49 protein-coding genes, 1 tRNA gene and 1 pseudogene (2 of these 51 running past the window's edge) are annotated in these 57,671 nt (G+C 29.6%); 40 read left to right on the top strand and 11 right to left on the bottom strand.

Translation table 11 applies throughout. The features are described 5' to 3' along the window. From G594_RS0110985 to G594_RS0110975, 3 genes are all read left to right on the top strand, one after another. Window positions 1-118, top strand: the end of a protein-coding gene (locus G594_RS0110985) for a sensor histidine kinase (protein ID WP_242829721.1). The gene continues 722 nt to the left of window position 1, outside the view; only the last 118 of its 840 coding nucleotides appear in the window; the start codon falls outside the window, past its left edge; its stop codon occupies window positions 116-118. 71 nt (window positions 119-189) lie between these two features. Then, window positions 190-264: transfer RNA gene (locus tag G594_RS0110980), tRNA-Arg, on the top strand. 162 nt (window positions 265-426) lie between these two features. After that, on the top strand, window positions 427-1,569 hold the full coding sequence (locus G594_RS0110975) for a Card1-like endonuclease domain-containing protein (RefSeq protein ID WP_027098632.1): 1,143 nt from the start codon (window positions 427-429) through the stop codon (window positions 1,567-1,569). On the opposite strand, the gene G594_RS0110970 is transcribed toward G594_RS0110975, so the two are convergent. Then, window positions 1,566-2,462, bottom strand: a complete 897-nt coding sequence (locus tag G594_RS0110970) for a phosphatidylserine decarboxylase (protein ID WP_027098631.1) — start codon at window positions 2,460-2,462, stop codon at window positions 1,566-1,568. The two genes, G594_RS0110975 and G594_RS0110970, sit on opposite strands and share 4 nt — an antisense overlap. Before the next feature lie 331 nt (window positions 2,463-2,793). Between G594_RS0110970 and G594_RS0110965 the strand changes: the two genes are divergently transcribed. Together G594_RS0110965 and G594_RS0110960 are read left to right on the top strand one after the other, a co-directional pair. Further along, the gene (locus G594_RS0110965; RefSeq protein WP_027098630.1) at window positions 2,794-4,542 is read left to right on the top strand and encodes a ferredoxin hydrogenase; all 1,749 of its coding nucleotides are present in this window, start codon (window positions 2,794-2,796) and stop codon (window positions 4,540-4,542) included. Between the two features lie 59 nt (window positions 4,543-4,601). Then, complete coding sequence (locus G594_RS0110960) at window positions 4,602-4,805, top strand: heavy-metal-associated domain-containing protein (RefSeq protein WP_027098629.1); 204 nt, start codon at window positions 4,602-4,604, stop codon at window positions 4,803-4,805. Window positions 4,806-4,991: 186 nt separating this feature from the next. Here the strand turns inward: G594_RS0110960 and G594_RS0110955 are convergent, their stop codons facing one another. Next, window positions 4,992-6,587, bottom strand: a complete 1,596-nt coding sequence (locus G594_RS0110955) for an ABC-F family ATP-binding cassette domain-containing protein (RefSeq protein WP_027098628.1) — start codon at window positions 6,585-6,587, stop codon at window positions 4,992-4,994. A 192-nt stretch (window positions 6,588-6,779) separates the two neighbouring features. Between G594_RS0110955 and ybaK the strand changes: the two genes are divergently transcribed. Then, window positions 6,780-7,250, top strand: coding sequence for a Cys-tRNA(Pro) deacylase (ybaK, locus tag G594_RS0110950; protein ID WP_027098627.1), 471 nt, complete (start codon window positions 6,780-6,782; stop codon window positions 7,248-7,250). Window positions 7,251-7,346: 96 nt separating this feature from the next. On the opposite strand, the gene trhA is transcribed toward ybaK, so the two are convergent. Further along, window positions 7,347-7,994 carry a PAQR family membrane homeostasis protein TrhA gene (trhA, locus tag G594_RS0110945; RefSeq protein ID WP_027098626.1) on the bottom strand — a complete coding sequence of 216 codons (648 nt, stop codon included), beginning with the start codon at window positions 7,992-7,994 and terminating at the stop codon, window positions 7,347-7,349. 214 nt (window positions 7,995-8,208) lie between these two features. On the opposite strand from trhA, the gene G594_RS0110940 reads away from it, so the two are divergent. Genes G594_RS0110940 through G594_RS0110930 form a run of 3 tightly spaced genes read left to right on the top strand, consistent with a single transcriptional unit; the run spans window position 8,209 to window position 10,998 of the window. After that, complete coding sequence (locus G594_RS0110940; RefSeq protein WP_027098625.1) at window positions 8,209-8,793, top strand: DUF1836 domain-containing protein; 585 nt, start codon at window positions 8,209-8,211, stop codon at window positions 8,791-8,793. Next, a complete protein-coding gene (locus G594_RS0110935) occupies window positions 8,794-10,494 on the top strand; it encodes an ABC-ATPase domain-containing protein (protein ID WP_027098624.1) in 1,701 nt (566 codons plus the stop codon). 18 nt (window positions 10,495-10,512) lie between these two features. Continuing rightward, complete coding sequence (locus G594_RS0110930) at window positions 10,513-10,998, top strand: LURP-one-related/scramblase family protein (RefSeq protein WP_027098623.1); 486 nt, start codon at window positions 10,513-10,515, stop codon at window positions 10,996-10,998. 32 nt (window positions 10,999-11,030) lie between these two features. Here G594_RS0110930 and G594_RS0110925 read toward each other — a convergent pair whose 3' ends face one another. Further along, on the bottom strand, window positions 11,031-12,374 hold the full coding sequence (locus G594_RS0110925; protein ID WP_034866476.1) for a YjiH family protein: 1,344 nt from the start codon (window positions 12,372-12,374) through the stop codon (window positions 11,031-11,033). Between the two features lie 222 nt (window positions 12,375-12,596). On the opposite strand from G594_RS0110925, the gene G594_RS0110920 reads away from it, so the two are divergent. The 3 genes from G594_RS0110920 to G594_RS0110910 all read left to right on the top strand — a co-directional run bounded on the left by G594_RS0110920 (window position 12,597) and on the right by G594_RS0110910 (window position 15,958). After that, complete coding sequence (locus G594_RS0110920; protein WP_027098621.1) at window positions 12,597-13,457, top strand: Cof-type HAD-IIB family hydrolase; 861 nt, start codon at window positions 12,597-12,599, stop codon at window positions 13,455-13,457. A 109-nt stretch (window positions 13,458-13,566) separates the two neighbouring features. Further along, entirely contained in the window at window positions 13,567-14,409 is an 843-nt protein-coding gene (locus tag G594_RS0110915) for a YitT family protein (RefSeq protein WP_027098620.1), read from the top strand. Between the two features lie 136 nt (window positions 14,410-14,545). After that, window positions 14,546-15,958 carry a glycoside hydrolase family 1 protein gene (locus tag G594_RS0110910; protein ID WP_027098619.1) on the top strand — a complete coding sequence of 471 codons (1,413 nt, stop codon included), beginning with the start codon at window positions 14,546-14,548 and terminating at the stop codon, window positions 15,956-15,958. Between the two features lie 244 nt (window positions 15,959-16,202). Here the strand turns inward: G594_RS0110910 and G594_RS19920 are convergent. Further along, window positions 16,203-16,609, bottom strand: a pseudogene (locus G594_RS19920) (secondary thiamine-phosphate synthase enzyme YjbQ). 70 nt (window positions 16,610-16,679) lie between these two features. Here G594_RS19920 and G594_RS0110900 point away from each other — a divergent pair. From G594_RS0110900 to G594_RS0110850, 11 genes are all read left to right on the top strand, one after another. Then, window positions 16,680-17,756 carry an AI-2E family transporter gene (locus tag G594_RS0110900; RefSeq protein ID WP_027098618.1) on the top strand — a complete coding sequence of 359 codons (1,077 nt, stop codon included), beginning with the start codon at window positions 16,680-16,682 and terminating at the stop codon, window positions 17,754-17,756. A 41-nt stretch (window positions 17,757-17,797) separates the two neighbouring features. After that, window positions 17,798-18,607 carry a glutamate 5-kinase gene (proB, locus tag G594_RS0110895; RefSeq protein WP_027098617.1) on the top strand — a complete coding sequence of 270 codons (810 nt, stop codon included), beginning with the start codon at window positions 17,798-17,800 and terminating at the stop codon, window positions 18,605-18,607. A 16-nt stretch (window positions 18,608-18,623) separates the two neighbouring features. Continuing rightward, a complete protein-coding gene (locus G594_RS0110890) occupies window positions 18,624-19,868 on the top strand; it encodes a glutamate-5-semialdehyde dehydrogenase (RefSeq protein ID WP_027098616.1) in 1,245 nt (414 codons plus the stop codon). Between the two features lie 86 nt (window positions 19,869-19,954). After that, complete coding sequence (locus G594_RS0110885) at window positions 19,955-20,398, top strand: GNAT family N-acetyltransferase (protein WP_027098615.1); 444 nt, start codon at window positions 19,955-19,957, stop codon at window positions 20,396-20,398. A gap of 106 nt (window positions 20,399-20,504) precedes the next feature. Further along, window positions 20,505-21,338, top strand: coding sequence for a helix-turn-helix domain-containing protein (locus tag G594_RS0110880; RefSeq protein WP_027098614.1), 834 nt, complete (start codon window positions 20,505-20,507; stop codon window positions 21,336-21,338). Window positions 21,339-21,496: 158 nt separating this feature from the next. Further along, the gene (locus G594_RS0110875) at window positions 21,497-22,156 is read left to right on the top strand and encodes an MtnX-like HAD-IB family phosphatase (RefSeq protein ID WP_034866474.1); all 660 of its coding nucleotides are present in this window, start codon (window positions 21,497-21,499) and stop codon (window positions 22,154-22,156) included. Then, the gene (locus tag G594_RS0110870; RefSeq protein ID WP_034866472.1) at window positions 22,156-23,217 is read left to right on the top strand and encodes an iron-containing alcohol dehydrogenase family protein; all 1,062 of its coding nucleotides are present in this window, start codon (window positions 22,156-22,158) and stop codon (window positions 23,215-23,217) included. Before G594_RS0110875 ends, G594_RS0110870 begins: the two co-directional genes overlap by 1 nt. A gap of 167 nt (window positions 23,218-23,384) precedes the next feature. Further along, complete coding sequence (locus tag G594_RS0110865; protein WP_027098611.1) at window positions 23,385-23,612, top strand: FeoA family protein; 228 nt, start codon at window positions 23,385-23,387, stop codon at window positions 23,610-23,612. An 8-nt stretch (window positions 23,613-23,620) separates the two neighbouring features. Then, entirely contained in the window at window positions 23,621-25,744 is a 2,124-nt protein-coding gene (feoB, locus tag G594_RS0110860) for a ferrous iron transport protein B (RefSeq protein WP_027098610.1), read from the top strand. Between the two features lie 142 nt (window positions 25,745-25,886). After that, a complete protein-coding gene (locus G594_RS0110855) occupies window positions 25,887-26,714 on the top strand; it encodes a polysaccharide deacetylase family protein (RefSeq protein ID WP_027098609.1) in 828 nt (275 codons plus the stop codon). Between the two features lie 19 nt (window positions 26,715-26,733). Further along, entirely contained in the window at window positions 26,734-27,816 is a 1,083-nt protein-coding gene (locus tag G594_RS0110850; RefSeq protein ID WP_027098608.1) for an alpha/beta hydrolase, read from the top strand. A 29-nt stretch (window positions 27,817-27,845) separates the two neighbouring features. Here the strand turns inward: G594_RS0110850 and treR are convergent, their stop codons facing one another. Further along, window positions 27,846-28,577 carry a trehalose operon repressor gene (gene treR, locus G594_RS0110845; protein ID WP_027098607.1) on the bottom strand — a complete coding sequence of 244 codons (732 nt, stop codon included), beginning with the start codon at window positions 28,575-28,577 and terminating at the stop codon, window positions 27,846-27,848. Between the two features lie 276 nt (window positions 28,578-28,853). On the opposite strand from treR, the gene treB reads away from it, so the two are divergent. The 6 genes from treB (at window position 28,854) to G594_RS0110815 (ending at window position 35,882) form a co-directional block, all read left to right on the top strand. After that, window positions 28,854-30,254 (top strand): PTS trehalose transporter subunit IIBC, encoded by a 1,401-nt coding sequence (treB, locus tag G594_RS0110840; protein ID WP_027098606.1) that lies wholly within the window; start codon window positions 28,854-28,856, stop codon window positions 30,252-30,254. A 37-nt stretch (window positions 30,255-30,291) separates the two neighbouring features. Continuing rightward, window positions 30,292-31,959 carry an alpha,alpha-phosphotrehalase gene (locus tag G594_RS0110835; protein WP_027098605.1) on the top strand — a complete coding sequence of 556 codons (1,668 nt, stop codon included), beginning with the start codon at window positions 30,292-30,294 and terminating at the stop codon, window positions 31,957-31,959. A 227-nt stretch (window positions 31,960-32,186) separates the two neighbouring features. Next, window positions 32,187-32,963, top strand: a complete 777-nt coding sequence (locus G594_RS0110830) for an SDR family NAD(P)-dependent oxidoreductase (RefSeq protein ID WP_027098604.1) — start codon at window positions 32,187-32,189, stop codon at window positions 32,961-32,963. A gap of 13 nt (window positions 32,964-32,976) precedes the next feature. Beyond that, window positions 32,977-33,783: a Cof-type HAD-IIB family hydrolase gene (locus tag G594_RS0110825; RefSeq protein ID WP_027098603.1), complete on the top strand. Its 807-nt coding sequence runs from the start codon at window positions 32,977-32,979 to the stop codon at window positions 33,781-33,783. 57 nt (window positions 33,784-33,840) lie between these two features. Then, entirely contained in the window at window positions 33,841-34,362 is a 522-nt protein-coding gene (locus G594_RS0110820; RefSeq protein WP_034866468.1) for a putative ABC transporter permease, read from the top strand. 65 nt (window positions 34,363-34,427) lie between these two features. After that, window positions 34,428-35,882, top strand: coding sequence for a methyl-accepting chemotaxis protein (locus G594_RS0110815; RefSeq protein WP_027098601.1), 1,455 nt, complete (start codon window positions 34,428-34,430; stop codon window positions 35,880-35,882). A gap of 53 nt (window positions 35,883-35,935) precedes the next feature. Here the strand turns inward: G594_RS0110815 and G594_RS0110810 are convergent, their stop codons facing one another. After that, window positions 35,936-36,664, bottom strand: a complete 729-nt coding sequence (locus G594_RS0110810; protein ID WP_027098600.1) for a phosphatase — start codon at window positions 36,662-36,664, stop codon at window positions 35,936-35,938. Between the two features lie 400 nt (window positions 36,665-37,064). Between G594_RS0110810 and G594_RS0110805 the strand changes: the two genes are divergently transcribed. The 3 genes from G594_RS0110805 (at window position 37,065) to G594_RS0110795 (ending at window position 41,734) form a co-directional block, all read left to right on the top strand. Continuing rightward, window positions 37,065-38,114: a carbamoyl phosphate synthase small subunit gene (locus G594_RS0110805; protein WP_027098599.1), complete on the top strand. Its 1,050-nt coding sequence runs from the start codon at window positions 37,065-37,067 to the stop codon at window positions 38,112-38,114. Window positions 38,115-38,126: 12 nt separating this feature from the next. Then, window positions 38,127-41,330 (top strand): carbamoyl-phosphate synthase large subunit, encoded by a 3,204-nt coding sequence (carB, locus tag G594_RS0110800; protein WP_027098598.1) that lies wholly within the window; start codon window positions 38,127-38,129, stop codon window positions 41,328-41,330. A 137-nt stretch (window positions 41,331-41,467) separates the two neighbouring features. Next, the gene (locus tag G594_RS0110795; RefSeq protein ID WP_034866464.1) at window positions 41,468-41,734 is read left to right on the top strand and encodes a hypothetical protein; all 267 of its coding nucleotides are present in this window, start codon (window positions 41,468-41,470) and stop codon (window positions 41,732-41,734) included. Window positions 41,735-41,785: 51 nt separating this feature from the next. Here the strand turns inward: G594_RS0110795 and G594_RS0110790 are convergent, their stop codons facing one another. Both G594_RS0110790 and G594_RS0110785 read right to left on the bottom strand, forming a co-directional pair. After that, window positions 41,786-42,895 (bottom strand): HD-GYP domain-containing protein, encoded by a 1,110-nt coding sequence (locus tag G594_RS0110790; protein ID WP_027098596.1) that lies wholly within the window; start codon window positions 42,893-42,895, stop codon window positions 41,786-41,788. Between the two features lie 119 nt (window positions 42,896-43,014). Further along, on the bottom strand, window positions 43,015-44,916 hold the full coding sequence (locus tag G594_RS0110785; RefSeq protein WP_027098595.1) for a type I glutamate--ammonia ligase: 1,902 nt from the start codon (window positions 44,914-44,916) through the stop codon (window positions 43,015-43,017). 244 nt (window positions 44,917-45,160) lie between these two features. Here G594_RS0110785 and murI point away from each other — a divergent pair, with 244 nt between their 5' ends. From murI to G594_RS0110755, 6 genes are all read left to right on the top strand, one after another. Continuing rightward, window positions 45,161-45,934 (top strand): glutamate racemase, encoded by a 774-nt coding sequence (murI, locus tag G594_RS0110780; RefSeq protein ID WP_027098594.1) that lies wholly within the window; start codon window positions 45,161-45,163, stop codon window positions 45,932-45,934. A gap of 166 nt (window positions 45,935-46,100) precedes the next feature. Further along, window positions 46,101-46,373 carry an STAS-like domain-containing protein gene (locus G594_RS0110775; RefSeq protein ID WP_027098593.1) on the top strand — a complete coding sequence of 91 codons (273 nt, stop codon included), beginning with the start codon at window positions 46,101-46,103 and terminating at the stop codon, window positions 46,371-46,373. 199 nt (window positions 46,374-46,572) lie between these two features. After that, on the top strand, window positions 46,573-47,094 hold the full coding sequence (locus tag G594_RS0110770; protein ID WP_027098592.1) for a peptidylprolyl isomerase: 522 nt from the start codon (window positions 46,573-46,575) through the stop codon (window positions 47,092-47,094). 21 nt (window positions 47,095-47,115) lie between these two features. Then, window positions 47,116-47,805 (top strand): helix-turn-helix domain-containing protein, encoded by a 690-nt coding sequence (locus G594_RS0110765; RefSeq protein WP_027098591.1) that lies wholly within the window; start codon window positions 47,116-47,118, stop codon window positions 47,803-47,805. A gap of 102 nt (window positions 47,806-47,907) precedes the next feature. Then, a complete protein-coding gene (locus G594_RS0110760) occupies window positions 47,908-51,513 on the top strand; it encodes a S8 family peptidase (protein ID WP_049178093.1) in 3,606 nt (1,201 codons plus the stop codon). A gap of 63 nt (window positions 51,514-51,576) precedes the next feature. Beyond that, window positions 51,577-52,953: a peptidoglycan-binding domain-containing protein gene (locus G594_RS0110755; RefSeq protein WP_027098589.1), complete on the top strand. Its 1,377-nt coding sequence runs from the start codon at window positions 51,577-51,579 to the stop codon at window positions 52,951-52,953. Between the two features lie 167 nt (window positions 52,954-53,120). Here G594_RS0110755 and G594_RS0110750 read toward each other — a convergent pair whose 3' ends face one another. Both G594_RS0110750 and G594_RS0110745 read right to left on the bottom strand, forming a co-directional pair. After that, window positions 53,121-54,038 carry a radical SAM protein gene (locus G594_RS0110750; RefSeq protein WP_027098588.1) on the bottom strand — a complete coding sequence of 306 codons (918 nt, stop codon included), beginning with the start codon at window positions 54,036-54,038 and terminating at the stop codon, window positions 53,121-53,123. A gap of 64 nt (window positions 54,039-54,102) precedes the next feature. After that, complete coding sequence (locus G594_RS0110745; RefSeq protein ID WP_027098587.1) at window positions 54,103-55,164, bottom strand: YkvI family membrane protein; 1,062 nt, start codon at window positions 55,162-55,164, stop codon at window positions 54,103-54,105. Between the two features lie 130 nt (window positions 55,165-55,294). On the opposite strand from G594_RS0110745, the gene G594_RS0110740 reads away from it, so the two are divergent. Both G594_RS0110740 and G594_RS0110735 read left to right on the top strand, forming a co-directional pair. Next, a complete protein-coding gene (locus tag G594_RS0110740) occupies window positions 55,295-56,368 on the top strand; it encodes a hypothetical protein (protein WP_120362683.1) in 1,074 nt (357 codons plus the stop codon). Window positions 56,369-56,605: 237 nt separating this feature from the next. After that, a protein-coding gene (locus G594_RS0110735) for an ABC transporter ATP-binding protein (RefSeq protein ID WP_027098585.1) crosses the window boundary here: on the top strand, window positions 56,606-57,671 show its 5' portion. The gene runs 68 nt beyond the window's last position; the window shows 1,066 of its 1,134 coding nt (coding positions 1-1,066); it begins with the start codon at window positions 56,606-56,608; its stop codon lies beyond the right edge, outside the window.

The following is a 57,671-nucleotide window of genomic DNA, read 5'->3' as shown; positions in this document are numbered from 1 at the left end:
GAAATTTACTGTTTCTTTACCTATAACATTAGTAGATGGGAAAAAGACTTATAATGATTTATTTAAAAGAGATAAAGTAGAAATGTTAGAAGTAGAGTTTTCAGATATATACCTTTAAGTAATTACCATTAATTAGTCTTGATATATTTCAGCCTTTATGATAATATAATTCTGTTATTTATATTATATGGGGTGTTAGTTAAACGGATATAACATACCGCTACGGACGGTAGATTATGGGTTCGATTCCTGTACGCCCTGCCATTAAGAGAGTCTTTTTTAGGACTCTCTTTTTTGATTTTTAGAAATACTTTGTTGAATAATTTGTAGCTAACTTAAAGGTGGAATTAGAAGTATAGTATATGGATTAAAAAGTAGCTAATTGGTTAAATTAAAGTGGAGAATAATGAGAAGGAAGATAGTTTGATGAAATTTAATTTACTTATTAACCAATTAGATGAACATAATGAAGTTGGACTTTTATTAGCTCAAAAATATAAAGTAAAGTCTGTAGTAATGCTTTATAAAAATAAAGAAAAAAAGAAGTTAGATAAATTTAAAGAATTGTATATAGATTTTAATAATATAGAAGTAATTGATGAGTTAATAGATGAAGATAATTATGATAATCTTAAAAATATAATTTCAAAATACAAGGAAAAAGAGATAATAATTAATCTTACTGGTGGTAATAGAATAACATCTTTAATAATGTTAAAAATAGCAATAGAATTAAATATACAGTGTGTTTATGTAGATTTATTGAAAAAGAGAAGATATATTTTTGATAAGGAATATAGAATAATAGAGCAACCTTTAGAAGATATAAGTATATCTGACGTAATACATCTATCTGGATCTAATATAACATTAGATTCTACTAGTTTGGCAGAAAAAAGTGATATCCAAGAGTTTACGAAGGTAATATTAAGTAATTTGGATATTTGGCATAAGTATAAACAGAAGTTGTATGATAATAATATTTTTAAACATGATTACAAAGATACTTCAAGGATAAGCATAAATAAGTGTCTTGTAGAATCTGAAGAGTTAAAATTAATTTATAATATATTGAATTATTTGAGAGAAAAGAATGAGGTTGAGTTTATAGAAGATAAAGATAATATTGAGGTATTATTTAAGAATGATTATTTAAAAGGATTTATATTTAAGAGTGGTACTTGGTTAGAAGTATTAACTACACTAGTAGTTCAAAGTATTGAAGATATCGATGAGGTAAAAAGTGGCTTAACATTTTATTGGGGTGATGACTTAAAAAGAGTACGTAATGAATTAGATGTTGTAGCTATAAGAGATTCAGTTTTGATATGTATATCATGTAAAGATAGTGATAAATATGACGAGGATGCATTAAATGAATTACAGGTTTATAGTGAAAGGTTAGGGGGAAAAAATGCTATAAAAATATTGGTTGCTACAAAGCAACCTGTAAAAAAGACTGTATTAGATAGAGCAAAAGAAATGAATATTAACATAGTTACTTTAGATAAAAATATAGATATATTTAAGAAGGCATTAATAGATTTGATAAAAAAGAAGACAGTTTAACCTGTCTTCTTTTTATGCCCTATTTTTTCTCCTAATTGGACTTTACATTCAAAACCAAAGTCAGTTTGAGCAAGTATATCTTCATCAATCTCAATCATATCCTTTTTGAAGAATAATATTGTTGTTGAACCACCAAATTTAAAATATCCTTTTTCTTGACCTTTAAGGACCTTTTTACCAGGCTCATAAGTTTGAATTATTGTACCAACACAAGTAGCACCAACTTCTATATGAATAATATCACCAAAGTTTTCAGATTCAAAAATTGACCATTCCCTTTTATTTTGGCAATATAACTTTGGAATTCTCTCTAAAGCTGTAGGATTTACAGAATAGTATGAGCCATCAATAAAGTGACTTTCTTTAGGTATACCATTATCAATAAAATGAAATCTATGATAATCTGTAGGACAAAGTCTTAATACCAAGCAAGTACCACCTTCATATTGGTAGGCTATTTTAGTATCTCCTATTAATTCAGATAGACTATAAGTAATTCCTTTTACTTGTACAAGCTTATTCATAGAGATATTTTCATAAGCAAAGAGCCTTCCATCTCCTGGAGATACTAAAATATCTGAATTCATATCTATAGGTCTTGAATTACTATTAAGTTCTCTAATAAAGAAGTCATTGAATGATGAAAAATCATTGGTTTTTTTAATAGCCATATCGATATCTATATCAAAGTCTTTTATAAATTTAGGGATTTTCTTTTTACTAAGTTTTGTGTCACAATACTTTCCATATATTTTTGACACTAGTTTCTTTTTTATAATTAATTCTGTAAGGCTTTTACCAATAGGCGATTCATAACACCACTTTATATATTTTGATCCAGCTACTTTTTCTATCTCATAAGAATCTTTTTTTCTATCATAAATTTTTATCATATATTACCTCGCACAAATATTAAAATATTCTATTCTAAATTAAAGTTTACCACATAGTTTTATTGTAAACAAAATTTATAATCCTATTAAAGAAAGAAAAATGAAGTTATTTATAAAATTCAATTATATTATTATGAAAATTTTACTTAAACAACATTGGGTTTAATTCACATTGAACTAAATCTTTTTTAGCGTTAAAATAAAGGTGATAAGCAGTTTGATAAAAATTTAACGAATTATCTGAAAATTATAGGTTTTTCAAATTTATATGGTAAACTATAGGAAGAAAATAGAATTTTTATTTACAAGAAGAAATTTATGGAGGTACAGGATGAAGAATATCATAATTAATGATAAGGTGTGCAAAGCAGCGGAAGGTAAAACAGTGTTAGAAGTTGCCAGAGAAAATGGAATTGACATACCTACTTTATGCTACTTAAAGGAATGCGGTAATGTTGGTAAATGTGGTGTATGCGCAGTTGAAATAGAAGGGAAAAACAATTTAGCTTTGGCTTGTTTAACAAAAGTTGAAGATGGAATGGTTGTAAGAACTGATACAGAAAAAGTTCAAGAAAGAGTAAAATCAAGAGTTTCAACAATACTTAATAAGCATGAATTTAAGTGCGGTCCTTGCCCTAGAAGAGAAAATTGTGAATTGTTAAAGTTAGTTATAAAAACTAAAGCTAAAGCAACTACTCCTTTTGTTGTAGAAAATAAAGAAGAGTATGTTGATATTAGAAGTAAGTCTATAACAATAGATAGATCAAAATGTATTTTATGTGGAAGATGTGCAGCAGCATGTACTGAAAAAACAGGTACAAGTTCTATTAAATTAGTAAATGTTAATGGTAAAAGAATAGTTACTCCAGAAGAACAAAAATGTTTTGATGAAACAAATTGTTTATTATGTGGACAATGTGTAGCTGCTTGTCCAGTTGGTGCTTTATCAGAAAAAACTCATATTGATAGAGTAAAAGAAGCTTTAGAAGACCCAGAAAAGCATGTAATAGTAGCTATGGCTCCAGCTGTAAGAACAGCAATGGGAGAACTATTTAATATGGGTTATGGAGTAGATGTAACTGGTAAATTATATACTGCATTAAGAGAATTAGGATTTGATAGAATATTTGATATAAATTTTGGTGCCGATATGACTATTATGGAAGAAGCTACTGAACTTTTAGAAAGAATAGAGAAAAAAGGCCCATTCCCTATGTTTACATCATGTTGTCCAGGTTGGGTGAGACAAGTTGAAAATTATTATCCAGAGTTATTAGAAAATTTATCTTCTGCTAAGTCACCTCAACAAATTTTTGGTACAGCAAGTAAGACATACTATCCTCATATAGCTGGAATAGATCCAGAAAAGATATTTACAGTAACAATTATGCCATGTACAGCTAAGAAGTTTGAAGCAGATAGGGAAGACATGGAACTTGATGGATTAAGAAATATAGATGCAGTTTTAACTACAAGAGAGTTAGCTAAATTTATAAAGGAAAAGAAAATTGCTTTTGCTAAGCTAGAAGATAGCGAGGCTGATCCTGCAATGGGAGAATATACTGGGGCAGGAGTTATATTTGGAGCTACTGGTGGAGTAATGGAAGCAGCTATAAGAACTGCAAAAGAATTTGTTGAAAAGAAAGAACTAGAAAACTTAGATTATACAGAAGTAAGAGGGTTAAATGGAATTAAAGAAGCTTCTGTAAATATAGGTGGAGAAGACTATAATGTTGCAGTAATTAATGGATCTGCTAACTTATTTGAATTCATTGAAAGTGGAAGAATGAATAGTAAGGAATATCACTTTATCGAAGTTATGACATGTCCAGGTGGATGTGTAAATGGTGGTGGACAACCTCATGTTAATAATTTAGAAAGAGAAAAGATTGATATTAAATCAGTAAGGGCCTCTGTTCTTTATAATCAAGATAAGAGTGCTAAAAAGAGAAAGTCACATGAAAATGTTGCTTTAATGAAAATGTATGATGAATATATGGGACAACCAGGTCGTGGAAAAGCTCATGAACTATTACATTACAAATATAAGAAAAAAGAAACTTCAGAAGAAGTTATTTAATATAAAAATGTGAACTTGAACATACTATTAATGTTAATTTGTGAAAAGGAGAAATAGTTATGAATAGAGTTCATTATGAAGTAAATAATTTAGTTAATTCAACAAGTAAAACGCAGCTTAAGAATGCTCTAGATAAAGTAGAAGGGGTTCAAAACGTTTGTGTTGATATGGCAAGAGGCACTGTAGAAGTTGTTTATAGTGATGAAGCTAATGAATCAAAAATTAAAAATTGTATAGAAGACTCAGGATTCAATGTAGAATAATAATAATAAGAGCTGTACTAAACTTCGTACAGCTCTTATTATTTAAAACAGAATTTATAAATTAAAGATTAAAAATATATATTTATATATTTTTAAGAACTTAAGAACTTATAGGGAAAATGCGGTTTTGAAGTGGTAATAAGTAAATAAAAATAGGTTTCGTAAAAAATACGAAACCTATTTTAGTTAGTTTATTGCATTAGAAAATTCTAAGTATTCATCAAATGTCATAGTTCTATCAACTATAGAACCATCGTCCTTAATATCAATAATTCTATTTGCTATTGTTTGAACGAATTGGTGGTCGTGTGAAGCAAATAGTATATTACTGTTGAAGTCTTTAAGTCCATTATTCACAGCTGTAATTGATTCAAGGTCTAAGTGGTTTGTAGGCTGATCTAGCATTAATACATTTGCATTTGAAAGCATCATTCTAGATAGCATACATCTAACCTTTTCTCCCCCTGATAAAACAGAAGCTTCTTTTAATGCTTCTTCACCAGAGAATAACATTCTTCCTAAGAATCCTCTTATATAACTTTCTGCCTTTTCATCAGAGTATTGTCTTAACCAATCAACTAAAGATAGGTGGCAATCATTAAAGTATTCAGAATTATCTTTAGGGAAGTATGCGTTAGTTATAGTAATTCCCCATTTAAATTCTCCACTATCTGCTTCCATTTCTCCAGCTAATATTTTAAATAGTGTAGTAACAGCTATTTCATTACCTATTAAAGCAATTTTATCGCCTTTGTTAACCATAAAGTTTACGTTGTCTAAAACCTTAACTCCGTCAATAGTTTTTGATAGGTCTTTTACTGTTAATATATCATTACCAACTTCTCTTTCAGGTTTAAATCCAACGAATGGATATCTTCTGCTAGATGGTTGAATATCATCTAAAGTAATCTTATCTAATAACTTTTTACGAGATGTAGCTTGCTTTGACTTAGATGCATTAGCACTAAATCTTGCAATAAAGTCTTGAAGTTCCTTAATCTTTTCTTCTTTCTTCTTGTTTTGATCCTTAGCCATTTGTAAAGCTAATTGACTTGATTCATACCAGAAGTCGTAGTTACCAACGAATAACTTAATTTTACCAAAATCAACATCAGCCATATGTGTACAAACTGTGTTTAAGAAGTGTCTATCATGGGATACTACTATAACAGTACCCTCAAATTTTGATAAGAAATCTTCTAACCAATTTACAGCTTTAAGGTCTAAGTGGTTTGTAGGTTCGTCTAGAACTAGAACACCAGGGTTGCCAAATAAAGCTTGAGCTAAAAGCACCTTAACCTTTTCAGCACCTGTTAATTCTGAAACCATTTTGTAGTGAGATTCAGTTCCGATTCCTAAACCTTGAAGTAGGGATGAAGCTTCAGATTCTGCTTCCCATCCATTTAGGTCTGCAAATTCACCTTCTAATTCAGAAGCTCTTATACCATCTTCATCGCTGAAATCTGGCTTTGCATATAATTCATCTTTTTCTTCCATAATTTGGTAAAGTCTTTCATTACCCATAATTACAGTTTCTAAAACTTGATAATTATCATATAGGTTATGTTCTTGCTTTAATACAGACATTCTTGTATTTGGAGCCAAAATAACTTCTCCTGTATTTGGTTCAACGTCACCAGATAAAATCTTAAGGAATGTAGATTTACCTGCACCATTTGCACCTATAACACCATAGCAGTTACCTGGAGTAAATTTTAAGTTAACATCTTCAAATAATTTTCTACCGCCATATCTTAAGCTAACATTAGATACTGTTATCAATAATTTCTACCTCATTTCATTTATTATTTCATTCAGTTATTATAACATAGAATAACGCTTTAATCGACAAGCAGAGTTTTTAATATAAGTAAATTTTTACTATAAGATAGAAAAAGATAGAACTTAGAATATTTTAAATGAAAATTATTAGGAGTATAATAATAAACAAGAACAATTATGAGGAGTAGGGCTATGCAAAAAACAAACGCAATGAGAATTTTAGATAAAGCTAAAATAAAATATAATACATATGAATACGAAGCTGGAGATGGTCATATTGACGGTGTATCTGTTGCAAACAAACTTTCACAAGATGTAAGTATGGTATTTAAAACATTAGTTGTACAAGGAAACTCAAGAGAATTATACGTGTTTGTAATTCCTGTTAGTGAAGAATTAAATTTAAAAAAAGCTGCAAAGGTTGCAGGTGAAAAGAATGTTGAAATGATACACGTAAAAGATATAAACAAGTATACAGGATATATAAGAGGTGGATGTTCGCCGATAGGAATGAAAAAATTATATAAAACATTTATACATGAGTCTGCTAAAGGATTAGAAAAAATTATTTTTAGTGGTGGAAAGATAGGAATTCAAATTGAAGCAAATCCAGATGATATACTAAATTTAATTAATGGTAAGTATGAAGATTTAATAATGTAAAAAGAGAAAGCAAGTTGGCAATGGAGGTAGCCAAATGCTTTCTTTTATTAATTCATTAATTTAGAATTTATCCGAATTAATGAAGAGTAGGCTTTATTACAATATATATTTAAAGAAACATATGAAGTGACATAGGGAACCAAGCATTATGAAAATATGGAATATTTCATGTCCCCCAAAAGCGCCAATTCTTATTTTATCGGACTTAATAGCATAGATAACTCCACCTATAGTATATAGAACTCCACCTAAAATTAGTAAAAATATAGCTATAGGATTAAGGGCTTTCGATAAAGGATAAATTGCAAATATAGCAAACCAACCAATTGTTATATACATAACACTACTAATCCATTTAGGACAAGTGATCCAAATCATTTTAAAAATTATACCTAAGATACCTGTAGCAGCTACAATTCCAAAAAGAATATACCCAGTTTTATTGTGTAATGCTAGCAGACAAGGTGGTGCATATGAACCAGCTATAAGTATAAATATCATTGAGTGATCCAATCGTTTCAATGTTTTTATTACTTTGTCGCTAGATATAACAGAGTGATAAGTTGCGGAAGCAGAATATAGAAGGATCATACTTAATCCAAATATAATTGCAACAGCATATTCAAGTAATGTTCCATTATCTAATGATATTTTTATTATCATAAGTATTAGACCTATTAATGAAAGTATAGCTCCTATAAGATGAGTCAATCCGTTAATTGGTTCTCTAAGATATTTATCCATAAAATCCTCCAATCTAATACAAGTAGTTTTGATAACTACTTGAAATCATATTTAAATTATTATATATAGATATATTATAGTCAAATCTAATAAAAAAGTTTCATAGCTATTCTAAATAATAAAGCATACCATTTTCTTGAAATATCTCTTATTTACTATTAAAATTGAAATATAACAATAAGTAGTTTTTAAAACTAGTTTAAGGAGATTTACTATGAATGAAACAAGCATTGATGAAATAATAAAGAAGTTAGCTTTAACTGAAAGAGTAGAAGAGAAAGATATACCAGAAATAGATTTGTATATGGATCAGGTAATTCAAATATTTGAACAAAAGCTATCTAACTCGAAAAGAAAGGATAGCGATAAGGTATTAACTAAAACAATGATTAATAATTATGCTAAAGCAAAGTTATTAATGAGTATAAAAAATAAAAAGTATTCTAAAGAACACTTATTATTGATGAGTATGATATATGATTTAAAAGGGTCTCTATCAATAAGTGATATTAAAGACTTATTTGATAATATAGTAAAAAAGTATGATGAAGATAAAGAATATGATTTAAGAAGTCTGTATAAGTTATATTTAGATATAAATAACTCTAATTACGAAGAGTTTTTGGGAAATATATACAAACAGATAGATTGTGTAAAAGGAATTATAGATGATAGTGAAGAATTTAATGAGTATGAAGAAAAGTTCTTATTTATATGTTCTATGGTTTCAATGAGTAATATGTATAGAAGGGTAGCAGAAGCGATGATAGATGAATATTTTGCAGAAGGTGATAAATAAATGAAGAACTTAAATGAATTAAGAAAAATGCTTTATGATATAGATGGTAGAGGCTATAAGGCATATAAGTCGTTAGAAGGAATGTACGATTTCAATAATTATAAATTAGCTATAGATCATGTTCAAGGAGATCCATTTGCATCCCCATCTAGAGTTAGAGTAATAATGAGTCAAAAATATTCTCAAATACCTAATAACTTATTTGATAACTATAATAAAAGGGTTGCAGTTCAAGACTTTTTAGTTAGAGTTTTTTACAAAAATATAAATAAGTATAGTTCAAAGGTTTTTGGGTCAGGAAAAAGTGGATTAATTTCTATTAGTAAGTGTACTCAGGAAATATTAGATAGAACAGCTATATTGATAGATAATGATAAAATAGAAGTAAGAATAGAAGTTGGATTTCCTGCAAGGGGGAGAAGTGTATTAGCTAGAGAATTAGAAAAGATATTATATGATTATCTTCCGAAGATAATAGATGAGTCAATAACTTATAACAATCTTGATAAAGATGCTTTAAAGAAAAGAGTAGAATTAGTTGAAGATCAACAATATATAAGGCAAAGATTAGAAGGTCGTGAGTTGGTTGCTTTTATAGGAAATGGTTCAATATTACCAAGAGAAAGTGGAGTATCTTCAAAGCCCCTTAAGAATGGGATTAAGTTCATTTCGCCAAAGGAATTAGAGGTAAGTTTTAATACTCCTAATTCAGGGGAAATTAAGGGGATGGGAATACCTAAAGGAATAACGTTAATTGTTGGTGGAGGCTATCATGGTAAATCTACTTTATTAAAGGCATTAGAGTTGGGTGTATATAATCATATTGAAGATGATGGAAGAGAATTTGTAATAACTAATGATTCTGCAATGAAAGTAAGAGCAGAAGATGGAAGGGTTATTCATAAGGATGACATATCATTATTTATAAATAACTTACCTAATAAAAAGGATACAAAGAACTTTGTAAGTGATAATGCAAGTGGAAGTACATCACAAGCAGCCAATATTATTGAGAGTATAGAGTCTGGATCAAAGCTAATTTTAATTGATGAAGATACATCAGCAACTAATTTTATGATTAGAGATGATATAATGCAAAAATTAGTAGCAAAAGAAAGTGAACCAATAACTCCTTTTATTGAAGTAGCTAAAGCATTATATGAACAAATAGAGTTATCAACTATAATTGTAGTAGGTAGCTCTGGAGATTATTTTGATATAGCGGATAATGTTATACAAATGGAAGCTTATGAGCCTAAGGTTGTTACAAATGAAGCTAAGGAACTAAGTAGTGGTAAAATCCTAGAGAGAATAAAAAATAATAGCATTGAGATAAATATTGATTTTAATAGGGTGGTAAAAAAGGGGAGCATTGAAAGAGGAACTAAGGGAGTAAAAGTTAAAGGACTTGGAACTGATGGGCTAAGTATTAATAAGGAGAATATAGACCTTAAGTTGGTAGAACAATTAGTAGATAGTGAACAGGTATATGCAATAGGAGAGATACTTAAGTGGGCTGAAGATAATATTATAGATAATAAGCTAACACTTAGAGAAGTAGTAGATAATATTATGAATTATATAGATAAGAATGGACTAATAAAAGTAAATAAAATTGCTGGTGGAAACGGAAGATTATCAAAACCAAGACGTCAGGAGATTATGTGTGCATACAATAGATTCAGGTTATTAAAGTTATAAAGTGTGGAGAGAAAAGGTATGGGGTGTAATTATTATATTATGGATCCTACTTATAAAAATAAAAGTAGATATAATATAAAAGATGATAGTGGAAAGAGTTTATTTTATTACTGTGTTAGTGATGATGATAATAATAAATTTGAGTTATTCGATTTAGAAAATAATGAATTAATACTTACTACATGTTGTGTTAATGATTTTGAATCCCCTAAATATAGTGTATCTGATGATAAAGAAAGAAAAATTTTTAATATATTTAAAAGTTTTTACTTTACAAGTATGAATATAAGAGGGATATTTGGAGATTTTACAGTAAGTAAAACAGTAACAGATAAGAGAAGTTTTGAATTACTAAAGAATGGATTAGTCATAGCTAATATAGATGAAAAAAATAAGTTTACCGATAATCACCTTAGTATAAGAATTAATAAGGATGAATTTGCATTAGTAGCACTGGTAGTGTATTTACTTGTAGATATTAATGGATTATTTGATAAATATTAAAATAAGCCAAGTTTTACTTGGCTTATTTCTATTTAAAAGATTATGTTTGCTATTAATGTAATAATAGGTAGGGTAACTAAAGTTCTTTGAATAAAGATTATTATTAAGTCTTTTAAGTTAACAGGTATCTTGGAACCTAGTAATAAGCCTCCTACTTCTGACATGTATATCAGTTGAGTTACAGATGTTGCAGCTATTATAAATCTAGTCATTTCACTTTCTATTGAAGAAGCTAAAACTGATGGGATAAACATATCAGCAAATCCAACTACTAATGTTTGAGAAGCTTGTACGGCTTCAGGAATTCTTAGTAATTCTAAAAGAGGAATAAAAGGCATACCAAGAAGTTGGAAGAATGTTGTATACTCAGCAATCATAACTGCAATTCCACCCATAGCCATAACAACAGGTAAAACACCTATCCACATATCTAAAACATTTTTAAATCCATCTAATAAAATTTTAGTTATACTAGCATTTTCTTCAGCCTTGTTTAATGCACTATGTAATCCCCATGAGAATGTAGTGTATCCTTCTGGAATTAAATCGAAATCCTCTTTTTTTGCACTTCCATCAATGTATGTATCTGGTTTTCTTGAAAGAGGAGGTATTCTAGATATAATTATTGCCGCTATAATACCAGCTAAAGTAACTGTTATGTAAAAAGGAACAAACATGTGAGATAGCCCAACTTGAGATATAACCATTAAGCTAAAAGTTATAGATACTGCAGAAAAAGAAGTACCTATTATTGCTGCTTCCTTTTTAGTATAAAATCCTTCTTCATATTGCTTACTTGTTAAAAGAATTCCTATTGTTCCATCTCCTAACCATGAAGTAATACAGTCTATGGATGATCTTCCAGGTAATTTAAATATAGGCCTCATTATTTTTGTAAATAATGCACCAACAAATTCTAATAATCCATGATTAAGTAGAAGTGGAAGAAATAAACCTGCAAATAAGAATATTGATGTTAATACTGGTAGTAAATCAAATAAAATCATAGAACCAGTACTTTCAGACCATATAAATTCAGGTCCGATTTTAGAATAGGACATTATAGCAAGTATCATTCCAGTTATTCTAGCAAAAAGCCAGATTGGTGAAACAGAAAAAAGTTCATTTAAAACTTTATTTTTAGGTTTTATAAATTTTACTAAAATACTTCCTAAAGCTGAGATTGAAATAAGTAATACAGCAATTAAAGGAAGAATATCACCAATTAAATTAACTGTATAGTTAGAAAGAAATGCTACTGGTATAGTAACTTCACCGCCTATATTTATAGGGGTCATAAAAAGTAATATACCTATAATAGAAGGAATAAAAAATTTTAAAAAAGATGAAATTTTTATATTTGAATTTTTATTCATTTTTGTCTCCTTTAAGTTTATAATTATGCAATGATTATATTTTATTATACTTTTTATAAAAAAGATAGTATAAATAATCAAAAAAGTTTAATAATTATGTAGAAATATTAAAGAAATTAAGAATTAATTATCGAAAAGATGTAGTGAAAGTATTAAATAATAGTACTAGACAGCATCTGATATAATATTAAAGGAATGCTAATGAAAATGGAGGATATGAAGTTGATAAAGGTAATAGCGTCAGATATGGATGGAACATTATTAAATTCTCAGCACGATATAACAGAAGAAAATGTAAAGGCTATATTAAAATCTAAAGAATTAGGAATACACTTTATTATAGCAACAGGAAGAATGTATGATAGTGTAAAACCTTTCATGGATAAGTACGGAATAAAGTGTGAGTATATTCTTATGAATGGTGCAGAGTTTAGAGATGAAAATGGTGAAATTGTTGAAAGTATAAGTATGAATAAAGGAAAAATAAAAGATATACTAGATATTCTTCGCAAAGAAAATTTAATAGTTGAATTATATACTGGTGATGGTTCCTATACTATAAATACAAAAGAAGAAGCTTTAAAAGAAATGGTTTATAGAGTTCAGAATTTTGAAAAGGTTCAAGATTATGATAAGGCCTTAGAAATAGCAAAGAATCATGATCATTTTAAGAGCCTTAAATATATAGATGATATTGATAAATTTATAGAAAGTGATATAGAAGTAAGAAAAATAATAACCTTTAGTAATGATATAGAGATTATTAAAAGAACTAAGAGTGAATTAAGTGATATTGGAGGATTAGCCGTATTATCATCTTTTATAACGAACATTGAAATAACAGATGAAAGAGCTCAAAAAGGTTACATATTAAAAAAAGTTACCGAAAAGATGGGAGTAAAAAATGAAGAAGTTATAGCTTTTGGAGATAGTTTCAATGATTATTCATTGTTTACTGAGTTTAAGAAAGCATATGCTATGGAAAATGCTATTCCAGAGATAAAAGAGATTGCAAAAAATATAACAGATACTAATGATAATAGTGGAGTAGCAAAAGCCATATATAAAGAATTAGGAATTTAGAAATATTTAATTCTTATATTAAAAAATTAAATTGTTATATACTAATTTATAAGATGGAGACTATTGTGTTAATATATATTGTAGATAAATACATAATAGGGGGAACAAGATGAAGAAGGTAAAAGAGTACACAATTATAACATTTGGAGTATTATTAGTGGTAGCTTCATTTATATTTTTCTTTTTTCCTAATAATATAGCATGTGGTGGAGTATCAGGGTTAGCTTTAGTGTTACATGATATAACTGGAATAGAGTCAGGAATTATTATGTTTGTTGCAAATGTAATATTATTTGGTGTTGCATTTATATTTATTGGTGGAGAATTTGGTATAAAGAGTATTTATGCTGCCTTTGGTCTTTCAGCAATACTTTCAATAACTGAAAAATCAGGAATATCATTTGCATTAACAAATAACTTAGTGCTTGCAACTATTTTTGGTAGTGCATTATTAGCTATGGGAACAGCTATAATGTTTACTCAGGATGCATCCACAGGTGGAACTAGTATAATTGCTAAGTTACTAAGTAAGTATTTTCATATTGGATATGGTATGGGGCAGCTTATATCTGATTCCATAGTAATATTACTTGCTATGTATACATTTGGGATGGAGTTAGGGCTATTTGGGTTATTAAGTGTTTACCTAATTGGTACATTAATAGATAAATTTATAGATGGTTTTAATTCTTGTAAACAAGTACTTATTTTTACTCAAAAAGAACAAACAGTTGTAGAGTATATCAATAAAGATGTAGATAGAGGTTGTACTGTATTTAAAGGAAAGGGTGGATATACAGGAAGAGAAAATACTATTATATTGACCATTTTAAGTAGAAGACAATTTATACAATTAAAACAATTTATAAAGAAAGAAGATCCAGAAGCATTTATAACAGTTAATGCTACAACTGAAGTTTTAGGAAAGGGATTTATGAATTTAGTAGAATAAATAAAAGCTTGCTTTGTTAGCAAGCTTTTTTTTATAAAAAAACTGTTTGGGTACAGAGTTAGGAAATAGATATGTAAATCAGATTAAACATGAATTAGAATGAAAGCATAAAGGGAAAAACTAGGAGGTATAAAATATGTATCATAAAGTTGAGAATAAGTTTCCAAAGAATTTTTTATGGGGGGCATCTACATCAGCCTATCAAGTAGAAGGTGCTTATAATAAAGACGGAAAAGGAGCATCAGTGCAGGATACTAAGGTGTTACCAGAAGGAACAGCTGATTTTAAGGTATCAAGTGACCATTATCACCACTATAAAGAAGATATAGCACTATTTGCAGAAATGGGCTTTAAAACTTATAGATTTTCAATATCATGGACAAGAATTATTCCAAATGGAACCGGGGAAGTTAATGAAAAGGGTATAGAATTTTATAATAATTTAATTGATGAGCTTAAGAAGTATAATATAGAGCCATTAGTAACAATGTATCATTTTGATTTACCAGATGTACTGCAACAAAGAGGTGGATGGTCTAATAGAGAGACAGTAGATGCTTTTGTGGAATATGCAAGGGTAATATTTGAGAATTTTGGAGATAGGGTTAAGTATTGGCTAACAATAAATGAACAAAATATGATGATTTTACATGGAGCAGCAATAGGTACAGTAAATGAAGGGTGCGAAGATATACAAAAGGAATTATATCAACAAAATCATCATATGATGCTTGCGCAAGCTATGACTATGAAACTATGTCATAAAATGGTTGAAGATGGTAAGATAGGACCTGCACCAAATATAAGTGCTATATATCCGGCATCACCAAAACCAGAAGATGTACTAGCCGCTCAAAACTTTAATGCAATAAGAAACTGGCTATACTTAGATATGGCTGTATATGGAAGATACAATGCAATAGCATGGAGCTATATGAAGGAAAAGGGAATTGAACCTAAAATAGAAGATGGAGATATGGAAATATTGAAGGGGGGAGACCCTGACTTCATAGCATTTAATTACTATAGTACAGCTACAGTTAAAGAAAGCAAAATTGATGATTCAGAAGGTAAGTTTATCGGTGGAGATCAGCAAATTGCTACAGGAGATTTAGGGGTATTTAATGGAGCGCACAATGATTTCTTAGAGAAAACTGAATTTGGATGGGAGATAGATCCAGTAGGATTTAGAACAACATTAAGAGAGATATATGGAAGATACAACTTACCATTAATAGTAACTGAAAATGGTTTAGGAGCTTATGATAACTTAGAAGATGGTGATACTATAAACGATGATTATAGAATTGATTATTTAAGAAAGCATATAGAGCAAGCAAAACTTGCTATAACTGATGGTGTAGAGTTGTTAGGTTATTGTCCATGGTCTGCTATAGATTTAATTAGCACACACCAAGGCTTTAAAAAGAGATATGGTTTTATATATGTAAATAGAGATGAGTTTGATTTAAAGGATTTAAGAAGAATAAGGAAGAAAAGCTTTTTCTGGTATAAAAATGTAATTAAATCAAATGGAGAAGAAATATAGAACTGTATGGGTACAATGTTTAGATTTTGAGGTTTATATTGAAAAATATATATATTAAAATTTAAATAAAGATAGCTAAATTAAGCCATCAAGCTAAAGTTATTTAAAGAAAGAAACTTGCCGATATTAATTAACTTTTTATAACTTTAGACTCATGAAATAATACTATCCCCAGTATTATTCTGTATTAAAATTTCTATTAATATTAAGAGGAGTTTAGGTAATTATCTAAACTCCTTTTAGTTTAGTCTAAAATTATTTTCACATAAAGCTTACGCTTTCTTGAACCATCATATTCACAAAAGTAAACATCTTGACAAGATCCTAAGATTAATTCGCCATTACTTAAGATTAAATATTGAGAAGCACCAATAGCTAATAATTTTAAGTGGGTATGAGAATTTCCTTCAAAGTGTTTATAATTTTTATTAATAGTAGGATAAGCTTTTTCAAATCCATAAATTAAATCTCTAACTACATCAGAATCAGTATTTTCATTTATTGTTATCCCTGCCGTAGTATGAGGACAAAATACTATAACTATACCACGCTTATTTAACTTTCCTTAATATCTTTTCTTATTAACTTTATTATTTTAATCATATCTTGTCTATTAGAAATTGTAAGATCATGAACAAATAAGTTTTTCATATAAATACCTCATAAATAGAATTTTTAATTATTTTGTGGATAAACTAACCATAATAAAGGAGAGTTTATTATGGATAAAAAGAAAGTTATTAACAATTTAATTATAGCTAATTTAACAATATTTTTGTTATATATGTTGGGTAAATTTAGCATAATACATGAATTTTTAGAGGTTATATTATTGGTAATAGTAGCACCTATAATATTTGGGGTATTTCTTTTTTATATTCTAAAACCATTGAATGATATATTTGTAAAAAAGGGAATGAAAACTTCAAAGGCGGCCTTATTAACATTATCAATAACAGCATTTATATTAGCAGCTGTTATTAGATACTTTGGAGAATACCTTGTAGTTCAGTTAGTACAACTTAAATCATTAATACTAACCTATATAGATAGAAATCAAATAGCTGAATTTACTAATGAGGTTATAAATGATGATAGTATACAATCATCAATAAGTTCATTATGCACTGGAATAATAAATTATATTTCATTATTAGTTACAAATGCTAAAGATATATTTGATAAAGGAATGATGTTATTTTCTAATGTGTTATTAACTATATTAATTACATTCTTTTTATTAAGAGACGGTCATAATTTTAAAAATATTGTTTTAAAATATTGCCCAGAAAAATATAAAGATACTGTTGAAAAATTATTACCTAAATGTGATGATGTTCTATCTACATATATAATAGGTCAGGCTATAGTAGCATTATCTTTAGCCACTATGGTTTTCATTGGTTATGTAATAATAGGTATGCCTAGTGCATTATTATTAGCATTTACTACATTCATACTAGCTTTTATTCCATTTGTAGGATTTTTTATTTCTATGATAATCCCATATATAGTTGCAACAATAATAGGGTTTAACATGTTGATAAAATTAACATTGTTATTTATAATAGCTCAAACATTGAAGGGAAGAGTAGTTGTTCCATTTATAATGGGAAAAACAATGAATATACATCCAATTACTGATATATTTTTAGTAGTAGGAGGAGCAGCAATAGGAGGACCATTAGTTGCATTTTGTATAGTACCAATATATTCTTTATTAAAATTAATAATAAAGACTTTTATAGAAAGTAAGGATGTAAAGATCCCTTTTATTGATAAGATAAAAAAGGTATAGTAATATAAATATTATAAATAAGATATTAAGGGGATGTAGAAATGGGCTTTCGTAAACAATTAAAAGAAGTAAAAAGGGTAGTAGTTAAAGTAGGAACTTCAACGCTAACTTATGAAAATGGAAATATTAATCTGACAAGAATTGAAAAATTAACAAGAATACTATCTGATATGATAAATTCAGGTAATGAAGTTGTACTTGTTACATCTGGTGCAATTGGAGTTGGAGTAAGCAAATTAAAGTTAAAAGAAAAGCCCAAAACTATAAGAGAAAAACAAGCAGTAGCAGCTGTAGGACAATGTGAATTAATGCATATATATAGTAAGTTCTTTGGAGAATATAGCCATGTTGTAGGACAGGTTTTACTTACTAGAGATGTTGTTGAGGATGACCATATAAGAGAAAATGTATGCAACACATTTGAAACTTTGCTAGAAAATGGAATAATTCCGATAGTAAATGAAAATGATACTGTTTCTATAGATGAAATTGAAAATATAGTTAGATTTGGTGATAATGATAATTTATCTGCAATAGTTGCAAGTTTAGTAAAAGCAGATCTTTTAGTTATATTATCTGATATAGATGGATTTTATGATTCAGACCCAAGAAGCAATAAAGAGGCAAAAATGCTAGAAGTAGTAGAAGAAGTTACTCCTGAATTAGAAGAATGTGCTGGTGGGGCTGGGTCTAACTTAGGAACTGGAGGAATGATTACTAAGTTAATGGCAGCGAAAGTGTCTGCAGATGCTGGAGTTAATATGGTATTAGCGAATGGAAGTAATCCTAATATATTACTAGATATATTGGCAGGTAAAAATGTTGGTACTTTATTTTTAGGAAAAAAATAATATAAGGGGGCAAAGAATGGGTAAATTAATTTTAAAAGGACAAAGAGCAAAAGAAGCATCATATGAACTTATGAATGCAACTACAACACAAAAGAATGAAGCTTTACTTAAGATGGCTGAAAAGTTGCTAGAAAATAAGGATAATATCTTAAGAGAAAATAAGAAGGATTTAGAAAAAGCTATTGAAAAAGGTACTACTAAAGCTATGTTAGATAGACTAAAGCTAGATGAAAAAAGATTAGCTGATATGGCAGATGGATTAAGACAAGTAGTATCATTAGCAGATCCAGTTGGAGAAGTTACTTCAATGTGGAGGAGGCCAAATGGATTACAAATAGGTAAACAAAGAGTTCCTATGGGGGTAATAGGGATTATATATGAGGCTAGACCTAATGTTACTTGTGATGCAGCAGGTTTATGTTTAAAGACTGGTAATGCAGTTATATTAAGAGGTGGAAGTGAAGCTATAAATTCTAATATGGCAATAGTTAAAGCTTTAGTGGAAGGGATAAAGGAAGCTGGGCTTCCAGAGTATTCATTACAGTTAGTAGAAGATACAAGTAGAGAAGTTGCTACAGAAATGATGAGATTAAATGAATATATAGATGTGCTTATACCAAGAGGAGGTGCAGGTCTTATACAAGCTGTAGTAAAGAGTGCCACAGTACCAGTTATTGAAACTGGAACAGGAAACTGTCATGTTTATGTTGATTGTGATGCAGATTTAGAAATGGCTAAAAATATAGTTATAAATGCAAAGACTAGTAGACCTGCTGTTTGTAATGCAGAAGAAAAGCTTTTAGTAAGTGAAAAGGTTGCTGATAAATTTATACCTATGATTATTAATGTATTAAGAGAAAAGAACGTAAAAGTGATAGGTGATGAAAAGGTTAGAAATATAATAGAAGATGTTGAGGCAGCAACTGAAGAAGATTGGGGAAAAGAATATCTTGATTATATTATTGGAGTTAAGGTAGTTAAAGATGTGGATGAAGCTATTTCACACATAAATAAGTATGGTTCTGGACATTCAGAAGCAATAATTACTAAGAGCTATGATAATTCTCAAAGATTTTTACAAAGAGTAGACGCTGCTGCTGTATATGTTAATGCATCAACAAGATTTACTGATGGAAGTGAGTTTGGGTTTGGAGCTGAAATTGGAATAAGTACTCAAAAGCTACATGCTAGAGGGCCAATGGGATTAACTGAATTAACAACTACAAAGTATATTATTTATGGTAATGGACAAATAAGATAAATTTTAAGAAGCTACTAAGGTGGCTTCTTATATTTATATGTTTTTTTAAATATGAATATAAGGTAGATAGAGGAGAATATATAAGTATGAACTGGAAGATAAAAAGCTTTTATGATTTAACATTAGATGAATTATATGAAATTTGTAAAGTAAGGTATGAAGTGTTTGTGTGTGGACAGAAAATTTATCAAGAGAATGATTTTGATGATGTTGATAAAAAGGTATTTCATATATTTTTAGAAGATGAAGGGAAGATAGTTGCTTATGCTAGATTAATTCCTAGTGGAATAACATATGATACTGCAGCTATAGGAAGAGTTTTAGTATTAAATGAATATAGAAGAAAAGGCATTGCATCCGAATTAATGAAGAGAAGTATTGAATTTATACAGAAGGAATTAAAAGAGAATAAGATCACTTTATCTGCTCAGTTATACGCTAAAGAGCTTTATGAAAAAGTAGGTTTTAAAGTGATTTCTGATGTATATGAAGAAGTTGATATACCTCACGTAAAAATGATTTTAGAATAAATCTGTTGAAAATACACAGGTGCAACTGGTAGTTGACAAAAAGAAAATGCTAGTTGGTAGAGGTTTGTATGAAAAATTTTTATAATTTTTCATGGAGGTGAGGAAAATGCAAATAAGTGAAAAGTTGCAATTATTAAGAAGTAAAACCGGAATGTCTCAAGAAGAATTGGCAGAAAGATTAGGGATATCAAGACAATCAATTTCAAAGTGGGAGTCTGGACAATCAGTACCAGATTTAAAGAAATTAATAATATTATCAGAAATATATAATGTTACTATTGATAGTTTAGTTAAAGATGGTGATGAGTATGATATGTTACAAGAAACAGATGATAAGGATTCAAAGGTTAATATAATAGACAATGATACTAAATCAACTCAAGTTATTATAAATCTTCACGGAGGAAGATTAGAATATGAATATAAGAGCAAAAGGACATTACTTGGCTTACCGCTTATTCATATTAATATAGGCAAAGGATTTAAGAAAGCCAAAGGAATAGTTGCTATAGGAAATATATCATATGGAATTGTATCAGCAGGTATTATTTCTTTAGGAGTATTAAGCTTTGGTTGTATGTCTATAGGTATAATTAGTCTAGCAGCTATATCAATAGCATTACTTTTAGCTATTGGGGCTATATCTATAGGAGTTTTCTCTGTTGGAGCTATATCTATTGGAATATTTTCACTTGGTGCACTATCTATAGGGAAATACTCAATTGGGGCAGCAGCTATAGCAACAGATGTAGCTATAGGAGATTATGCAAAAGGAACCGTAGCTATAGGTAATACTACTGAAGGATTAACAAAAATTCCATTAGATACTTCTATAGAAGATATTAAGAAAGTAATAAAAGAGCAATATCCGAGCTTAAGTAATTGGATTATTAAATATATTGAGTTCTTTGTTAAATATACTAAATTTGGAGTTAAATAAATTACAGTTATAGGTTAGTTATTTTTTAAGTAGCTAACCTTTTTTATAATCTTCAAAACATCTTTTATTAGATATTTAAGTTATAATGAATATACAAACTAGTATAAAGAGAGATAACTAAGGAAAACTAAGATAAACAGCTTAGGAGGTCATAGATTATGGAGCATAAGAAGTTTGCTTTTATATCAGATTTTGATGGGACGTTAACTCATAAAGATTTTTATCAAATGATAATAGATGAATACTTAGGTGAAGAGGGAAAAGAGTTATACAAAGCATGGCGTAAGAGTAAATATAAAGATAAGGATTTTTTACATAAGATTTATAGTTCAATTAATAGAGATGAAGATGAAATATTAGAAGACATATTAAAAATTGAATGGGATAAAAATGCAGATAAAGTAATTCAAAAGATAAGAGAAGCTGGTGGAGATTTTATTATTTTAAGTGCAGGAACTAGTTATTATATAGATAGATTACTTAAGAAAAAAGGGCTGTCAAATATTAAAGTTTATTCTAATCCAGGGGAATATAAGGATAGAGGTATTCATTTAAAGATAGATAAAAACAATCCATATTATTCTGAGGTGTATGGAATAGATAAAGGAAAAGTTGTTGCGGATTTAAAACATAAATATTCATATGTTTATTATGCTGGAGATAGTGCACCAGATATTCCACCATGTAAGTTAGCAGATATATGCTTTGCAAAGGGAAATCTTCAAGGAATGTTGCAAGAAGAATGTGTGAATTTCATACCTATGAGTGATTATAGTGATATAGAAAAAAGTTTGATTGAAAAGAGGGTAATAGAATAATGAAGGTAAAGTCACATAGTATTTCTATACCAGCTTTCTTAAAGGTTGGGAGAGGTACTTTAGGATATTTGGGTAAATTTTTAAGTGAAAATAATTTTAATAGAGTGTGTATATTTTTTGGTAATGGTCTTATTGAATTGTTTGGAAATATGGTATTTGAGTCATTAGAAAAAGAAGATATAGAGCTTTTGCATCATGAAGAACTAGATACTACCGATATTGAGGATATTACAAGACTAGCCTTTTCAATATCTAATAATACAGATGCAGTTATAGGTATTGGAGGAGGAAAGGTAATTGATGTGGCAAAGTATGTTGGTTTCCTAAGAAAAATACCATTTATAAGTGTACCAACATCATCATCTAGTGATGGTTTTTCAAGTTCTAGTGCATCATTACTTGTAGATGGTAAGAGGACCTCAGTGCCAGCAAGGTTAGCTTATGGAATAGTAGTTGATTTAGATGTAATAAAAAGTGCACCCGAAAAATTTATTTATTCAGGAATAGGTGATTTGATTTCTAAGATAACAGCTTTATATGATTGGATTTATGAAGCTGATAAAGGTGTAGGTGAATTAGATGATTTTGCATTAATGATAGCTAAAAAGGCAGTAAATAGTTTTATTAGAACTCCATTTGAATCTATAAAAGATGACTTGTTTTTAAAAGAGTTAGTAGATTCCCTTGCTATGAGTGGAATAGCCAATGAGATAGCTGGAAATAGTTCTCCAACTAGTGGTAGTGAGCATTTAATTTCTCATGCTTTAGATAAGATATTAGATGAGCCACAACTTCATGGAGTACAGGTTGGAATTGCTACATATATTATGAGTAAAGTTCAAGAACATAGATATAAAAGGGTTAATGAAGTATTAACTACTACAGGATTTTGGGATTATGTAAAAACATTGAAAATTAAAAGAGAAGATTTTGAAAATGCCATTGATATTGCACCAAGCATAAAACCCAATAGACATACATTTATTCATGAAGAAGAATATAGAAAAGAGGCAAAAGAACTATTATATAAAGATGAAATTTTAAATTCTATTTTTGAATAAGAAAGAGGTTGGTAAATTTAAGTACCAACCTCTTTCTTATAATTAATCGTAATATAAAAATTTATGATGATAAAAGACACAATATATATTAATCTGTCATAGTTTAAGAATAGGGATAAATATATAAATAAGTCTATATCTAAAATTAAACGAAGGGAGAAAATATTATGAATCTAGTAAATGCAGATTTAGCTTCAACTGTTAAGGTTGTAGGTATAGATGCGGAGGGAGAACTTAGGAGAAGATTTTTTGATTTGGGGATAATTGAGGGAACCGAAATAGATGTCATGTATAGAGGACCATTTGGTGACCCAACAGCTTATCTAATAAGAGGAACCTTAATAGCATTAAGGGGAGAAGATAGTGAAAAGATTCAGGTAGTAAGTTATAAGTAGGAGGAGACATGGGCTTAAGTAAAAATTCAACAGGTATTGGAGTTCTATCAGGAGAAAATAGAAAAGCTAGTGGTGATTATAAGTACAGAATAGGGCTGGCTGGTAATCCTAATGTAGGTAAAAGTACAGTTTTTAATGCATTAACAGGTTTAAATCAACACACAGGAAACTGGCCTGGGAAGACTGTAGAGAATGCTGAAGGTATATTCCAAGTTAATGGAGAAAAAATTAAGGTGGTAGATTTACCAGGAACTTATTCGTTGTTATCTAATTCTGAAGAAGAAGAGATTGCAAGGGATTATATATGTTTTGAAAATCCTGATTTAGTTGTAGTGGTAGCAGATGCTACATCTTTAGAAAGAAACTTAAATTTATTTTATCAGATATCTGAAATAACAGAAAAGGTTATACTTTGTGTTAATTTAATAGATGAGGCTAAAAAACAAGGCATATCAATTGATGAAAGAAAATTAGCTACGGAGCTTAATACTTGTGTTGTTGTTACAGCAGCTAGGCAAAATGAAGGAATAGATGAACTAAAGAAGAAAGTATTAGAAGAAATAAATAAGAAAAGAGATACTTATTCTCTTGTGAAGTATAAAGAAACAATTGAAGAAGCAATAGAAAATATACAAGCTGTTCTATCTAATAATGAAAATTTGTCTAATGATAAGAAAAAGTTAAGGTGGGCATCTGTTAGGTTATTAGAGAATAATGAGGGGATAGTATGCTCATTAGTTAAAAAGTTTAATATTAGCAATAATTCTATAGATAAAGTGAACAAAATAAGAAAAGAGGTAAACATTGAAAAGTCTATAGAAGATGAGATAGTAGAAACATTAGTTAGGGATGCAGAAGAAGTTGCAAAGGATGTAGTAAAGAAAAAAGATAAATATAATGAATTCCATAAGAAGGTAGATAAATTACTTGTATCTAAGGTTACTGGAATTCCTATAATGATACTTTTACTATTAATAGTTCTTTGGATTACCATAACTCTTGCAAATTATCCATCACAATTATTATCAAACATGTTTGGGAATATTGAGGTTTGGTTAAGGGGAGTACTTGTAGATAGTTTTATACCTGCATGGATTAGTAGTGTTTTGATGGATGGAATATATGTTACTTTAGCCTGGGTAATATCTGTTATGTTACCTCCAATGGCTATATTTTTCCCTATGTTTACCTTACTTGAAGACTTAGGATATTTACCAAGAATAGCTTTTAACTTAGACAAATGTTTTAAAAAGTGCTGTTCTTGTGGTAAACAGGCCCTAACTATGTGTATGGGTTTAGGATGTAATGCGGCTGGGGTAATAGGATGTAGAATAATTAATTCTCCAAGAGAAAGATTAATAGCTATATTAACTAATGTTTTTATGCCTTGTAATGGAAGGTTTCCTACTTTGATAACAATAGCTTCTTTATTTATAGGTGGTTCTGTAATTGGTGGCTTTACAGGTAGTCTTGTATCTGCGTTAGCTGTAACAGCAGTTATAATAGTGGGTGTATTTATGACACTTATAACATCTAAGATTTTATCAAAGACTGTTTTAAAAGGAGTACCATCAAACTTTATATTAGAGTTACCTCCATATAGAAGACCTCAAATAGGTAAGGTTCTTGTTAGATCATTATTAGATAGAACATTATATGTACTTGGACGAGCTGTGGCAGTAGCAGCACCTGCTGGTATAGTTATATGGGTTTTTGCTAACGTCCCTGTAGGAGAAGTAAGCTTATTAGCTTATTGTGCAGATTTTCTACAACCATTTGCTAATGCAATAGGATTAGATGGTTACATTTTAATGGCATTTATATTAGGATTACCTGCAAATGAAATAGTTATGCCTATAATTATAATGAGCTATATGAGAGCGACTACAATGTTAGAGTTTGATAGTATGATTGCGTTAAAAGAGTTATTAGTTGCTAATGGATGGACACTGTTAACAGCTATTAATATGATGATTATTTGTCTTATGCACTATCCTTGTGGAACAACATTATGGACAATCAAGAAGGAAACAAAGAGTTGGAAATGGACTATACTATCATTCCTAATTCCAACTATAGCAGGAATAGTAGTTTGTTTTATAACAACTCAACTTTGGAGATTAATAGTTTAGCAAAATGAAGCTGTTTCTTTATTTAAGAAGCAGCTTTTTTGAAAAAATAAAATTTGTTTAAACAAATTTTTTGATTTTTATTGACTATGTTTTTCCTTTATATTAATATTTGATTAAAATAGAAGAAGAGGGGATTGAAACTATGAAGACTATTTATATTTGCTTCCCAGGAGGGAAATTTAAAGCATTAACAATGAGTTATGATGATGGAAGAGAAGCTGATAAAAGACTTATAAAATTATTTAATAAGCATGGAATTAAAGGAACATTCCATTTAAATGCAGGTCTAATAGATATTGATAATCAAGTGCCTAATGATAAGTATGGGTATAGGATTCCAAGAGGTGAAATAGTAGATGTTTATACAGGTCATGAAGTATCAGCTCATACTATGACACATCCAACTGTAGCAAGGTGCCCTATGCCACACGTAGTAAATGAAGTTGTAGAAGATAGAAGAGGGCTTGAGGAGATAGTAAGATATCCTGTAAGGGGAATGTCATACCCTAATGGGTCATATAGTGAAGAAATTAAGAATATGTTACCTCATGTTGGTATAGAATATTCTAGAGTAGTTGAGGAAACGAGAAGTTTTGAATTACCTACAGATTTATATGAATGGAAAGCAACATGTCATCACAATAATGGATTATTAGAATTAACAGATGAATTCATTGAGTTAAATAGAAGTCAATTACTATACCTATTTTATGTTTGGGGACATAGTTATGAATTCAATAGAGATGATAATTGGGAGCTTATAGAAGAGTTCTGTGAGAAGATAGGCAATAGAGATGATATTTGGTATGCTACAAATATTGAAATTGTAGACTATATGAATGCATTTAAAAATTTAAGATTTTCAATGGATAGTTCATTTGTTTATAATCCTTCAATACAAACAGTATGGATAAGTGTTAATGGAGAGATATATGAGATTAAAGGCGGCGAACAAGTGGATTTAACATAATATTTGAGAGGAAGCATAAATGAAAAATACTAATTATAAAAATTTAGTAAATATATTATCAAATAATGGGAATATAGTTAATACTGATGATATAGATATTTTAATTAAGAGTATCCCAGATTCAAGTAAAGAAGGGGTACTGGACCCAAGGGTATACAATGAAAAGTTAAAACCAAAAAGGAGATACATTATTCCTAATCAATATATTTTTGATGGAGTACCTGTAGGGGAAATGAGGTTAGGAATGGGATGGCCGAATATTGATATTTCAAAAGATGTTGTAGCGAGAACAAAAAGTATTGACTTAGGAGATAGAAATATTGATATTAGAATATATTCACCAGTAACACATTATAGAAATATGAAATGTATGATATTTATACATGGAGGGGGCTTTTTTGGTGGCGATGTAGATGTTGTAGAGAATCCATGTAAATTAATTGCTGATAAAGCTAACGCAGTAGTTATTTCTATAAATTATAGATTAGCACCTGAAAATCCATTCCCATGTGGTCTAGATGATTGTTTTGATGTATTGATGTACGTATATAATAATCCAGGTGAATTTAATATAGATAAAAACAAGATTGCAATCTCAGGAGATAGTGCTGGTGGTAATATTGCGACGGTTTGCTCAATTAGAGATAGAAATTTAAAAACCAATATGATTAAATATGTAGCGTTATTATATCCTGTAGTTACCTTATCAGATAAAGAAGATTCATATTATAGTTGGGATATAGATAAGTATGATATACGTAGTGATAATAAGCTTATGGAAAGAACAATAAGGAGTTTAGAAAATACTATGGATATAATTAAGAAGTTATATTTACAGGGTAAAGTTAGCGAGGATAATGTTGAGGTATCTCCATTATTAAGTAATCTGAGAGGTTTACCGGAGACTTTGGTTATTACTGCTGAATATGATTTTCTAAGAGTTCAAGGAGAAGCTTATTTAAAGAAGTTAATTGATTCTGGAGTAAAAGCTAAGGGAATAAGATATAAAGGTATGGATCATGCATTTATAGATAAATGTGGATATTATCCTCAAGCTGAAGACTGTATAAATGAAATAGTTAAAGATATGAATACTATGTAAACCCCAGGCTTAATAAGCCTGAGGTTTTGTTATATATTTGTTTTATACCTTTTAGAATCAGACTCAACGAATATGAATTTATCAGGTCTATGCCTAGACTCTGTATATTCAAAGAGTTTTCCTGCATCGGTATAGACATAATTCCTTATAACAGCCACACAATCATAGGAACCAAGGTCTAAAAATCTTTTATCTAGTTCAGTAGATTTTTCAACAACAATTACTTTTCTTGAGGTTAGTATTTTAGTACTAAGTTTAGATTCTATATATTCATAAATGGAATCCTGAGCTATTTCAACAGTAAGGTCTTTAACTACATCAATGTCAAAGTAGTTTATATCAAGAATCATAGCCTCGTTGTCAACATATCTAATTCTATGTAGATGATAAACTTCCGTACCTTCCTTTAAAGATGTTTTTTTAGATAATTCTTCATCAATTAAAATTTTGGAAAAGTGTGCAACACTAGTAGTAAAAGTTTTATTATCTCTTCTACTTTGTTCTTTTAAACCAGACAGACTACTTATGGAAAATTCTATAGAGTTATGGTTTTCTAAAATAATAACACCTTTTCCTTTAACGCTTTTAACTAATCCTTCTCTACTTAATTCATCAATTGCACGACGAACGGTATTACGGCTACAAGAGAATTCTTTTATTAATTCCATTTCTGTAGGTAACATCATTGAATCTTTATATACATCATTTTTAATATCTTTTCTTAGTTTTTCATAGATGCTTTTAAACTTTACTTGTGCCAAAGAAATGCCTCCTTAAAACTTTATATTAATATTATACTTTATCTCATTAAAAATTTGAATGAATATGTTTAAACAAAAACAAAACATATACAAATATCCTTAAAACAAAGAGTTGTTTAAACAACGTTTTAAAGAAATAAAAATGAAAAATGCGTTGGGAATACAAGGTTTAGCGCTTGGTATTAAAATTTGTTTAAACAAATTTTAAAAAAACTATTGACAGGTTGTTCAATAGATATTACTATGTAAAGGTAAACATTGAGAGGAGGAATTAAAATGGCTAAGGTTAATTCACAAAATGTAAGTAAAATTATTGAATATGTTGGTGGTAAAGAAAATATTAATATGTTAACACACTGTGTAACTAGATTAAGATTTGTTTTAAATGATGAATCAAAGGTTGACGTTAAACAATTAGAGGAAATTGATATAGTAAAAGGGTGTTTTAATTCAAATGGTCAATTTCAAGTAATTATTGGACAAGGAGCTGTAAATTTAGCTTACGATGAAGTGATTAAACAAACTGGAGTTAAGGAAGCTACTAAATCCGATTTGAAATCGATTCAAGAAGAAAAATTAAATCCACTTCAGAGGCTAGTAAAGGTATTATCTGATGTATTTATTCCGATATTACCTGCTATTATTACAGCGGGTTTATTATTAGGTGTTAATAATGTTTTAACTGGACCTGGAATATTCTTTGAAAAACCATTAGTACAAGTATATACAGGAATTGCAGATATAGCGGATCTTATAAATATGATAGCAAGTACAGCATTCTCATTCTTACCAGTATTAGTAGGATGGTCTGCAGTAAAAAGATTTGGTGGAAATCCATTATTAGGTATAGTTTTAGGTCTAGTTATGGTTAATCCAGCATTAATGAATGCATATCAAATTGGACAAACTGAACCAGAGGTTTGGAATATTTTTGGATTAACAATAGATAAAATAGGATATCAAGCTCAAGTATTACCTGTTTTAGCATCGTCATTTATTCTAGCTAAATTAGAAATTAAGTTAAAGAAGCTAGTACCGGACTCATTGCAATTAATTTTAGTTGCTCCAATTGCATTATTAGTAACTTCTTTCTTAACATTCTTAATAGTAGGACCAATAACATATGGTATTGCAAGTAAGTTAACAGGAAGCGTTGTTTGGTTATTTAAGACTTATCCAATATTAGCTGGATTAATAGTTGGTGGTACATTTGAACTTATGGTTATAACAGGAATGCATCATGCATTTATAGCAGTTAACTTAGAGTTAATAGCAAGTACAGGAACAACATTCTTATTCCCTGTTATAGCATTATCATGTTTAGCGCAAGGTTCTTCGTGTCTAGCTATGTCAATATTAGCAAAGAACAAGAAGGAGAAATCTATGGCATTAACTGCTATGGGATCAGCGTACTTAGGTGTAACAGAGCCAGCAATATTTGGTGTTAACTTAAGAGCTAAGTTCCCATTTGTATGTGCGCTTATAGGTACAGGATTATCGGGAATGATTATTATGATGAATGGAGTTGAAGCATTCTCACTTGGTGTATCTGGATTATTATCATTCTTATCAGTTCCAAGAGAATTTTGGGGACCTCAATTTATGGCAATGGCAGTAGCTGGTTTAGTACCATTAGTATTAACACTAGTAGTTGGAAGAGCTAAAGGGAAAAAGTAATAAATGTAGATTAATTATAGTAAAAGGAGTACTTAAAATGAATAATTGGTGGAAAAAGGCTACGGTTTATCAAATATATCCAAGAAGCTTTAATGATAGTAATGGAGATGGTATAGGAGATATTAGAGGTATAACTGAGAAATTAGATTACTTATCTAATTTAGGTGTAGACTTATTGTGGATTACTCCTATATATGTTTCCCCTCAAAGAGATAATGGATATGATATATCAGATTATTATAATATAGAACCTCAATATGGAACTATGGAAGATTTTGAAGAATTACTTAGTGAGGCTCATAACAGAAACATAAAAATAATGTTAGATATGGTATTAAACCATACATCTACGGAACATGAGTGGTTCAAAAAGGCTAGAGAAAATAAAGATAATAAGTATAGAGATTATTATTTCTGGAAAGATGTAAAGAAAGATGGAAGTGTTCCTAATAATTGGATATCGAGATTTAGTGGACCAGCTTGGAAGTTAGATGAGAAAACTAATCAATACTACCTTCATTTATTTGAAGAAACTCAGGCTGATTTAAATTGGGAAAATGAAGAAGTTAGAGAAGAATGTTATAAGATTTTAGAGTTCTGGGCGAATAAGGGAGTTGATGGATTCAGATTAGATGTAGTTAATTTGTTATCTAAAACACCTGGTTTACCAGATGATCCAATAGTTGGGCCTAAAGGTGATGGGAGAACCCACTATGCAGATGGTCCAAGAATTCATGAATATATACATAATATGAATAAAAAGGTTTTTGGACCTAAAAACTTAGTTACTGTAGGAGAAATGTCTTCAACTAATGCGGCTGAATGTATTAAGTATACTAGAGAAGATAGAGAAGAATTAAGCATGGTATTTAGTTTTCATCATATGAAGACAGACTATAAGGATGGAGTTAAGTGGACTAATGAGATGTTTGATTTAGCAAAACTAAAGAAAGCACAATCAGAGTTTCAAGTAGAGATGGACAAGGGTAAAGGATGGAATGCACTATTCTATACAAACCATGATCAACCAAGAGCGGTATCAAGATTTGGTGATGATAGGTTTTTTAGACAAGAGAGTGCTAAGATGCTTGCTATAACACTATTTGGTCTACAGGGAACTACTTATATATACCAAGGCGAGGAACTTGCTATGACAAATGCATATTTTACATCTATTGATCAGTATGATGATGCTGAATCTAAAGGTGCATATTATGATATGCTAAGCAATGGCATTGATGAAAAGGAAGCGTTACTAATATTACAACAAAAATCTAGAGATAATGCTAGAACACCAATGCAATGGAATAATGAATTAAATAAAGGATTTACTACTGGTACTCCATGGTTAAGAATTAATAATGATGATATAACTGCGGAAAATGAATTAAAAGATGATAGATCTATATTCTATACATATAAAAGATTAATTCAATATAGAAAGGATTATGATATCTTTGTAGATGGTAGCTATAATATAATTAATGAGGACAATGAACATTTATATGTATATGAAAGAAAATTAGATGATGAGAGAGTACTTGTTATTAGTAATTTTAGTAATAAGAATGTAGAGTGGAATTTACCAAAGGAATATATAGATAAAGATAACTATATAATTTTAGAGACTAATTATACAAGAAAAGAAATATTAGAAAAAATGGAGTTAAAACCATACGAAAGCATTTTAGTTTATTATAAATAAAAGTATAGAAATTAAAGAGTATATATTAATATTGAAGTAAATTAAGTTTCTTTATATTAAGGAAGGCTATCTAGATATAAGATAGTCTTCCTTTTTTAAAAGAATAAATCTAATAAAAGAATATATATTCTTTAAAAATATAAATTATATTTTTAAAATAAATTTTTTTATTAATGTAATTCTTCAATGATATAATTGGATTAACGTTTAAATATGAGGTGGTTGTGATGAAAAATAAATTCACACTAATAACTGGTGGAAGTGAAGGGATTGGTTTTGAGTTAGCAAAGTTATTTGCTAAGGATAATAATAATATTTTTTTAGTTGCTAGGAGCAATGATAAGCTAAATAAAGCAAAAGAATATTTAAAAAAGAATTATAATGTGGAGGTTATTACGATTAGTTTAGATTTATCAGTGGATAACTCGTGTGAAAAACTATTTAAATTTGTGGAAGAAAATAATTTAGTTGTGGATAACTTAATAAATAATGCTGGAATAGGTTCATTTGGTTTTTTTTATGAAGAAGATAATGGATTTGAAGAGAAGATTATAGATTTGAACATAACTTCCTTAACAAAGATAACAAAATATTTCTTAAGACAAATGATTAAAAGAAAAAGTGGTGGCATATTAAATGTAGCATCCACAGCAGCTTTTGTTGGAGGCCCTAAGATGGCTCTTTATTATGCAACAAAATCCTATGTATTAACTTTAACTGAAGCAATTCATGATGAAGTAAAAGAATATGGAATTAAAGTGAGCTGTTTATGTCCAGGTCCAGTTAAAACATCATTTCAAAATAAAGCTGGAATAAAGAAATCAGAAAGTGCCAAAAAGTATTTAATGACAGCAGAGGATGTTGCAAGGATTGGTTATGCTAATTATAAAAAAGGAAAAACAATAATTGTACCAGGGATTAACAATAAAGTTTTGGTTATAGTAAACAAACTTATTCCTAGAGCATTAAGTAGAAAAGTGGTCTTAAAAAGCAATAAGTATTAGGGGGAAGGAATTAGTGAGTAAAATTTTTGATGGATATGTATTAGTTTCAGATATGGATGGAACCTTAATTGGAAGTGATAAGATAATATCTAGTGATAATAGAGAAGCAATTGACTATTTTATTAATGAAGGTGGATTATTTACAATAGCCACAGGAAGAATGTTACCATCAGTATTAGAATATAGGGAAAGTTTAAATTTAAATTTACCAATTTTAATTCATAATGGTGGCAAGATATATGATGTTATAAAAGAAGAAATAATAAGTGAAGTATATATAGAGGAAAATAGAAAAGAAGCAATAAAAAGAGTTACTAATGACTATCCTAATTTAGGAATAGAAATATTTTCTGATGAAGTTGTATATGTATATCAAAGTTGTAGATTTACAGAAAGATATAATAGACACAATTATGAAATTGTTTATGATGTAGATGATAGTTTGTGGGAGAAAAATTGGATAAAGGTTCTGATAATAGGAGAAGAGAAAGAACTAAATATAATAGAAGAGATATACTGCAGTAAATATGATTCTGGATCAGCTTATAGAAGTGGGAAAAATTATTTTGATATAGTTGCAAATGGAGTATCTAAGGGACAAGCGTTAGAGTGTTTAATTGATAAATATAAGTTAGATAAAAATAAAGTTATTGCAGTTGGGGACAATATGAATGATTTAGAAATGCTTAAAGTAGCTAGATATGGATTTGTGGTAGAGAATGGAGAAGAAAGAGTAAAAGAAGAAGTTGATTTAATAGCAACTTCCTGTGATGATAATGCAATTAAGTTTGTAATAAATTATATAAAGAATAAAATATAAGTAATTTTTTAAGCCAATTCTGTTAATACTAATCAATAAAAGATGAGGAGTGTTATTATGAGTTGGCTTAGTTATATTTGTTTTATATTTGTTTTATATTCATTTTTAGGATGGGTATTAGAAGAGATATATTGTTTTATAGTTACAGGGCACTTTAAAGAGGATGGTTTCTTGAATGGGCCATTTAAACCAATGTATGGTTTTGCTATGGCAATAATAATATATATAAGTGAATTCACGATGCTTAGTAATACTTTGTTGTGGATTTTATTTTTTATAGTTCCTACAACAGTAGAGTATATTAGTGGATACCTGATGAAGAAAGTATTTAATAAGATGTATTGGGATTACAGTGATCACAAGTTTAATATAGATGGATTTGTATGTTTAAGATTTTCTTTGTATTGGATCTTTTTAACTGCTTTTGTAGTATATATATTACAGCCATTAGTTAGTATAATGTTTTATAATTACTTTGATTTAATATCAAATATAAGTCCTTTATTTATTGGATACATATTAATAGATTTTGTTATGACCACAAGTAGTCTAAATATTAATTATAAAGCTAAGGATTAGAGATTAAGAAATATTATTTCCACACGATAAGTAATGTAAAAGTTATTTGAGTTGAGGGGATAAATATGATAGTTAATAAAAATAAATTGGTTGAAGAGATTATAAACAATATATCTTTTTTAGAGGAGCCAAGAGAAGGTATAAAAATAAATAATGATAATTTAAAAAGAATAAAAAATATTTATTTAAGAATTAGTACTGGTAAAGAAGTATTTGAACAAATTGCAAAAATTGTTTTAGACTCTGTAATGCAAATGAGTAGCTTTGATTTATTACTTACTGATAAGGTAAATGAGATAGAAAATGTAAGCAACAGTATAGACGATTTAACAGGTAAGTTATCTGAGGCAAGTAGAGTTGTAATTGATTCATCAGAAGAAGTATCTGCATCACATGCATCTATGACAAATTCAATTAATAAAATGTCAGTTAATTCAGATAAGTTGCTAGAGGATATTAATAAAAGTGACAACGAATTATGCGAAATACAAGACTCATCAAAGAGAGCTATGGAAAGTTCAGTTAATATGAAGGAAGATATGAAAAAATTAATGGATGTATTATCAAACATAAAAAATGTAATAACATCTATTTATGATATATCTGAACAGACAAACTTATTAGCACTAAATGCATCAATAGAAGCTGCTAGAGCTGGTGAAGGTGGAAGAGGCTTCTCTGTAGTGGCAGAAGAAATAAGAAAGTTAGCAGATGAAACAAAACTATTAACATCTAATATGGGTGGGTTTGTTAAGGCTATTGGAGATGCGTCTACTAAGAGTGATAAAAGTATCGATAATACAGTGGAAGAACTTAAAAAGATAAATGATAGTATTGATAATATGGTTAATTCAGGAAAAAGGAATAGGAAAACTATACATAGTATGAGTGAAGAAATTAGTGTAATTGCAGCTAATAGCGAAGAAATTAGTTCTGCTTTTGAAGAAGTTAATGAAACAATAAGATTATGTGGAAATCACGTAGAGAAAATAAAAGGGAGTTCAGAAGTTTTAACTACTAGTAGAAGTGATTTAAGAAATATTATAAATCCACTTTCTAATATGGAGGAGAAGCTACATAATGCGGCAACCTTAATAGGAAAAGTTGTACAAGACCCTTATTATAGAGTAAATAATACATTATTTATAGAAACAGTTGAAAATGCTATTGTAGCTCATAAAAGTTGGTTACTTACTTTAAAAAGCATTATAGATAACAAGAAAGTAGTTCCATTACAAGTTAATGATCATAAGTGTGCATTTGGACACTTCTATTATTCTATATCTCCTATAAACAAAGAAGTATTAAATATTTGGGATGGCGTTGAGGATAAACATAAAAAGTTTCATAGTTGTGGTAAAAGTGTTATAAAAGCAATTAATGATGATGATTTTAAATTAGCGAATAGTATATATAGTGATGCACAGAAGTTGTCATTAGAATTAATAAAAGATTTTACTTTAATAATAGATAAAGTTAATAAGCTAGATAAAGAGAATATAAGTGTTTTTTCTAGTTAAATAAGAAAGAAGTAATATTTCACTCAGATTTGTGTGAAATATTACTTTTCTATTTATAAATCAGTTAATTTACCTTTATTTTTAAGATGAGCTATTAATTTGCTAGGATCATTCATTATTAATTCTTCTGGGAAGTTAATAGATTCTAACATTTCTATAGCTTTATCAAATTGACCAATACTAAATGAGATATGAGCATCAGATGTAACAATTATTTTTGCATTATGCTTTTTGCAAAGCTCAGCAATTTGTTTACAGTTTGATTCACTTCCTTTTCTTGAGTTTCCTAATAAAGATGAAGTGTTAATTTCTATCATTATATTTTTTTCTTTAACCTTTTTAACTATAGCTTCATAATCAAGCTTATATGCTGGATTGCCTAAGTGGCCTAAAATTTCTACCTTTTTATTATTAGCAATAGCATTAAATATAGCTTTTGTATTGTTTTCTAATGTATCAGGAGTAAATACAGGCTCATGAAAAGATGCAATCATATAGTCAAGGTATTGAGATTCACGTTCTGAAATATCTAAGTTACCTTCTATATCTAAGATATTAGCTTCACATCCTTTAAATAATATAACCCCATCAATTTCTCTAGGTACAACTCTAAGGTTTCCAAAATACCATTTATGAGGTGCACCAGGCATAGTTGGACCATGTTCAGAAGTACCTAATATTTTAATTCCGTTTTCAGAACAAAACTTTATGTTTTCCATTAAGGTTGTATAAGCATGGCCACTAACAATTGTATGAGTATGCAAATCCGATAGTAGTTTCATTAAAACTCCTCCTTTGTAATAAATAAAATATATAATTAGTATAGTTTAAATAGATTAATTAATCCAATCCAATCTATAATACCTAAATTTATTAAAAATGCTATTAAATAAACTTGACAGTAAATAGTGTATAAACTAGAATAATATAAAAGAACAAAAATGAATAAGAAAGATACACTTTAAATTGGTCCAGAGAGGCCAGAAAGGAGTCTGAAACTATGTTTAATGCTTTAGAAAATATTTGCATAGCTTTGTCTTTAAAGACATTTAAAAATTATAAATATAATAGGATAATGAGGAGACCAGAGTTTCTGTAAGTCTCTTTATTATCCTTTTCTTTTTATCTTAAATGTCGATAAAGTGTTATCTTAACTTCAACATAAAAAAGGGAGGGCTAAGCATGAAAGCAAAGCTTATTTTAGAAAATGGTATGGTATTTGAAGGTAAAGCCTTTGGTCACCTAAAAGATAGTGTTGGTGAAGTAGTATTTACAACTGGTATGACTGGATACCAAGAGGTTTTAACTGACCCTTCATATTATGGACAAATCGTAACAATGACATATCCTCTAATAGGAAACTATGGAATAAACCTTGAAGACATGGAATCTGATAGCCCAAAGGTTAGAGGGTTTATAGTAAGAGAAAAATGTAATTTACCAAATAACTTTAGATGTGAATTAGAACTAGAAGACTTTTTAAAACAAAATAAGATAGTTGGTCTTGAAGGGATAGATACAAGAGCTCTTACTAAGGTTCTAAGAAACAATGGTACAATGAGAGGAATAATTGCAATCGATGAATTAGATAAAAGCGATATAGATGAAAAAATTAAGTCTTTCTCAAATAAAGAAGCTGTAAAGACTGTAACAACAAAAAAGCCTTATACAGTTGAAGGTAAAGGAAAGCATGTAGCTGTAATTGATTTTGGTATAAAGCAAAATATATTAAGATGCTTTAAGAAGAGAGGATGCAAGTTGACAGTATTCCCAGCGGACACAAAGGCTGAAGATGTTTTAGCTATGAATCCAGATTTAGTATTCTTATCAAATGGTCCTGGAGATCCAGAAGATTTACCAGAAGTAATTGAGAATATAAAGAAGATAGTTGGAAAGAAGCCAATAGTAGGAATCTGCTTAGGTCATCAATTATTAGGTTTAACATTAGGTGGCCAAACAGCTAAGCTTAAGTTTGGTCATAGAGGATGTAATCACCCAGTTAAAGACTTAGAAACAAATAAGGTTACTATAACCTCGCAAAACCATGGATATGTGGTTAAAACTTTACCAGAAGATGTTGAAGCAACTCATATCAACATAAACGATGGAACTATAGAAGGAATGAAGCATAAGAAATTACCTATATTCTCAGTACAATTCCATCCAGAAGCTTCAGCAGGACCACAAGACAGTGAATATATATTTGATAAATTCATGGAATACGCACTATAGGAGGTTAGGAATATGCCGTTAAATAAAGATATTAAAAAAGTATTAGTTATAGGATCAGGGCCAATAGTTATAGGACAAGCAGCAGAGTTTGATTATTCAGGAACTCAAGCTTGCCAAGCTTTAAAAGAAGAAGGAATTGAGGTTGTATTAGTTAACTCTAATCCAGCTACAATTATGACAGATAGAGAAGTTGCAGATAAGGTTTATTTAGAACCATTAACTGTAGAATTTGTAGAAAAGGTTATTGCAAAGGAAAGACCAGATAGTTTACTTGCTGGTATGGGTGGTCAAACAGGACTTAACCTTGCAGTTGATTTACATGATGCAGGAATATTAGAAAAATATGATGTAAAAGTAATAGGTACTTCTATTGAATCTATCAAAGAAGGAGAAGATAGAGAGTTATTCAGAGATATGATGAATAGGATACAAGAGCCTGTTATTCAATCTGAAATAATTACTGAATTAGAAGCGGGAATTGAATATGCTGGTAAGATTGGATATCCAGTAATAGTTAGACCAGCTTATACACTAGGGGGAACTGGTGGGGGAATAGCTAATAATGAAGAAGAGTTAAGAGTTATTCTTGAATCAGGATTACAATTAAGTACAATAGGACAAGTTTTACTTGAAAAGTCAGTTAAGGGATGGAAAGAAGTAGAGTACGAAGTAATGAGGGACTCTTACGGAAACTGCATAACTGTATGTAACATGGAAAACATTGACCCAGTTGGTATCCATACAGGTGATAGTATAGTTGTAGCTCCTTCTCAAACATTATCAGATAAAGAGTATCAAATGTTAAGAACGGCATCTATAAACATTATAAATGCTGTAGGAATAGAAGGTGGATGTAACGTACAATTCGCTTTAAACCCTAACTCGTTTGAATATGCTGTAATAGAAATTAATCCTAGAGTTTCAAGATCTTCAGCTTTAGCATCAAAGGCTACTGGATATCCAATAGCAAAGCTTGCTGCTAAGATAGCTTTAGGATATGGATTAGATGAAATAAAGAATGCAGTTACTCAAAAAACTTATGCTTGCTTCGAACCAACATTAGACTATGTAGTATGTAAAATTCCAAAGTGGCCTTTTGATAAGTTCTACGGTGCAGATAGAGAACTTGGAACTAAGATGATGGCTACAGGTGAAGTAATGGCTATAGGTGCAAACTTAGAACAAGCATTACTTAAAGGAATAAGAAGCTTAGAAATAGGAAAATACTCATTAGATCACAAGAAGTTTAGAGAGTTCAGTATGCAAGAACTTAAGGAAAGAGTAATGTCTCCAGATGATGAAAGATTATTTGCATTAGCAGAAATGCTTAGAAGAGACTATAGAGTAGATAAAATCTGTAAAATTACAGGAATAGATAGATTCTTTGTAGAAAAGTTTAAGTGGATAGTTGAAGAAGAGCAAAGACTAAAGTTAAGTAAGATAGATGACTTAGACAAAGAATGGTTATTAAACTTAAAGAAAAAAGGATTCTCAGATAAGGCTATAGCAGATATGTTAAAGGTTTCTCCTGAAGATATTAATAGATTAAGAGATATATGGAATATAAAACCTGCATATAAGATGGTTGATACATGTGGTGGAGAATTTGAAGCATTATCACCTTATTACTACTCAACTTATGAACAGTATGATGAAGTAGAAGTATCGGATAAGAAAAAGGTAATGGTTATAGGCTCAGGTCCAATAAGAATAGGACAAGGCATTGAGTTTGACTATGCTTCAGTACACTGTGTATTGGCACTTAAGAAGCTAGGAATAGAGACAATAATAGTTAATAACAATCCAGAAACAGTAAGTACAGACTTCAATATTTCTGATAAGTTATACTTTGAACCATTAACAGAAGAAGATGTATTAAGCATAATAGAAAAAGAAAATCCAGATGGAGTTATACTTCAATTTGGTGGACAAACAGCTATTAAGCTTGCAAACTTCTTAAAGGAAAAGAATATACCAACATTAGGAACTACAGCAGATCAAATAGACATGGCTGAAGATAGAGAAAAGTTTGATGCTTTACTAGAAGATTTAGGAATTTCAAGACCAAAGGGTAAAGGAATCTGGTCAGTTGAAGAGGGGTTAAAAGAGGCTGAAAGATTAGGATTCCCTGTACTTGTTAGACCTTCATATGTAATTGGTGGTCAAGGTATGGAAATAACTCATGATGAAGAAGAATTAACATTCTACTTAATGCATGCTTTTGAAAAAGATTCAAAGAATCCAATACTAATAGATAAGTATCTAATGGGTAGAGAAATTGAAGTAGATGCGATTTCAGATGGAGAAGATGTTCTTATACCAGGTATAATGGAACACTTAGAAAGAGCTGGGGTTCATTCAGGGGATAGTGTAACTATGTATCCAACACAAAATGTTAGTGAAGATATTAAGGGTGCGATACTAGATTATACTAAGAAGTTGGCTTTAGCAATAGGAATAAAAGGCATGATAAACATTCAGTTTATCGAATTTGAAGGACAGTTATATGTAATAGAAGTTAATCCAAGGGCTTCAAGAACTGTACCTTACATAAGTAAGGTAAGTGGGGTTCCAATAGTAGATATAGCAACTAAGGTTATGCTAGGAAGTAAATTAAAGGACTTAGGGTATGGAGTAGATGTATATAAAGAACCAGAATTAATATCAGTTAAGGTTCCAGTATTCTCAACTCAAAAGCTACCAAATGTTGAAGTATCATTAGGACCTGAAATGAAATCTACAGGAGAGGTTTTAGGTGTAGGTAAAACAGTTAATGAAGCATTATATAAAGGATTTGTAGCAGCTGGAATGTTCCCTAAGAAGGGTGAAATATTAGCTACTATAAATAAGCATGATAAGGCTGAATTCTTACCAATGGCACTTAGATTATCTAAACTAGGCTATAAATTTATAGCTACAGAAGGAACTTGTAACTTACTTAAGGATGCAGGTATAGATGCTAAGAAAGTAAGAAGAATCTGCGAGGATTCACCTAATATACTAGATGTTATAAAGAATAAGGAAGTAGAATTAGTTGTAAATACTCCAACTAAGGTTAATGATTCAAAGAGAGATGGATTTGTAATGAGAAGAGCAGCTGTAGAGAGAAACATAGGGGTTATTACAGCCTTAGATACTCTAAGAGCTATAGTAGATGTTAAGGAAGAACATCTTGAAGATGATAAGGAATTAGAGGTTTACAACTTAGGAAGTTAATGTAATGAAAAAGAAGACTATATTACCATATGGTCTTCTTTTCTTATATTGGAATAAAAATATAAATACTTATTGACATACGAACAAAAGTTCTATAAAATTAAGTTAACAAACAAGTGTTCGTATGGAGGGTTATTATGAAGAATAATGATATATTTGTAAAACTAAATGTTAAAAGTATGGGAGAGGTTAGGAGTTTAATAATAGATAAAGATAATTTAAAAGAAAAGGACGGAAACAAATACATAATGTGTGCGGGTAAATATGATAGAAATGGATGGACAATCGTATTTAAGGCTAGAAATTATAAAGAAGCAGAATACATAATTGAGAATACACCTTTAAAGGCAAAGAAAGGTTGCAATGTTGAATTATTCGCAAAACCTCACCCAATATATTGTTAAATATAAACGCAATAAAAGCTATTTACATTAGACATGCTAAGGATAAATAGCTTAAATGTTATATTCTACATTATTAATTACTACTGATAATTCATTTATAAGATTAAGAAGCTTTCCTTCATTTTTTGAGTCTGAGCTTTTTACAATCTTAACAACAGGTCTTAGAGGATAGTTTAGTTGAGTTTCTTGCACAACAGCAATATCCCCAGTGCTTAACTTTACTATAGTTCCAAAAGGGAATGGAACTATTATTTTTGAAAATACCTGAACTATATTAAAATCAAATAACTTATTAACATTTGCCATTATATATTCTAAAGCATCACTTGCGCATAATGCACGTCTATAGCACCTATCAGAGGTAAGTGCATCATATACATCTGCAATTGATACAATTTTAGCTAATTTATTTATCGCATCACCTTTTAAAGCATTTGGATAACCTAATCCATCAATTCTTTCATGGTGTTGAAGAGCAATTACTTTAATACAAGATTTTATTGATGGACTTTTATTAATATAGTTATAACCTAATCTAGGATGCTCTTTAATTTTTAAAAACTCTTCATATGTTAATGGGCCTTCTTTAGTTATTAAATCTTTAGGAATAAACACTTTTCCTATATCATGCAACAATGCTCCTGTGCATAAATCTATAAGTTCAGACTTTGGTAGTTGTAAGCCAATTCCAAGAACTAAAGATATAACTGCAACGTTTACGCAATGTTGATATGTATACATATCCATACTTTTTATATCTACTAAGCTAACTAATAAGTTTTTATTATCCAATATATTGTTTAACAACTCTTCAGCAATATCATTAATAGAATTAAAATAGTCTTCTTGTTCCTTTATAATCTTATTTTTTTCTCTTGAATTAAGTGTTTTTAAATTAGATAGTTTTTCGATATTGTTAAAGGTATCTTTTATTATTGAAGTTGCTTTGTTTCTAAGTTCTGGCTTAATTATATCTTCAATTTCACTTTGACTATAGTTATCTTCTATATAAATTGAAAAGATATTTAGTTGTTTAATCTTTTTAATTAAACCTTCAGTGAGAAGTACTCCGCTTTTTAATAGAATTCTACCAGAGTTATCATATATAGTTTTACCTAAATAAGATCCTGTACGGACAGACTCTATTGGAACCAATCGCATGAAAACACCTCTCTTAACATATAAAATCAATAAAATTATATCATATTTTGTAGTAAAGTGCTATTAATTGGATAATTGAAAAATAAAAACTCAAGTTTTGTAACTTGAGTTTTTATAAACTATATATCTAATAAATTTTTCTTATATGAAGAATATAGGTTTCTAAGCTCTTCCATTTTGCTTTCTAGTTCTAGATAAAGTTTAGAGGCACTTGAGTAATCTTCATCAATAAATGCTGATTTTATTCTTGTAAATAAACTTTTACTTGTATAAGAATCTTTCATTATATAATGTCTTAATTCATTAATTTTCATCCAATTAGATACATCTAAATCCAAAGCTTTATCAAGAGAATGTAGTGGCTTGAAGTTTCTTATTTCATGAGTATATTTATTGATAATTCTATTGCCTATTTCAGTACACCATCTTTGAAGTGTAGCCATTTTAAAACTATTTATTAATTGGTCTGTAAGTACATCGTTTCTTTTTAAGACATTGATTTTTTCAGGATACTTATCTAATGCAGAAAGATTTTCATATATAGTAGCTGGTGCTGTTCCATACATTTTGTTTCTTTCTTCTTCGGTGAAGTCTTCAAATACATCATCCTCACTTCTATAAGATCTATTTTTTTCTAGGTAGTCTGAATCTTCACCATATTGTTTTGATAACTCTTTAAGAAGATCTTCCTCTGTTTTATTATTGTTCACAGCATACAGTATACCATCTAACATTGACATATATGAAACAGCCATTGCAATATATGCATTAGAATGAGGGTTTGGTGAACGCAATTCAAATCTAGTAGCAGCTGGATTGGATAAGTCCCTTATTAAACCTACAAGAACAGTTCTATTTCTTGATGGGTTAGTTGGATGTAATCCAAGGGAAGTTACTATACATATTGGAGCTTCAAATCCAGGCCTTAGTCTCTTTAAAGCGTTATTAGTTGATGATATAAATGGATTCATAACTTCATAGTTCTTTAATATACCCATTAATGCACCATATCCCATTACACTTAAAAAGTCTTCTTTAGTTGCATGGAATAAGTTGATTCTTTTTCCGTTCTTCAATTTTAAACTTACTCCTAGATGTATATGCATACCAGAACCTGCTACGCCATCAAGTGGCTTTGGCATAAATGTTACTTCAAGTCCATTTCTTCTAAATGTTTCTTGAGTTAATATTTTTACAAACAATTCATTGTCAGCAGCTTGAACTGCATCAGCGTATTTCCAGTCTACTTCAAGTTGCTCCATTATGTGATTGAATTGACCTGATGAATCAAGCTTAGCTCGTACTCCACCTACTTCCTTATGTCCCATTTCTGGCTCAAATCCATAAGCCTCCATAAGTAGTAAGGTTTCTTCTAAAGCTGTTCTTACAGAGCCTTTTGTTCTTGTCCAATAATGTTCATGTAATACTTCAGAAGTTGATAGTTCTTCTACTTCCGCATTATCATTAGGTGTTTTAACCCAGAATTCTAATTCTGTAGCAGATGTAATAACTACTTCATCTATATCTTCCTTAGTTATACCATAAGCTTTTATTATCTCGGGTTTTTTATTAAAGATATCAATAAGGTTTTCTTTAAATGTTTTTATAGCTGAACTAAGAATATGTCTTGAATCTACAGCTTTACCATCATGATATAAGAAACAAGGAATTCTTAAGGTACCTATTGGCTTATCAAGAGAAGTATCTATAAAGTCATAGTTATAGTCAACGAACCATTTACAATCTAAATCTGCAACCATATCTACTTTTGCATTATTAAGAGTAGCAATTCCAGGAAGAACAACAGAGGAACCATCAGTTTGCACTGCAACGCCATATAGAAATGAATCTAAGTCATCTAAGAATACTTTAACAGGTATTTTTTCATCAGTATCATTACCAGAAAGGTCAATACCTACAAATGAAACAAATTTTATTTCTGGGTGATTAATTAATATAGATTTTACATCTTCTTTGCTATGTTTATCCTTTGGGATGGTATAAATTAAGTTGTTAATCATAGTATAAATTCTGCCATAATAAATAAAAAATATGAAAATTAGGCGAGAACTTCTTCACATCCTTTCATATATAAGTCGAATAAAATTAATTATATAAATTATAACATTCGTATATGCTTACTTCAAGAAATTATTATGATATAAATAAATTATTCATATTAGTAAATAAATATAATGTATAGATTTATTCCATGTAAAGTAATAAAATAGTTATAGATAAATAAAGTAAATGGAGTGAGAAACTTTGGATAAGAAGAATATGCCTATTGGTTTTTTCGATTCAGGAGTAGGTGGATTAAGTGTCTTAAGAGAGGCTATAAAACTTATGCCAAATGAAGATTATATATATTTTGGAGATTCAAAAAATGCACCATATGGAGTAAGGACGACTGAAGAAGTGAAAGAACTTACATATAGAGCGGTAGATAAGTTATTTTCTAAGGGAGCTAAAGCTATAGTAATAGCATGTAACACAGCTACTAGTGCAGCTGTTGCAGCATTAAGGTTAGACTATCCTGATGTGCCTATAGTAGGTATAGAGCCAGCAGTAAAGCCGGCAGTAAAAATGAAAAGAAGTGGGCCTATAATTATAATGGCTACTCCTATGACTCTAAAAGAAAGAAAGTTTAATAATCTAATGAGTAAATATAAAAATGAAGCAGATATAATACCAATGCCTTGTGCAGGGCTTATGGAATTTATTGAAGCAGGTGATTTAGATAGTAATGAATTAAAGTTTTATCTAAAAGAGAAGTTTAATAAATATGAAAATAAAGATATTGCTGCTATAGTATTAGGGTGCACTCATTATCCATTTATAGCAGATAGAATACATGAAGTTATAGGGGGGGATGTTCCAGTAATTGATGGTGGATTAGGAACTTGTAAAGAATTGAGAAGAAGGTTAGAATTACATGATTTACTGACTGATTCAAGTAAGAAGGGGTCAGTGAGTATATATAATTCATTAGAAGGTAAAAAAATAATTCAATTAAGTAAAAATTTATTAGGAATATAAATCTAAAAGAAGCAGTTGTTAATAGTATTACAACTGTTTCTTTGCGTTATAAAATAAATATAGAAAAAAAGTTTGTTAAATAGTTGACAAATAAAATGGAAATTGCTATATTATATATAGAGAAGAAATTATCAGAAAATTAAAAAAATAAAGAGAGGTGCTATTTATGATAATTAATGTTAAAGAAGTATTAGGAGATAAAATAAATGTCGAAGATGCAATTGTTCTAAGGGATATAATAAAGAATAGTATAAATGAAGGAATTACTTTAGACTTTTCAGGAGTTGAAAATATACCATCAACATTTTTAACATGTTTGTTTGGCGATATAATTAATCAATCAGGAAGAGAGATGATTTTTAATAATATCAATGTTAAAAATTTATCAAATTATAATGATTACTCAAGAGTAGTATTGGGAACAGCTTTTATTAGCTAAAGCTTGAGTAGGAAGGAAAGATAATGAGTAGCTTAAATAAATTAAGGAATCACTATTTAGTATAGTATCTAAATAGTGATTTTTTCTGTTTTAATTTATTTATTATATTCAATGAATAAGATATAATTAAAACATGAATTATCAAGGAAAGGTATGATAATAATACTAAATATAATCAAAGAAAGGTAGGATAATTATTATGAAGAATCCAATTGTAACTATAACTATGGAAAATGGAGGAGTTATGAAGGCAGAACTTTATCCTGAAGTAGCTCCAAATACAGTAAAGAATTTTATAGATTTAATAAATAGAGGATTTTATGATGGCTTAATATTTCACAGAGTAATTCCAGGATTCATGATTCAAGGTGGATGCCCAGAAGGAAATGGTATGGGAGGACCTGGTTATGGAATAAAAGGAGAGTTTAACAGAAATGGATTTAAGAATGATTTAAAACATACTAAAGGTGTTTTATCAATGGCTAGAGCGATGCATCCAGATTCAGCAGGAAGCCAATTCTTTATAATGGTTGAAAATGCACCACACTTAGATGGACAATATGCTGCATTTGGTAAGGTTATAGAAGGTATAGAAGAAGCTGATAAAATTGTAATGACAAAGAGAGACTATAATGATAGACCTTATGAAGATCAAGTTATAAAAAGTATGACAGTTGATACATTTGGTGAAACTTATGGAGAACCTGAAATTATAGAATAAGCATTAGAAGGGAAGATAAAAGTGAGTAGAGTAGGGGAGAAGATCAAGGAAGCAAGAACAAAAGCTGGTCTTACTCAAAAGGCTTTAGGAAAAAAGTTAGGTGTATCTGATAAATTTATTAACGAAGTAGAAATGGGAAGAAGAGTTGCTCAAGAAGGATTCATAGAAAGAGCAGCAAAAATCCTTAATACAGATTTAAATGATATAAGTATGGTTGTAACAGATGAAGCATTAATGGAAGAAAGAAAGATAACAGAAGTTGCTAAAAAGGAGAAGAAGATTAATGCCAAAATACTTGGAGAAACTTCACCTGTGTGGACTGATGCTTTTTCATCTGTAATGAAAAAGGTAATAATATATGACTATAGCTTAAAAAAGGAGTTAGGAAGTAAAGAACTTCCTATATACTCAAATAAGGTAGAAGGATACCCTGCAGATAAAGTTTTATATATAAAAGTAGAAGATAATAGTATGTCTGGATTCAGAATGATGAAGGATGATATAGTATTTGGTCATTTAGTTAAAGAAGTGAGCAACAATGGAATGTTTCTTATAGAGTATGACAATAAAAGAGTTATAAGACAAATAAAGAGTTTAGGTGGGCAAAAGTTATTACTTATAGGTAATGATGGCTCAGCTAAGACAGAAACAATACAAGTGAAAGAAGCTAAAATTATAGCTAAGTTAGAAAGATTAGAAATACAACTTTAGCTTACTTAGATGATATATGTTGGTAACATATATCATCTTTTTTTATATATTGATAGTGGGATTTTATAAATAAAATTATCAGTAATTTTGTGGGGTTGATTTATTATAGAGAATATAAATAATGCAAGTAATTTACTTAAGAATGTGCCTTTAGAATTTTTAGCTAAATTAAATATAACACAAACATTAAATGAGAATCCTCAAGGAGAGGTTGAGGTGACCATTTTATACGGAGAACCATTTGAAGTGGTAAAAACAATAGTAGAGAATATAGGTGGTAGGATTGAAGATTTAGGATATGGGTATGCTATTGTAAATATACCAGCAACTAATGTTGTAAGTTTAGCACAAAATAATGCAATACAATATATAGAATTTCCTAAGAGTATGATTTTAACTGACCAGGGGAGTAATAGAGCAGCTTGCGTGGATAAGACTAGAAATACTTATTCCCTTAGTGGTGAAGGAATAATAATAGGTTTTATTGACTCCGGAATAGACTTTACTCATCCGGGATTTCTAAATGAAGACGGAACTACAAGAATAGAGTATATATATGATTTAACTCAAGACTCAAGTAAGGTTTATGATAAGGCAACTATAAATACTGCATTAAAGTCACAAGATCCATATTCAGTAGTACCTGTAGAAGATTTAACTGGTCACGGTACACATGTAGCTGGTATTGCCTGCGCTGGAGGAAAAATTGATAAAAGATATTATGGTGTTGCGCCCAAAAGTTCAATCATGATGGTGAAAACAGGTAGAGGGTATTTTTCTCTAAGTACAAGTATAATGAGAGGTTTGAAGTTTCTGACTGATAAAAGTAAAGAGTTGAATATGCCTTTGGTTGTTAATATGAGTTTAAGTACAAATGATGGAGCACATGATGGGAGTAGCTTATTAGAATTATATATAGCAACTATAGCTAACCATGAGAAAGTGACTATAATAGTTGCAGCAGGAAATGAAGGGGATGCAGCACATCATGTTGGTGGGATTCTAAAAAGAAGTAATGATATTAATTTTGAAGTTGATGCAGGTGAAATAGCAGTATTTTTAAATTTATATAAGTCTATATTACCAGCGGTGTCAATAGAGATTATAGCACCAACAGGAGTATCATCTGGAGAAATAGTAATAGAAGAAGGATATAAGGAAGGTGTAATTTCCGGAAATAGGTATAGGGTATTCACAACTGGACCTAAACCATTTGATATGACAGGAGAGATATCGGTTTCTTTATATACGGATGCTCAGTATATTATTGAAGGGGTATGGAAAATTGTTTTAAGAGTATTAAATGAATACAATGGAATATTTGATGTATGGCTACCTGTATCAGAGGGATTAAATATAAATACAAAGTTTCTACAACCTAGTATAGATAATACATTAGGTATACCCGCTACAGTAGATAGTGTAATTTCAGTAGGAAGTTATAATTATTTAACAAATAATATTTCTCCGTTTAGTGGCAGAGGAAGAGCTAACATGTATTTTGAAGCAAAACCAGAAATAGTTGCGCCAGGTGAAGGGATTACATCAACAATTCCTAATAGGTCATATGATACAAAGTCAGGAACTTCTATGGCAGCTCCCCACGTTTCAGGAATATGTGCATTAATAATGGAATGGGGAATTGTTAAAGGGAATGATCCTTATTTATTTGGGAACAGAGTAAAATACTTTTTGGTAACTGGAGCAAAGAGAGAAAGAAGAGATGTAGATTATCCAAATACAAGTTGGGGGTATGGGGAGGTTTGTGCATATAATAGTTTGCAACAGATATTGGATGTTTTAAATGTTATTAATGTAAGTAGTTTTAGGGAGAGTAAAATGAATAGGCAACAAGGAAGGTTTGATACTATAGAAGAATATTTGAATTCATATGCGAATTCAGATGAAATAGTTGGTACCTTGGTAGAGTTTGCAAATGAGGAACGTTTTAAAGAGCTTAATAATATGCCAAATACAGAAGTAACAACCATATCGGAAAGTTATGGAATAGTATATACCCCTACAAGTAACATTAAGAATATATATCCGTATATATTTGGAGTTGTAGATGATATAAATCCTCAAATTTTTACGTTAACTGATGAAACTCCAGCTGAGGCAAGTAATGCGTTAAATTATCATACTAATCCATACTTAAGTTTAAATGGAAAAGGCGTATTAATTGGAGTAATAGATACGGGAATAGATTATTTAAACACTGAATTTCAAAAAGAAGATGACACCACTAGAATAGTAAGGATATGGGATCAGACATTAGATAATATAGGGCAAGAGATAAATGGTTTAAAGATGGGTGTAGAGTATACAGAAGAACAAATAAATCAGGCTATAGCTCTTAAAAAGTCTGGAGGTGATCCATATAGTATAGTTGCTACTAAGGATACAAATGGTCATGGAACTATGGTAGCAGGACTTGCAGCAGCAAGAGGTAAAAATCCAGATTTAATAGGTATAGCTCCTAATTCGAGTATAGCAGTTGTTAAGTTAAAGGAAGCAGCTGATATAACACTTGTATCTGCTGGATTAACAACAGAAGGAAGTAATAGATATGGATATGTTAGTATATTGCTTGCATTAAGGTATCTAACTTCTATATCTAGTGAGTTAAATATGCCAACAGTTATGATAATTCCATTAGGAACAAATTATGGTGAACATAGTGGTAGAACTATAGTTAGTGGTGTTATTGATAGGATAGCTGGCACTTTGGGAAATGTCGTTGTTGTAGGAACTGGAAATGAAGGAGATACTGATACCCATACAGAAGGTAATATAAAAAGTTCTGGGAGTACAGAGGTAATTGAATTAAGGGTTGGAAAGAACCAAAATACATTGAATTTTGAAATATGGATAAGGCAACCTAATAGTGCATCAATATCCGTAACATCACCCTCAGGTGAAGTTATAGATAGAATATCTCCAAAGTCTGGAGGTAGAAGAAATATCAAGTTCTTATATGAAGGAACTATAATGTCTATAGATATAGATATGCCTAATGAGGCTACTGGTGATGAAAGAATAGTAATAAGGAGTATATATTTAAAAGAAGGCATATGGAAATTTACCTTATATGGAGAATATGTAGTTGATGGTATGTATTGGGCTTGGTTACCACAAAGAGTTTTATTAGATTCAGACACAAGATTTTTAAAGCCATCTCAGTATACTACTTTAATGTTACCTTCAACAGCTAATTCAGTAATATCTGTAGGTTATTATAACCAAAATAATAATGCTACAGTGGGAGCTTCAGGTAGAGGTTATACTACAGATGGAAGAATAAAGCCAGATGTTGTAGCAGGAGGAATTAATGCACCAATAGTAAGGCCAGGTGGAAGTGTAGGGGTAGCAAGTGGATCTTCAGTTGCTACAGCAATAGTTGGAGGAATATGTGCTTTAATATTGCAGTGGGCTGTAGTCGATAGAAATAAACCTGAAATATATGCTACACAGGTGAAGTCTTATATTATTAGGGGTACACGTATGAGAGGTGGAGATGTTTATCCAAATAGAGAATGGGGATATGGAATTATAGATATGACTGGAATATTGAATGCTATGAGAGGAAATTATGGCGAAAATGTTACTTCAAGGTCATATAGAGAAATATCTTATGGCAATGATATTGTTGATAATAGGTATGAAGAATTTAATATAGGAGGGCTATTTATAAGAAAACCATTATAGCTGTATCACAGATGATTAGTACTAAGCATAATATATGATGAAACAATTTTATAGGAGATATTAATGGCTGATATAGGTCAATTAAAAGTTCAATGCTTTAGAGGAGAAAGCGCAGTACCAATAGATAACTGTAGAGTAACTATAAATCCAACAACTAGTGACCAAGTCCAAAATATAAATGCTCTTGGTAACAAAACTACATCCCCTAACAATCCAAGTGCAAGTAATATCAATACAACATTACTTACAGATTCTTCAGGTTTAACTCAAGTAATAGATTTATCAGCACCACCACTAGATTATTCTCAAGAACCTACTAATAATGTACCTTATAGTCTTTATGATGTTTTGGTAGAAAGGGATGGGTTTAGTCCTGTATCAATAAGAGGGGTACAAGTGTTTCCGCAATCAACAGCCTTACAGAAAGTAAGTCTTCAAGAAAATGCAAATAGATCAAGTAGAGCAGAAATAATTATAATTCAACCCAATACATTAATTGGTAATTTCCCGGCAAAGATACCAGAATCTCCAGATAAACCTCTTCCACCACCTACAGGAGGAGTTGTATTACCAAAACCTGTAGTTCCAGAATTTATAACAGTTCATCAGGGAAGTCCTAATGATGCCTCTGCGCCTAATTATAGAGTTCCGTATAAAGATTATATAAAGAATGTAGCTTCATGTGAAATATACTCTACATGGCCAGAGAGTACAATAAGGGCAAATGTATTTTGTATTATATCATTTACATTAAATAGAATTTATACAGAATGGTATAGAGGAAAAGGGAAGAATTTTGATATAACAAGCTCTACAGCTTATGATCATGCATTTAATTATGGAAGAAATATTTATGATAGTATAAGTGCTATTGTTGATGAAATATTCTCCACTTATATTAGGAGATTTGGAAGAAAACAACCACTATTAACACAGTATTGTGATGGGAAGAATGTAACTTGTCCTCAATGGCTAAGTCAATGGGGTAGTAAGTATCTTGGGGATCAAGGTTATATACCTTATGATATATTAACTTATTATTATGGAAATGATATTGAACTAACAACAGCTGAACAGGTTAGTGGTAGTCCATCTTCATATCCAGGATTTGATTTAACAGTAGGTTCAAATGGGGAGTCTGTTAGACAGATACAAGAATTTTTAAATAGAATTGCACAAAATTATCCTTTAATTCCTAAGGTGGCAGTTGATGGTACTTATGGTGAAGCTACTGCAGAAGCAGTTAGAGTATTTCAAGGAATATTTAATTTACCTAAAACAGGAGTTGTGGATTATGCAACATGGTACAGGATATCTGACATTTATGTAGGCGTAACGAGAATAGCAGAATTAAGAAGTGAAAATATATTTTATCCACCTAACTCCAGAGAAATGATCAGGGGAGGTAATTCTGCACCTTTCTTTAATTATCCAAATTAATAGATATAAAAAAGAAACTCTTACTGTTATGTATGAGTTTCTTTTTCACTGTCTAGAAAATTATAAGATTTTAATTAGCTATAAATCAAGGGAATAGATATTTGTTTTTCTGTGACTTGGAGCTTGCGACGGAACAAGCAAAATAAATATCCATCCAACCTTTCTTATTATTTATCGGATAAGACCCCTTGAAAGTTAAAGTTAGGAACGTATTCAGTTGTATTTGAACCTTCATCTTGAATAAATCCATTAATTACTCCCAATTCACTAGCGTAATTAATTAGTGAATTGTAATGTTTTGGATTTAAAAATTTATTTATTTCTGGATATTTAGATGAGTTATGCATTGGTGTGTATTGATTCATTATGCTTATATAAACATCATCACCAAAAGTAGAATATATTTTATCTATAACTTTCTTAGAATCAAATAGTAAGCCAGGAAGCATTAAATGTCTTATAATAACTCCTTTAAGAATTCTACCTTTATCATCAAAGGATGGCTTACCAGTTTGCCTAACCATTTCTTTTAATATGGGAATTATTTCAGATGAATAATCTTTTGCCTTTGAATATTTTATAGAATATTTATCATCAAAATACTTAAAATCTGGAAGATAAACATCTATATATCCATCTAATAACTTGATAGTTTCTAATGTATCATAACCATTAGTATTATAAAGGATAGGTAGTTTTAATCCTTTATATTTAGCTATTTCTATGGCTTCTATTATTTGTGGTACATAGTGGGTAGGCGTAACAAGATTTATATTATTTGCGCCTTTATTTTGAAGTTCTAAGAAAATATCACTAAGTCTATTTATGGTTATTTCAGCACCCTTATATTCTTGACTTATTTCATGGTTCTGACAAAATACACATTTTAAATTACAATGTGAAAAAAATACTGTACCTGAACCATTTTCACAAGATATAGGTGGTTCTTCCCAAAGGTGTAATTCTGCTCTAGCTACAATTAGATTATCATTAGCAGTGCATATACCTAGTTCACCATTTAGTCTATTAACACCACAATGCCTTCGGCATAAATCACATTTTTTTAATAGGTAATCATACTTCATTTAATATCACCTCATAATTTATACTTATTAAATTATAAGACTGATATTAAATACTATCAACTATCTAGTTAGTCATTTCTTTTCTATGTTTAAAATAAAAAATAATACATTGTGTTATGAACATTAAGCTTAAGCATCCAAACATTGGATAAAGAGTAGATATTAAGGCTCCAAATCCAATTTGAGATATTGGTAATGCTATGGCTAAAACTATAACTATACCTAAGTTGAACTTAATTTTAAATGTTTGTTCTAATGTTTTTCCTATAGAGTATACGTCCGAAACTTCTGTTGAGAACATTTCTAATAAAATAATCATTGATAATATAGCTTGTACGATTGGACCAAAGCGTTGAGCTATGAATAATAGTGGTATTTCATACTCGTATATATATGGTTGATTTATTAAAAGCAATGAGTTTATTGCAAGGGATAAGAAAGTTAGTCCTAATGCACCTAATACTATACCTATAATCATAGTTTTTGACTTTTTCATTTTTGTACTAAGAGGAACAAGAACACCTGAACTACATAATATGTTATAGCCTGAATATAGTAATGTAGATATAAAAACACCACTTTTTTTTGCTGGAGCATGAATAATATTATCAATTGTCATTACATCATTACCAAATGCAATATACAAAGTAGTTATTAGGGAAATTGTTAGTATTAAGCCAGGAACTATAAAACTATTTACTTCAATTAATCCCTCAGTTCCTCTAAGTAAAAAGAATAAGGATATACAAAGCATGATTAAAGTTCCTATAATTTTTGGAATACCAAAAAATTGATGTATTAAGGCTCCGCTTCCAGCTAGTATAATTGATGCGCTTGAAATAAAGTATAGCGTAGTAATAATTCCAGTAAGCTTTCCAAAGATATTAGGGCTAATTACTTGCATTACTTCGCTATATGAATTTAATTTATATAAAAGGCTTATTTTTGATATTATAATTCCCATTACTATATACAAAGCTCCACATATAAAAATTCCAATAAAACTTTTGGGCCCAAAGGAAGTGAAAAAGTTAGAGATTTCCTTTCCAGAGGCAAGTCCAGCACCTACGATTGTTCCAATGAATACAACAGCTACTTGAAATATTTTAAGCAATTCTTTTTTCAATTAAAAACCTCCTTTCAAACTTGTTCCTATACTTAATATATAATGTGGAATATTCAAATATTCTTTAGTAAATGTATAAGGGAATTTTTCTTAGGAAAACTAAGAAGGTATAATGAAGGGAGTAATTATTATGAAAAGAATCGTTTCATGTTTTTTATCTAGTGTTTTAATGTTTTCTTTTATAGGATGCTTTGGGAAAAATTTTGATGTAAATTCAGATGTTTTCAATATTAAGAAGGCTGGGGAAATAGCAAGTAATTATATGGAGAATGTAACTAGGGGAAATTTTGATGAAAGCAATAAGATAAGTACAGAAGTAATAAAAGATAATGAAGAAATAAGAAAAATACAAAATGACAATATAAATGGATATAAATTAGATAAGCTTTCAGAAGGAGCAGATCATGCATACTTCACTTATATTGTGGTTAAAGAAGAAAAAGATGAAAGCAGAATTGATTTAGATACAGTTGTAATAAAGGTTGTAAAGAAAGATAAAGAATATTTAGTAGATGAAATTAAATCAACAAATGAAAAACAGGTATATAAAGTTGGAAGTACTTTAAGACTAAGGGATTATGAAATAGGAAAGAGCCAGTTGTTATTAAGAATGAAGGATTTACCAAGGGAGGTATATCCTAATAGAGATAATGTGGTAGTAGATAAAGAGAGTGTTCCAGAAGAATCATTTAATAAGATGGGAATAGGCTTTTTGGGAAATAAAGTTGCATTTACAACTACAAATGGCTTAAGAACATTTATAGGTCTAGCCATTGTTGAGGATACTAAGCCTACAGCTGGAAATAATCAAGGTGGAGGAGACGCACCATCCCCAAGTGGTGGAAATGTTGATGAAGCAATTCAAGATGCCTTAGAGATGCCAATATTAAATAAGCTAGTACCTTATGATGTAGTAGATGGATCTATAGTGGAAAAGTTACTTTTTTCAAATGATGATGGAGAACTAATAGTTCAAATTAAAGAAGAGGGTAAAGGAAGTGGAATTAGAGTATATAAAAATCCAACAGGAGAATTATTAAAATTGAACTTAAATGAATATTTTCCTGTAGAAAAGTATTCATCAGATGTAGTAAGAATTGATGATAATGGTGTTTTTATTACAGTAAAAGCTATAGGAGATGATAAAGAGAATGAGGGTACATATAAAATAGATGTGGAAGATTTAAAGGTATTTAAAGAATAGAAAATAGAAAGTTAATCAATATATTGGTTAACTTTCTTATTTTTTTAGCAAATAAGAGTTAATTAAAAGATTACTTAGGAATACATAGAAGTTTAAGCTCTAATTACAGCAGATCATGTTAAAGTTAATCAAAATGGAAGATTAATGGATATATAAAGGTTTATAAAAAATAGAAAGTATAATATAATTATACTAACAACTTATAATTAAAAATAAGTTGTTAGAAGGAGGGGGAATATGATAGAGTTTAAAGGTATAACTAAACAGATAGGTGATAAGGTTATATTAAATGATATAAATCTTCATATTAAAGATGGTGACTTAGTGGTGTTAATTGGACCAAGTGGCTGTGGTAAAACAACAACATTAAAGATGATTAATAAGTTAATAAAACCTACAGAAGGATCTATATTCATAAATGGAAATTTAATTGCAAGGGAAGATACTATTCAGTTAAGAAGGCAAATAGGATATGTAATTCAAAATGTAGGATTATTCCCACACATGACAATAAAAGAAAATATAGAATTAATACCTAAGTTAAAAAAGGAACCATTAGAAAAAATAAATAAGAAGACTATTGAATTATTAAATATGGTTGGACTTAATTCAGATGAGTATATGAATAAGTACCCTGCTGAACTGAGTGGTGGTCAGCAACAAAGAGTTGGTGTTGCAAGAGCATTTGCTACTGATGCTAACATAATATTAATGGACGAGCCTTTTAGTGCGTTAGATCCAATTACACGTAGTTCTTTGCAAGATGAACTACTTACTCTTCATCAAGAATTAAAGAAAACAATAATATTCGTAACTCATGATATGGATGAAGCTATAAAGATAGCAGATAAAATATGTATTATGAATGGAGGAAAAATACAACAGTATGATACTCCTGAAAATATATTAAGAAGACCAGCAAATGAATTTATTAAAGAATTTATAGGAAGTAAGAAAATTTGGGATACACCTGAATTTATAAAGACAAAGGATATTATGATACAAGATCCTATTAAGGTAAAGCCTTTTAGAACTATAGTTCAATCTATTGAGATGATGAAATCAAATAAGGTTGATAGTTTACTTGTAGTAAATAAAGAAAATCAACTTATAGGTCTTGTTACATTAAAACAAGTAAGAAGAGATATACCATTAGATACAAAGGTTGAAGATGTAATGGAAAAAGAGTTGTTATATGTAAAAGATGATGACAACCTAGTAGATGTATTAACAGTAATGAATGAAAATGCTGTAGGGTATTTACCTGTAGTTAATAAGAATAAGATATTAGTTGGGTTGGTTA

This window comes from Clostridium paraputrificum AGR2156 (genome assembly GCF_000424025.1).
Taxonomy (GTDB): Bacteria; Bacillota; Clostridia; order Clostridiales; family Clostridiaceae; genus Clostridium; species Clostridium paraputrificum.
Note: the sequence above shows the minus strand (reverse complement) of the source record. Positions and strands in the feature narration are given on the sequence as shown.

Bases quoted from the DNA above. Each gene is read 5' to 3' on its own strand.
- G594_RS0110805 (WP_027098599.1), top strand. From the start codon at position 37,065: ATGAAAGCAAAGCTTATTTTAGAAAATGGTATGGTATTTGAAGGTAAA.
- G594_RS0110790 (WP_027098596.1), bottom strand. From the start codon at position 42,895: ATGCGATTGGTTCCAATAGAGTCTGTCCGTACAGGATCTTATTTAGGT.
- G594_RS0110910 (WP_027098619.1), top strand. From the start codon at position 14,546: ATGTATCATAAAGTTGAGAATAAGTTTCCAAAGAATTTTTTATGGGGG.
- G594_RS0110810 (WP_027098600.1), bottom strand. From the start codon at position 36,664: ATGAAACTACTATCGGATTTGCATACTCATACAATTGTTAGTGGCCAT.
- G594_RS0110925 (WP_034866476.1), bottom strand. From the start codon at position 12,374: ATGAATAAAAATTCAAATATAAAAATTTCATCTTTTTTAAAATTTTTT.
- G594_RS0110970 (WP_027098631.1), bottom strand. From the start codon at position 2,462: ATGATAAAAATTTATGATAGAAAAAAAGATTCTTATGAGATAGAAAAA.
- G594_RS0110975 (WP_027098632.1), top strand. From the start codon at position 427: ATGAAATTTAATTTACTTATTAACCAATTAGATGAACATAATGAAGTT.
- G594_RS0110890 (WP_027098616.1), top strand. From the start codon at position 18,624: ATGGGTAAATTAATTTTAAAAGGACAAAGAGCAAAAGAAGCATCATAT.
- G594_RS0110900 (WP_027098618.1), top strand. From the start codon at position 16,680: ATGGATAAAAAGAAAGTTATTAACAATTTAATTATAGCTAATTTAACA.
- G594_RS0110775 (WP_027098593.1), top strand. From the start codon at position 46,101: ATGATAATTAATGTTAAAGAAGTATTAGGAGATAAAATAAATGTCGAA.
- G594_RS0110795 (WP_034866464.1), top strand. From the start codon at position 41,468: ATGAAGAATAATGATATATTTGTAAAACTAAATGTTAAAAGTATGGGA.
- G594_RS0110940 (WP_027098625.1), top strand. From the start codon at position 8,209: ATGAATGAAACAAGCATTGATGAAATAATAAAGAAGTTAGCTTTAACT.
- G594_RS0110865 (WP_027098611.1), top strand. From the start codon at position 23,385: ATGAATCTAGTAAATGCAGATTTAGCTTCAACTGTTAAGGTTGTAGGT.
- G594_RS0110750 (WP_027098588.1), bottom strand. From the start codon at position 54,038: ATGAAGTATGATTACCTATTAAAAAAATGTGATTTATGCCGAAGGCAT.
- G594_RS0110755 (WP_027098589.1), top strand. From the start codon at position 51,577: ATGGCTGATATAGGTCAATTAAAAGTTCAATGCTTTAGAGGAGAAAGC.
- G594_RS0110830 (WP_027098604.1), top strand. From the start codon at position 32,187: ATGAAAAATAAATTCACACTAATAACTGGTGGAAGTGAAGGGATTGGT.
- G594_RS0110965 (WP_027098630.1), top strand. From the start codon at position 2,794: ATGAAGAATATCATAATTAATGATAAGGTGTGCAAAGCAGCGGAAGGT.
- proB (WP_027098617.1), top strand. From the start codon at position 17,798: ATGGGCTTTCGTAAACAATTAAAAGAAGTAAAAAGGGTAGTAGTTAAA.
- G594_RS0110915 (WP_027098620.1), top strand. From the start codon at position 13,567: ATGAAGAAGGTAAAAGAGTACACAATTATAACATTTGGAGTATTATTA.
- G594_RS0110960 (WP_027098629.1), top strand. From the start codon at position 4,602: ATGAATAGAGTTCATTATGAAGTAAATAATTTAGTTAATTCAACAAGT.
- G594_RS0110815 (WP_027098601.1), top strand. From the start codon at position 34,428: ATGATAGTTAATAAAAATAAATTGGTTGAAGAGATTATAAACAATATA.
- carB (WP_027098598.1), top strand. From the start codon at position 38,127: ATGCCGTTAAATAAAGATATTAAAAAAGTATTAGTTATAGGATCAGGG.
- G594_RS0110880 (WP_027098614.1), top strand. From the start codon at position 20,505: ATGCAAATAAGTGAAAAGTTGCAATTATTAAGAAGTAAAACCGGAATG.
- treB (WP_027098606.1), top strand. From the start codon at position 28,854: ATGGCTAAGGTTAATTCACAAAATGTAAGTAAAATTATTGAATATGTT.
- G594_RS0110850 (WP_027098608.1), top strand. From the start codon at position 26,734: ATGAAAAATACTAATTATAAAAATTTAGTAAATATATTATCAAATAAT.
- G594_RS0110855 (WP_027098609.1), top strand. From the start codon at position 25,887: ATGAAGACTATTTATATTTGCTTCCCAGGAGGGAAATTTAAAGCATTA.
- G594_RS0110770 (WP_027098592.1), top strand. From the start codon at position 46,573: ATGAAGAATCCAATTGTAACTATAACTATGGAAAATGGAGGAGTTATG.
- G594_RS0110935 (WP_027098624.1), top strand. From the start codon at position 8,794: ATGAAGAACTTAAATGAATTAAGAAAAATGCTTTATGATATAGATGGT.
- ybaK (WP_027098627.1), top strand. From the start codon at position 6,780: ATGCAAAAAACAAACGCAATGAGAATTTTAGATAAAGCTAAAATAAAA.
- G594_RS0110820 (WP_034866468.1), top strand. From the start codon at position 33,841: ATGAGTTGGCTTAGTTATATTTGTTTTATATTTGTTTTATATTCATTT.
- G594_RS0110835 (WP_027098605.1), top strand. From the start codon at position 30,292: ATGAATAATTGGTGGAAAAAGGCTACGGTTTATCAAATATATCCAAGA.
- G594_RS0110875 (WP_034866474.1), top strand. From the start codon at position 21,497: ATGGAGCATAAGAAGTTTGCTTTTATATCAGATTTTGATGGGACGTTA.
- G594_RS0110740 (WP_120362683.1), top strand. From the start codon at position 55,295: ATGAAAAGAATCGTTTCATGTTTTTTATCTAGTGTTTTAATGTTTTCT.
- feoB (WP_027098610.1), top strand. From the start codon at position 23,621: ATGGGCTTAAGTAAAAATTCAACAGGTATTGGAGTTCTATCAGGAGAA.
- G594_RS0110870 (WP_034866472.1), top strand. From the start codon at position 22,156: ATGAAGGTAAAGTCACATAGTATTTCTATACCAGCTTTCTTAAAGGTT.
- trhA (WP_027098626.1), bottom strand. From the start codon at position 7,994: ATGGATAAATATCTTAGAGAACCAATTAACGGATTGACTCATCTTATA.
- G594_RS0110785 (WP_027098595.1), bottom strand. From the start codon at position 44,916: ATGATTAACAACTTAATTTATACCATCCCAAAGGATAAACATAGCAAA.
- G594_RS0110930 (WP_027098623.1), top strand. From the start codon at position 10,513: ATGGGGTGTAATTATTATATTATGGATCCTACTTATAAAAATAAAAGT.
- G594_RS0110885 (WP_027098615.1), top strand. From the start codon at position 19,955: ATGAACTGGAAGATAAAAAGCTTTTATGATTTAACATTAGATGAATTA.